Source organism: Albibacterium sp. (genome assembly GCF_035514885.1).
Taxonomy (GTDB): domain Bacteria; phylum Bacteroidota; class Bacteroidia; order Sphingobacteriales; family Sphingobacteriaceae; genus Albibacterium.
Window position 1 is genome coordinate 1 of record NZ_DATJCH010000008.1, and the last position, 57,671, is coordinate 57,671.

The 57,671-nt window shown below is 36.6% G+C and carries 57 protein-coding genes (1 of these 57 running past the window's edge); 32 read left to right on the plus strand and 25 right to left on the minus strand.

All coding sequences use genetic code 11. The features are described from left to right. Window positions 1-198: 198 nt before the first annotated feature. From VL047_RS02220 to VL047_RS02245, 6 genes are all read left to right on the plus strand, one after another. The gene (locus VL047_RS02220) at window positions 199-1,242 is read left to right on the plus strand and encodes a hypothetical protein (protein ID WP_325358084.1); all 1,044 of its coding nucleotides are present in this window, start codon (window positions 199-201) and stop codon (window positions 1,240-1,242) included. Between the two features lie 123 nt (window positions 1,243-1,365). Next, a complete protein-coding gene (locus VL047_RS02225) occupies window positions 1,366-2,286 on the plus strand; it encodes an outer membrane protein assembly factor BamD (RefSeq protein WP_325358086.1) in 921 nt (306 codons plus the stop codon). A 34-nt stretch (window positions 2,287-2,320) separates the two neighbouring features. Next, window positions 2,321-2,659 (plus strand): DNA-directed RNA polymerase subunit omega, encoded by a 339-nt coding sequence (locus VL047_RS02230; protein ID WP_325358088.1) that lies wholly within the window; start codon window positions 2,321-2,323, stop codon window positions 2,657-2,659. A gap of 12 nt (window positions 2,660-2,671) precedes the next feature. Next, the gene (gene coaBC / locus VL047_RS02235; protein WP_325358090.1) at window positions 2,672-3,880 is read left to right on the plus strand and encodes a bifunctional phosphopantothenoylcysteine decarboxylase/phosphopantothenate--cysteine ligase CoaBC; all 1,209 of its coding nucleotides are present in this window, start codon (window positions 2,672-2,674) and stop codon (window positions 3,878-3,880) included. A 92-nt stretch (window positions 3,881-3,972) separates the two neighbouring features. Continuing rightward, a complete protein-coding gene (gene recN, locus VL047_RS02240; protein WP_325358092.1) occupies window positions 3,973-5,631 on the plus strand; it encodes a DNA repair protein RecN in 1,659 nt (552 codons plus the stop codon). 117 nt (window positions 5,632-5,748) lie between these two features. Continuing rightward, window positions 5,749-6,561, plus strand: a complete 813-nt coding sequence (locus VL047_RS02245) for an enoyl-ACP reductase FabI (RefSeq protein ID WP_325358094.1) — start codon at window positions 5,749-5,751, stop codon at window positions 6,559-6,561. 69 nt (window positions 6,562-6,630) lie between these two features. Here VL047_RS02245 and VL047_RS02250 read toward each other — a convergent pair whose 3' ends face one another. The 3 genes from VL047_RS02250 to VL047_RS02260 all read right to left on the minus strand — a co-directional run bounded on the left by VL047_RS02250 (window position 6,631) and on the right by VL047_RS02260 (window position 11,236). After that, window positions 6,631-8,031: an MBL fold metallo-hydrolase gene (locus VL047_RS02250; protein WP_325358096.1), complete on the minus strand. Its 1,401-nt coding sequence runs from the start codon at window positions 8,029-8,031 to the stop codon at window positions 6,631-6,633. A gap of 27 nt (window positions 8,032-8,058) precedes the next feature. Next, complete coding sequence (locus VL047_RS02255; RefSeq protein WP_325358098.1) at window positions 8,059-8,529, minus strand: hypothetical protein; 471 nt, start codon at window positions 8,527-8,529, stop codon at window positions 8,059-8,061. A gap of 139 nt (window positions 8,530-8,668) precedes the next feature. After that, entirely contained in the window at window positions 8,669-11,236 is a 2,568-nt protein-coding gene (locus tag VL047_RS02260) for an ATP-dependent Clp protease ATP-binding subunit (protein WP_325358100.1), read from the minus strand. 189 nt (window positions 11,237-11,425) lie between these two features. Here VL047_RS02260 and ettA point away from each other — a divergent pair, with 189 nt between their 5' ends. Continuing rightward, the gene (gene ettA / locus VL047_RS02265) at window positions 11,426-13,105 is read left to right on the plus strand and encodes an energy-dependent translational throttle protein EttA (protein ID WP_325358102.1); all 1,680 of its coding nucleotides are present in this window, start codon (window positions 11,426-11,428) and stop codon (window positions 13,103-13,105) included. Between the two features lie 65 nt (window positions 13,106-13,170). On the opposite strand, the gene VL047_RS02270 is transcribed toward ettA, so the two are convergent. Further along, window positions 13,171-13,791: an ABC transporter substrate-binding protein gene (locus tag VL047_RS02270; protein ID WP_325358104.1), complete on the minus strand. Its 621-nt coding sequence runs from the start codon at window positions 13,789-13,791 to the stop codon at window positions 13,171-13,173. A 133-nt stretch (window positions 13,792-13,924) separates the two neighbouring features. Next, window positions 13,925-14,737: a hypothetical protein gene (locus tag VL047_RS02275; RefSeq protein WP_325358106.1), complete on the minus strand. Its 813-nt coding sequence runs from the start codon at window positions 14,735-14,737 to the stop codon at window positions 13,925-13,927. A gap of 114 nt (window positions 14,738-14,851) precedes the next feature. Here VL047_RS02275 and VL047_RS02280 point away from each other — a divergent pair, with 114 nt between their 5' ends. Further along, entirely contained in the window at window positions 14,852-15,970 is a 1,119-nt protein-coding gene (locus tag VL047_RS02280) for a Gfo/Idh/MocA family oxidoreductase (RefSeq protein WP_325358108.1), read from the plus strand. Between the two features lie 166 nt (window positions 15,971-16,136). After that, the gene (locus tag VL047_RS02285) at window positions 16,137-16,610 is read left to right on the plus strand and encodes a ribonuclease H-like YkuK family protein (protein ID WP_325358110.1); all 474 of its coding nucleotides are present in this window, start codon (window positions 16,137-16,139) and stop codon (window positions 16,608-16,610) included. Window positions 16,611-16,620: 10 nt separating this feature from the next. On the opposite strand, the gene VL047_RS02290 is transcribed toward VL047_RS02285, so the two are convergent. The 4 genes from VL047_RS02290 to VL047_RS02305 are packed head-to-tail and all read right to left on the minus strand — an operon-like array spanning window position 16,621 to window position 19,920. Further along, window positions 16,621-17,688: an ABC transporter ATP-binding protein gene (locus VL047_RS02290; RefSeq protein WP_325358112.1), complete on the minus strand. Its 1,068-nt coding sequence runs from the start codon at window positions 17,686-17,688 to the stop codon at window positions 16,621-16,623. 36 nt (window positions 17,689-17,724) lie between these two features. Beyond that, window positions 17,725-18,468: a hypothetical protein gene (locus tag VL047_RS02295; protein WP_325358114.1), complete on the minus strand. Its 744-nt coding sequence runs from the start codon at window positions 18,466-18,468 to the stop codon at window positions 17,725-17,727. Beyond that, window positions 18,452-19,000 (minus strand): RNA polymerase sigma factor, encoded by a 549-nt coding sequence (locus VL047_RS02300; RefSeq protein WP_325358116.1) that lies wholly within the window; start codon window positions 18,998-19,000, stop codon window positions 18,452-18,454. Before VL047_RS02300 ends, VL047_RS02295 begins: the two co-directional genes overlap by 17 nt. A 44-nt stretch (window positions 19,001-19,044) precedes the next feature. Beyond that, window positions 19,045-19,920, minus strand: coding sequence for an outer membrane beta-barrel protein (locus VL047_RS02305; protein ID WP_325358118.1), 876 nt, complete (start codon window positions 19,918-19,920; stop codon window positions 19,045-19,047). Window positions 19,921-20,083: 163 nt separating this feature from the next. On the opposite strand from VL047_RS02305, the gene rfbA reads away from it, so the two are divergent. The 6 genes from rfbA (at window position 20,084) to VL047_RS02335 (ending at window position 25,280) form a co-directional block, all read left to right on the plus strand. Continuing rightward, a complete protein-coding gene (gene rfbA / locus VL047_RS02310; RefSeq protein WP_325358200.1) occupies window positions 20,084-20,971 on the plus strand; it encodes a glucose-1-phosphate thymidylyltransferase RfbA in 888 nt (295 codons plus the stop codon). Further along, entirely contained in the window at window positions 20,971-22,107 is a 1,137-nt protein-coding gene (gene gmd / locus VL047_RS02315; RefSeq protein ID WP_325358120.1) for a GDP-mannose 4,6-dehydratase, read from the plus strand. The genes rfbA and gmd overlap by 1 nt, the downstream gene beginning before the upstream one ends. A 45-nt stretch (window positions 22,108-22,152) precedes the next feature. Further along, the gene (gene folB / locus VL047_RS02320) at window positions 22,153-22,521 is read left to right on the plus strand and encodes a dihydroneopterin aldolase (protein WP_325358122.1); all 369 of its coding nucleotides are present in this window, start codon (window positions 22,153-22,155) and stop codon (window positions 22,519-22,521) included. 2 nt (window positions 22,522-22,523) lie between these two features. Next, on the plus strand, window positions 22,524-23,921 hold the full coding sequence (locus VL047_RS02325; RefSeq protein ID WP_325358124.1) for an FAD-binding oxidoreductase: 1,398 nt from the start codon (window positions 22,524-22,526) through the stop codon (window positions 23,919-23,921). A gap of 68 nt (window positions 23,922-23,989) precedes the next feature. Beyond that, complete coding sequence (locus VL047_RS02330) at window positions 23,990-24,862, plus strand: pirin family protein (protein WP_325358126.1); 873 nt, start codon at window positions 23,990-23,992, stop codon at window positions 24,860-24,862. A 16-nt stretch (window positions 24,863-24,878) separates the two neighbouring features. Beyond that, complete coding sequence (locus VL047_RS02335) at window positions 24,879-25,280, plus strand: OsmC family protein (protein WP_325358128.1); 402 nt, start codon at window positions 24,879-24,881, stop codon at window positions 25,278-25,280. Window positions 25,281-25,434: 154 nt separating this feature from the next. On the opposite strand, the gene VL047_RS02340 is transcribed toward VL047_RS02335, so the two are convergent. After that, window positions 25,435-26,079, minus strand: a complete 645-nt coding sequence (locus VL047_RS02340) for a hypothetical protein (RefSeq protein WP_325358130.1) — start codon at window positions 26,077-26,079, stop codon at window positions 25,435-25,437. A 294-nt stretch (window positions 26,080-26,373) separates the two neighbouring features. Here VL047_RS02340 and VL047_RS02345 point away from each other — a divergent pair, with 294 nt between their 5' ends. Beyond that, window positions 26,374-26,625 (plus strand): hypothetical protein, encoded by a 252-nt coding sequence (locus VL047_RS02345; RefSeq protein WP_325358132.1) that lies wholly within the window; start codon window positions 26,374-26,376, stop codon window positions 26,623-26,625. 25 nt (window positions 26,626-26,650) lie between these two features. On the opposite strand, the gene VL047_RS02350 is transcribed toward VL047_RS02345, so the two are convergent. The 3 genes from VL047_RS02350 to VL047_RS02360 all read right to left on the minus strand — a co-directional run bounded on the left by VL047_RS02350 (window position 26,651) and on the right by VL047_RS02360 (window position 30,402). Next, window positions 26,651-27,451 (minus strand): hypothetical protein, encoded by an 801-nt coding sequence (locus tag VL047_RS02350; protein ID WP_325358134.1) that lies wholly within the window; start codon window positions 27,449-27,451, stop codon window positions 26,651-26,653. 277 nt (window positions 27,452-27,728) lie between these two features. Then, the gene (locus tag VL047_RS02355) at window positions 27,729-29,249 is read right to left on the minus strand and encodes an ATP-binding protein (protein ID WP_325358135.1); all 1,521 of its coding nucleotides are present in this window, start codon (window positions 29,247-29,249) and stop codon (window positions 27,729-27,731) included. A 247-nt stretch (window positions 29,250-29,496) separates the two neighbouring features. Next, on the minus strand, window positions 29,497-30,402 hold the full coding sequence (locus tag VL047_RS02360) for a WYL domain-containing protein (protein WP_325358137.1): 906 nt from the start codon (window positions 30,400-30,402) through the stop codon (window positions 29,497-29,499). A 568-nt stretch (window positions 30,403-30,970) separates the two neighbouring features. Between VL047_RS02360 and VL047_RS02365 the strand changes: the two genes are divergently transcribed. Both VL047_RS02365 and VL047_RS02370 read left to right on the plus strand, forming a co-directional pair. Beyond that, on the plus strand, window positions 30,971-31,261 hold the full coding sequence (locus VL047_RS02365; protein ID WP_325358139.1) for a hypothetical protein: 291 nt from the start codon (window positions 30,971-30,973) through the stop codon (window positions 31,259-31,261). 99 nt (window positions 31,262-31,360) lie between these two features. After that, window positions 31,361-31,681 (plus strand): hypothetical protein, encoded by a 321-nt coding sequence (locus VL047_RS02370; protein WP_325358141.1) that lies wholly within the window; start codon window positions 31,361-31,363, stop codon window positions 31,679-31,681. A gap of 224 nt (window positions 31,682-31,905) precedes the next feature. Here the strand turns inward: VL047_RS02370 and dnaA are convergent, their stop codons facing one another. Both dnaA and VL047_RS02380 read right to left on the minus strand, forming a co-directional pair. Then, window positions 31,906-33,333 carry a chromosomal replication initiator protein DnaA gene (gene dnaA, locus VL047_RS02375; protein WP_325358202.1) on the minus strand — a complete coding sequence of 476 codons (1,428 nt, stop codon included), beginning with the start codon at window positions 33,331-33,333 and terminating at the stop codon, window positions 31,906-31,908. A 371-nt stretch (window positions 33,334-33,704) separates the two neighbouring features. Further along, entirely contained in the window at window positions 33,705-35,255 is a 1,551-nt protein-coding gene (locus VL047_RS02380) for an acyl-CoA mutase large subunit family protein (RefSeq protein WP_325358143.1), read from the minus strand. Window positions 35,256-35,372: 117 nt separating this feature from the next. Here VL047_RS02380 and VL047_RS02385 point away from each other — a divergent pair, with 117 nt between their 5' ends. Both VL047_RS02385 and VL047_RS02390 read left to right on the plus strand, forming a co-directional pair. Then, window positions 35,373-35,723, plus strand: a complete 351-nt coding sequence (locus VL047_RS02385) for an iron-sulfur cluster assembly accessory protein (protein WP_325358145.1) — start codon at window positions 35,373-35,375, stop codon at window positions 35,721-35,723. 67 nt (window positions 35,724-35,790) lie between these two features. Further along, complete coding sequence (locus VL047_RS02390; RefSeq protein ID WP_325358147.1) at window positions 35,791-36,675, plus strand: UbiA family prenyltransferase; 885 nt, start codon at window positions 35,791-35,793, stop codon at window positions 36,673-36,675. On the opposite strand, the gene VL047_RS02395 is transcribed toward VL047_RS02390, so the two are convergent. Together VL047_RS02395 and rsmA are read right to left on the minus strand one after the other, a co-directional pair. Beyond that, window positions 36,672-37,616: an NAD(P)-dependent oxidoreductase gene (locus tag VL047_RS02395; protein WP_325358149.1), complete on the minus strand. Its 945-nt coding sequence runs from the start codon at window positions 37,614-37,616 to the stop codon at window positions 36,672-36,674. The two genes, VL047_RS02390 and VL047_RS02395, sit on opposite strands and share 4 nt — an antisense overlap. Continuing rightward, window positions 37,613-38,389: a 16S rRNA (adenine(1518)-N(6)/adenine(1519)-N(6))-dimethyltransferase RsmA gene (rsmA, locus tag VL047_RS02400; protein WP_325358151.1), complete on the minus strand. Its 777-nt coding sequence runs from the start codon at window positions 38,387-38,389 to the stop codon at window positions 37,613-37,615. Before rsmA ends, VL047_RS02395 begins: the two co-directional genes overlap by 4 nt. 121 nt (window positions 38,390-38,510) lie before the next feature. Here rsmA and pdxA point away from each other — a divergent pair, with 121 nt between their 5' ends. The 11 genes from pdxA (at window position 38,511) to VL047_RS02455 (ending at window position 48,799) form a co-directional block, all read left to right on the plus strand. After that, the gene (gene pdxA, locus VL047_RS02405) at window positions 38,511-39,569 is read left to right on the plus strand and encodes a 4-hydroxythreonine-4-phosphate dehydrogenase PdxA (RefSeq protein WP_325358153.1); all 1,059 of its coding nucleotides are present in this window, start codon (window positions 38,511-38,513) and stop codon (window positions 39,567-39,569) included. 112 nt (window positions 39,570-39,681) lie between these two features. Beyond that, entirely contained in the window at window positions 39,682-40,218 is a 537-nt protein-coding gene (locus VL047_RS02410) for a DUF177 domain-containing protein (RefSeq protein ID WP_325358155.1), read from the plus strand. 21 nt (window positions 40,219-40,239) lie between these two features. After that, complete coding sequence (gene rpmF, locus VL047_RS02415; RefSeq protein ID WP_325358157.1) at window positions 40,240-40,431, plus strand: 50S ribosomal protein L32; 192 nt, start codon at window positions 40,240-40,242, stop codon at window positions 40,429-40,431. A 94-nt stretch (window positions 40,432-40,525) separates the two neighbouring features. Then, complete coding sequence (plsX, locus tag VL047_RS02420) at window positions 40,526-41,464, plus strand: phosphate acyltransferase PlsX (protein ID WP_325358159.1); 939 nt, start codon at window positions 40,526-40,528, stop codon at window positions 41,462-41,464. Window positions 41,465-41,479: 15 nt separating this feature from the next. Then, window positions 41,480-42,469 (plus strand): beta-ketoacyl-ACP synthase III, encoded by a 990-nt coding sequence (locus tag VL047_RS02425; protein ID WP_325358161.1) that lies wholly within the window; start codon window positions 41,480-41,482, stop codon window positions 42,467-42,469. A gap of 58 nt (window positions 42,470-42,527) precedes the next feature. Continuing rightward, window positions 42,528-43,010 carry an acetyl-CoA carboxylase biotin carboxyl carrier protein gene (gene accB, locus VL047_RS02430; protein ID WP_325358163.1) on the plus strand — a complete coding sequence of 161 codons (483 nt, stop codon included), beginning with the start codon at window positions 42,528-42,530 and terminating at the stop codon, window positions 43,008-43,010. Window positions 43,011-43,055: 45 nt separating this feature from the next. Next, window positions 43,056-44,396, plus strand: coding sequence for an acetyl-CoA carboxylase biotin carboxylase subunit (gene accC / locus VL047_RS02435; protein WP_325358166.1), 1,341 nt, complete (start codon window positions 43,056-43,058; stop codon window positions 44,394-44,396). A 75-nt stretch (window positions 44,397-44,471) separates the two neighbouring features. After that, window positions 44,472-45,350: a twin-arginine translocase subunit TatC gene (tatC, locus tag VL047_RS02440; protein WP_325358168.1), complete on the plus strand. Its 879-nt coding sequence runs from the start codon at window positions 44,472-44,474 to the stop codon at window positions 45,348-45,350. A 5-nt stretch (window positions 45,351-45,355) separates the two neighbouring features. Then, window positions 45,356-45,799, plus strand: coding sequence for a ribose 5-phosphate isomerase B (gene rpiB / locus VL047_RS02445; RefSeq protein WP_325358170.1), 444 nt, complete (start codon window positions 45,356-45,358; stop codon window positions 45,797-45,799). 35 nt (window positions 45,800-45,834) lie between these two features. Further along, the gene (locus VL047_RS02450; protein WP_325358172.1) at window positions 45,835-47,406 is read left to right on the plus strand and encodes a M28 family metallopeptidase; all 1,572 of its coding nucleotides are present in this window, start codon (window positions 45,835-45,837) and stop codon (window positions 47,404-47,406) included. 4 nt (window positions 47,407-47,410) lie between these two features. Beyond that, on the plus strand, window positions 47,411-48,799 hold the full coding sequence (locus tag VL047_RS02455; RefSeq protein ID WP_325358174.1) for a LutB/LldF family L-lactate oxidation iron-sulfur protein: 1,389 nt from the start codon (window positions 47,411-47,413) through the stop codon (window positions 48,797-48,799). Between the two features lies 1 nt (window position 48,800). Here the strand turns inward: VL047_RS02455 and VL047_RS02460 are convergent, their stop codons facing one another. From VL047_RS02460 to VL047_RS02495, 8 genes are all read right to left on the minus strand, one after another. After that, complete coding sequence (locus VL047_RS02460) at window positions 48,801-49,409, minus strand: sprT domain-containing protein (protein WP_325358176.1); 609 nt, start codon at window positions 49,407-49,409, stop codon at window positions 48,801-48,803. Continuing rightward, a complete protein-coding gene (gene feoB, locus VL047_RS02465; protein ID WP_325358178.1) occupies window positions 49,410-51,512 on the minus strand; it encodes a ferrous iron transport protein B in 2,103 nt (700 codons plus the stop codon). A 12-nt stretch (window positions 51,513-51,524) separates the two neighbouring features. After that, complete coding sequence (locus tag VL047_RS02470; RefSeq protein ID WP_325358180.1) at window positions 51,525-51,743, minus strand: FeoA family protein; 219 nt, start codon at window positions 51,741-51,743, stop codon at window positions 51,525-51,527. 73 nt (window positions 51,744-51,816) lie between these two features. Beyond that, window positions 51,817-52,200, minus strand: coding sequence for a VanZ family protein (locus tag VL047_RS02475; protein ID WP_325358182.1), 384 nt, complete (start codon window positions 52,198-52,200; stop codon window positions 51,817-51,819). Window positions 52,201-52,292: 92 nt separating this feature from the next. Continuing rightward, entirely contained in the window at window positions 52,293-52,673 is a 381-nt protein-coding gene (gene gcvH / locus VL047_RS02480) for a glycine cleavage system protein GcvH (protein ID WP_325358184.1), read from the minus strand. A gap of 68 nt (window positions 52,674-52,741) precedes the next feature. Further along, on the minus strand, window positions 52,742-53,323 hold the full coding sequence (gene ruvA / locus VL047_RS02485; protein WP_325358186.1) for a Holliday junction branch migration protein RuvA: 582 nt from the start codon (window positions 53,321-53,323) through the stop codon (window positions 52,742-52,744). A gap of 39 nt (window positions 53,324-53,362) precedes the next feature. Next, entirely contained in the window at window positions 53,363-55,639 is a 2,277-nt protein-coding gene (locus VL047_RS02490; RefSeq protein ID WP_325358187.1) for an NADP-dependent malic enzyme, read from the minus strand. Between the two features lie 48 nt (window positions 55,640-55,687). Continuing rightward, entirely contained in the window at window positions 55,688-56,782 is a 1,095-nt protein-coding gene (locus tag VL047_RS02495; protein ID WP_325358189.1) for a hypothetical protein, read from the minus strand. 145 nt (window positions 56,783-56,927) lie between these two features. On the opposite strand from VL047_RS02495, the gene gcvP reads away from it, so the two are divergent. Next, window positions 56,928-57,671: the 5' end (the start) of an aminomethyl-transferring glycine dehydrogenase gene (gene gcvP / locus VL047_RS02500; protein WP_325358191.1), read on the plus strand. The gene runs 2,133 nt beyond the window's last position; 744 of the gene's 2,877 nt are visible here — the first part of the coding sequence; it begins with the start codon at window positions 56,928-56,930; its stop codon lies beyond the right edge, outside the window.

Consider the following 57,671-nt stretch of genomic DNA (forward strand, 5'->3'; position numbering starts at 1 on the left):
CCTGCTAAACCATCCCCCGGACCTTCCTGCAGCCTGAGCCCGCCGTGTCTGCGCTAATATCATCGAAATAGCGCAGACACAGCACTCTAATTCCCCAACAAGTCCGCTGCCATCTTTTACATGGGCCGGACATGCGTCGGAGAAGGGGGCTAGTATTTATTACAAATTCTGTACTTTTATACTACTATATATAGATACATGGGAACACAAGACATTGAAATATCACGGAAGAAACCAATTTACCCTGTAATTCCATCTTTACAGAAGTATTTACATGTTTATCAACGTGACGCAAAATTGCCATTAACCTACCATGACTTGCTTAGCTTTGATGAAACTGTTCCAGTATTAGATAAAACAGGGAAGGATACTTTATGGGAAACTCCGCTTTACTCGTCCGCAGAAATTGAAAGAATCCATTCCGGCCTGAAAATAATATTTGCCATCTTGAAAGCTTCGGGGAATACACGCATTGTTGAACATAAATATATTGATAGAATTGATTATTGCACATTTGGAAATACACACCCATTTCGAATTCGCATAGTAAATAGGTTAAACGATGTATACGACTACTTCTATGTTAAGCAAACAGATGCGTCTCGTATATATGGATTGGAATTGGAACATATCTTATCGCCAAACCAAGTTAACTATATAGTAGATAGAAAAACATTAATAGAAGAACATATTGCAGGTATACCGGGAGATGTTTTCGCAAACTGGCATTTTGACAAATCCGATTATAATCCGATTCGTATTGCGAAGGAATTTGTAAAATTCAATGAACGTTGCCTGATTACCTTATTAGGAGATATGCGTTCCTATAATTTTGTGATGCAAATTACTCCAGACTTTGATGACTTTCAATTCCGGATTCGGTCTATTGATTTTGATCAGCAATTCTACGAGGGTAATATGAAAATATATTTGCCGCAATACTTCAAAGATAATTACCCCTATGTAAAGCTGGGAATGGACAACCTGACAGAACAATCGGTACGTCAATATCAGCAAGAAGAACGCTCATCACTTGTACATCGTGCAAGAAGTGAACGTCACCGAATTGCGGCATTACGAGATGCCTCTGCACATGATAGAATATCTACTCCGGAAAAGATGGCGGAACTAAGGCAGAATTTAGCTGAGCACTTTAAAGATAAAAACTATTATAAGTGCAAATCAATGACTGATTTAGTTGAATTGAATGTAAAGAACGTAATCAGGCAAATAAAGTTATAGACGCTTTTAATTGTTAAACTTTGTTAAAAGCAAGGTATTGTTTCTTTAATTAAAGTTTTAGCCAATATCTTGGTAGCAAAAAATATAATTGCTACATATTTTTAATTCAACTATCTTTGCAAAATGTTTAAAAACAAACGTATAATACAAACGCTTGCAATATTGTTGCTTGTTGCTGTTGGGTTCTCGGGTTGCAAAAGCAAATTCGAAAAACTACGGGCGAGTAATGATACAGGCAGAAAATACCAAGAAGCGATAAGACTTTATAATAATGGCAAATATACCAAGGCTCTTGTTTTGTTTGATGATCTTGTAAAACTATACAGAGGTCGTCCTGAAGCAGAAGATCTTAACTACTATTTTGCCTTTACCAATTATAAGTTAGGAGATTATGCGACTGCTCGTTTTCATTTTAAATCTTTTACAGATACCTATCCCGGTAGTCCGAAAGCAGAAGAATGCCGTTATATGGCTGCATATTGTTATTACCTGGAATCTCCGGTTTATTCATTGGATCAGGATAACACATTAAAGGCTATTGAATCACTGCAATTGTTTCTAAACATTTACCCAGAGAGTGATCGAGCGGAAGAAGCTTCCGGATTAATCAATGATCTTCGTGATAAATTAGAGCGTAAATCTTATGAGAACGCTAAATTGTACTTAGATATGGGAGACTATCTTGCTGCGGTAATTGCATTTGAAAATTCATTACGTGACTATCCCGATACGAAGTATGCTGAACTTTTAGAATACTATAAAGTAGAAGCTCAATATAAATACGCATTAAATAGCTCTGACCGCAGAAAGGAAGAACGCTTTAGAACAGCCATTGAGTTCTCAGAAGATTTTGTATCTGACTATCCAGACAGTAAATATATAAAAGATGCAAACGAATTTAAAAGTGACGCTGAAAAGAAAATAGTTGCTGTTAAAGAAACGTTAGCTGCTTTAGCTGTTCTTCAAAAAGAAGCTGAAGAAAGAATGAAGAAAAGAGAAGAAGAACAAACTTTAGAAGAAACACCAATAAGTCCGCAAGGATAATTACCCCAAAGCCGCAAGGATAAAAAATAGAAAAATGGAAAACAATCAAGAAAAAGCAATAATTCCAGTACCTACTACTACAGTTACGCGCGATTTACGTACACTGGATGTAAACACCGGTAATATTTACGAATCTATTGTAGTAATTAGCAAACGTGCTAACCAAATAGCTGCAGACGTAAAAGAAGAATTGCATTCTAAACTTGCTGATTTTGCTACTGTTAACGATAACTTAGAAGAAGTATTTGAAAACAGAGAGCAAATTGAAATCTCAAAGCACTATGAGCGTATGCCTAAGCCTACGATATTAGCTATTGACGAATTTCTAAATGACAAGGTTTATTACAGAATCCCAACTCCGGAGCAAGAGTAAATCATAAAAGCTATGCTTAAAGGCAAAAATATCGTCTTAGGAGTTTGTGGAAGCATAGCAGCTTATAAATCAGCCTTACTGGTAAGATTATTAGTTAAGGCACAGGCTAATGTTCAGGTAGTAATGACTCCGGATGCGGTTCACTTTATTACTCCTCTTACACTTTCTGTGCTTTCAAAGAATCCGGTTTTGGTGGATTCTTTTGAATCAAAAAGCGGCGTATGGACCAATCATGTAGAATTAGGCCTTTGGGCTGATGCGCTCATTATTGCTCCTATCAGTGCCAATAGTCTGGCAAAAATTTCAAATGGCCTTTGCGACAATCTACTAACAGCTGTGTATTTATCTGCACGCTGTCCGGTTTATTTTGCGCCTGCCATGGATTTAGATATGTGGGCACACCCCTCTACGCAAACAAATGTTGAACGGCTTTTATCTTTTGGCAATAATCTGATAGCACCTGGTAGCGGAGAATTAGCCAGCGGTCTTGAAGGAGAAGGCAGAATGGCTGAGCCTGAAGAAATCCTTCGATACTTAAATACTACCTTCCAGGAAGAACACGCTCCATTAAAAGGCAAAAAAGTACTGATAACTGCAGGGCCAACTTATGAGGCGATCGACCCGGTTCGCTTTATAGGGAACCATTCGAGCGGTAAAATGGGTTATGCACTTGCTGAAGTATTCCAGCAACTTGGAGCAGAGGTAACACTCGTCAGCGGTCCGAGTTCTCTCTCTACACCCAACCATGTTAACAGAGTAAATATCACTTCTTCAGCAGAAATGTTTCAGGCCTGTTCAGATCATTTTGAAGAAGCATCTATCTTTATCATGAGTGCTGCGGTAGCCGACTATCGCCCGAGAGAAGTGGCTGCTGATAAAATAAAGAAAGATGATGACTCTTTAACTCTGGAGTTGGAGAAGACCACCGATATTTTAAAAACTCTGGGCGCAAAGAAAAAAGAAGATCAGATCCTGGTAGGCTTTGCATTAGAAACCTCTAATGAGCTTGCCAATGCAGAAGTAAAGCTTAAAAAGAAGAACCTGGATTTAATTGTACTAAACTCTCTTAAAGATAAAGGGGCAGGATTTGCCGGCGATCAGAATAAGATAACAACCATTGATTCAACTGGAACTAAGCAGGCATTCGATTTAAAGCCAAAAATTGAAGTCGCAAAGGATATCGCTCAGAAAGTACTTTCTTTATTATCCAACAAGCAATAATACCCGCTTTTCACCTATCCCGAATTTAAGCTTCTTTATGTATCTTTGGCGAAGCGATTAATCTAATCTTTTGATCTGAAACCTATTTTTACATGCTTGCACGTTTGTCTATAAAAAATTACGCGTTAATTGATGAAATCGACATCCAGTTTGCTACAGGATTAAATATCATAACGGGAGAAACAGGTGCTGGAAAGTCTATTATTCTAGGCGCACTATCGCTTATCTTAGGACAGCGTTCAGAAAGTAAATACTTTTACAATCAAGATAAGAAATGTGTAATTGAGGGCTATTTCAATATTGACAGCTATCAAATCAAACCATTTTTTGAAGAGAACGATTTAGATTACGAACCGCAAACCATTTTAAGGCGGGAGATATTCAGTGATGGTAAATCAAGAGCCTTCATTAATGACACACCCGTTAAGTTGGGTTTGCTGAAGTCGGTTAGCGAACGTTTGATAGCCATCCATTCTCAACATGCAACGCTTGAGATCAATAAAGAGTCCTTTCAGTTATTAACGATAGATGGTGTTGCTGAAAACGGGCAACTATTAGCTCAATTCCATAAAACATTTACCGACTTTAATAAAGCGAAAGAATCTTATAATAAGCTTGTAAAGGAATCCGCTCAGCTTAAGTCAGAAACCGACTATCACCAGTTCTTATTTGATGAACTTCAGGAAGCAAATCTACAAGCCGATGAACAGAAGCTTTTAGAAGAAGAATTAAATAGGCTTAGTCATGCAGAGGAAATAAAACGCAGCTTAGAACAAGCGAGTTTTGCATTAGATACACAAGAGCAATCTGCACTTCAACTCTTAAAAGAAGGGTTATCTCAATTGCAGCAATGCGAAAGGTTTTTACCCAGCATTCATGAATTATCTGCTCGTTTAAACAGCAGCATTATTGAACTTAAAGACATCAACGAAGAACTCAATCAATTAGACAATGATACTTTTGTTGATAGCGAGCGTATGCTCATTGTACAGGAGCGTCTAAGTTTAATTTATAAACTGCAGCAGAAGCATCAGGTTAGCACGGTTGAAGATTTAATTCAGCTAAGAGACGAACTGGATGAAAAGATCAATGCAGTGTCAATAAATGATGATAATTTATTAAAACTAAAGACTGAGAAGGAGCGATTGAACCAGCAAGCTTTAGCTTTAGCTGAAGATCTATCAAAACGCAGAACGGATGCCATTCCTTTAATAGAAAAGGAAATTGTTGATTCGTTAACGAAGGTTGGTATGCCGCAAAGCATTTTCAAAATAAAAATCAATTCGCTACCGGCAGGAGAACTTCGCAGCAGTGGGAAAGATGAAGTAGAATTTCTCTTTACTGCCAACCTGGGCCAAGAGCCACAGTCTGTAAGCAAAGTTGCATCGGGAGGAGAATTATCAAGACTCATGCTGGCCATTAAATCACTCATTGCTAAAACATCAGCATTACCAACTATTATATTTGATGAAATTGACACGGGTATTTCGGGAGAGGTTGCCATTAAAGTGGGAGAACTGATGAATAAGCTTACTGAGAACCTGCAGGTAATTGCTATTACACATTTACCTCAAATCGCTTCTCAGGGCTCTTCACATTTCAAGGTTTATAAAGAAGAAAAAGCGAACCATACCCAAACTAATATTCAACTGTTAAATCCGGAAGAACGCATTTATGAAGTCGCACAAATGCTGGGTGGCAAGGATATCAGTGAAACGGCTATTTTACATGCAAAAGAACTACTTAAATAAACAAAAAACTAATACAGAATAAATACTGTTAATAAGCAGACAAAAGGTTGATGTAATTTGGCAGATCAGCAACTTTTTACAACCTTTGGTACAAAATCGAAAATAAAACAATCCATTATGGCATACAATTTATTAAAAGGAAAAAAAGGAATCATTTTCGGTGCGCTAGATGACCGTTCTATTGCATGGAAAACCGCATTAAAATGCGTAGAAGAAGGAGCTGAGATCATTTTAACCAATGCACCTGTTGCATTAAGAATGGGAACAATTGATCAACTTTCAAAAGAATGCAATAATGCACCGGTTATCCCTGCAGATGTAACAAGTCAGACAGATATTGATAATTTATTCGATCAAGCTATTGAGCATTTTGGAGGAGGTGTTGACTTTATCCTTCATTCAATCGGTATGAGTATTAACGTTCGTAAAGGAATTCATTATACTGAAAACAATTACGATTATATGCACAAGGGATTTGATATCTCTGCAATGAGTCTTCATCGCATCTTGCAAACTGCAATGAAAAAAGATGCAATCAATGAATGGGGTTCTGTTGTTGCCCTTAGCTACATCGCAGGTCAACGCGTATTCCCTGATTACAACGATATGTCGGACGCGAAAGCCTTATTAGAAAGTATTGCTCGTAATTTCGGATACCAATATGGTGTTAAGAAACACGTTAGAATCAATACCATCAGTCAGTCGCCAACCCGTACAACAGCAGGTTCTGGTGTAAAAGGTTTCGATGGCTTTGTAGACTATGCAGATAAAATGTCTCCACTAGGAAATGCTACTGCAGATGAGTGTGCTAACTATGCTGTTTCTCTATTCTCAGATTTAACTAAAATGGTTACCATGCAAAACCTTTTCCATGATGGAGGTTTCTCATTTACAGGTGTAAGCCAAAGAATCATTGACGAAATGACTTAATAATATTCTAATATAAAAGCAAAGGCGATTTGGATAGTATCCAAATCGCCTTTCTGCTTTATACACAAGCTAATTTAGCTCAAAAGATTGATGTCGTTCAGGAATTTCTACCTGATATCCCTTTTCAATTAACTTACTTTTAAAAATAAGTTGAGTATCAGGGTCGCCATGAACCAAAAACAACTTCTTTAGCTGAGTTGGATTTTGCTTAGAAATGAACTGAAGTAAATCATTCTGATCACCATGGGCACTCATTGATTGAACGCTCTCAATCTTCGCCTTTACAAAGAACTTCTCTCCAAATATTGACACCATCTCTACTCCTGCCTTTAAACGGCCGGCCAGGGAGCCTGGCTCACTATAGCCCACAAGTAATATCGTATTCTTTGGATCTTCAATGTTGTTCTTAATATGGTGCTTTACTCTACCTGCTTCTGCCATTCCGGATGCAGAAATGATGATACAAGGTTCCTTTCTAAAATTCAAAGACTTAGACTCCTCTGCATCTTCTACAAAGTGCAAGCCCGGGAAGTCAAAAGGATCGTCATCATTTTCCATAACTTTCTGAACCTTTTCATTAAAACTCCAAGGATGTGATTTCACTACCAAAGTTGCTTTTTCAGATAAAGGGCTGTCTACATAAACAGGAACCTTCGGCAATTTTCCGCTCAAACCTAAATTATTCAAGTGGTATAGCAGTTCTTGGGTTCTGCCGACACTAAAAGCTGGAATAATAACCTTTCCACCTTTTTGTACACATGTTTCCTGTATAACACGGTTTAACATGACCTCTGTAGACATCACCTTTTCATGGATTTCATCTCCATAAGTCGACTCCAGTAAAATATAATCTGCCTGACGAAACTCTTCAGGAGACTTTAAAATAAGATCACCGTAGCGGCCAACATCTCCTGAAAAGGAAACCTTAGTTAGCTTTCCATCTTCCATAATATCCAGATGTACCGCAGCACTTCCTATAATATGACCTGCATCGGTGTAAAACAGTTTCACTCCTTTACATAGTTCAAATTCAGTGCGGTATTTAACTGTACGGAAGAGAGAAAGAGCTAAGTAAGCATCCTCTGTATTATAAAGGGCTTCAACGGGCTTTTTACCCTGCTTCAATAAATTCTTATTCAAATAACGAGTATCTGACTCTTGAATGTGGGCAGAATCAAGTAATAATATCTTACACAAATCCCGTGTAGCAGGAGTACAAATAATCTTTCCCCTAAAACCCTCTTTTACCAGCAAGGGCAACAAACCTGTATGGTCAATATGCGCATGAGAAAGTACAACATAGTCCACTTCGCTCGCAACAAATCCAAAATGTTTATTTAAAATATCACTATCTGAACCTCTCCCCTGAAACATCCCACAGTCCAATAGAATAGTGGTGCCGTTTTTCAGCGTAATTAAATGCTTGCTACCTGTTACGGTTTTTGCAGCACCATGAAAAGCTATTTGCATATTATATTATTTCTAAACAATATAAATTTACTTTAATTGTTTAAAATCTACACTAGGAGAATTAAAAAGTCCTTGATAGTCTAAATAGTCTGTAGTAGATAATATAATTTTTGCAACAATATCACCCGTCGGAAATGTTGTCGTTACACCATCATCAGCCAATGGGTCATCAGCATAGATAGTTACCCAGCCTATTGCATAATTTACAGAATAGGCTATACCTTCTGAAGTAGTAGGGAGCACATCGTAAGAATCTTCATCATCAAAACTCAATGCTACGGCAACTCCACCTTGCAGCATATAATACTCGGTTAAGTCTTTAAGTGGAATATCATACGCAATTTTGGCATTTGATACTCGCTCCCAACCGCTAGGATCTAATGTTACGACAAATGCTGTATTGGGATTTTCGTACGTTGGTTGAACGTTGTCGTTTTTATCACATGCAGTTAATCCAATCATTAACAAGGCACACAAAAACAGTAATGGCTTTTTCATATTAAATAGTTTAATCATTTATTAAATAGAGTTTCAAAATTTATAAAGGTTTAATACAAACAATAAGCCAAAACATAAAAAGGCGTGATAAAATATATTTATCACGCCTTTTTTATATACTGACTCTTTATGAGAAGAATTATTTTTCTTCTTTTTTATCGTCTTTCTTAGCCGTTTTCGAACTTACATCCGTAGGCTTATTGGGCTTTGCTTTAACATCTTTCAAGCCTTTTACAACCACCTCATCTTTATCCTTATCAAAAGACACCTCTAGCGTACTGCCGTCAGCCAATTCTCCTTTTAAGATCTCTTCAGCTACCGGGTCTTCCAGATGTTTCTGAATAGCTCTTTTTAAAGGACGGGCACCGAAATTAGAATCGAATCCTTTCTCTGCTATGTAGTCCTTCGCAGAATCTGTTAATTTAATTGTGTAACCCAAACTCTCAATTCTTTCGAATAGTGTTTTCAGTTCAATATCAATGATTTTGAAGATTTCTTCTTTTTTCAATGAATTAAATACAATTACATCATCAACACGGTTTAAGAACTCAGGTGCAAAAGTACGTTTCAACGCATTTTCAATAACACTTCTTGAATGTGCATCCACTTGTCCGCTTTTTGCACTAGTCGTAAATCCTACTCCTTGTCCGAAATCTTTCAATTGTCTTGCACCAATATTAGAAGTCATGATAACGATTGTATTCCTGAAATCTACCTTTCTTCCTAAACTATCGGTCAGTTGCCCTTCGTCTAACACCTGAAGCAGAATATTAAATACATCGGGATGTGCTTTTTCAATCTCATCCAACAGAACTACTGAATAAGGTTTTCTACGTATTTTTTCAGTTAACTGACCACCTTCTTCATAACCAACATATCCTGGAGGCGCACCTACTAAACGTGATATGGCGAATTTCTCCATGTACTCACTCATGTCAATCTGAATAAGAGCATCCTCCGTATCAAACATAAATCGCGCTAGTTCCTTTGCAAGTTCTGTTTTACCAACTCCCGTAGGTCCTAAGAAAATGAATGATCCAATTGGTTTCTTAGGATCTTTTAATCCTGCACGAGTACGCTGAATAGCCCGAACCAATTTCTGAACAGCTTCATCTTGTCCAATGATTCTCTTCTTCATGGCATCACCCATTCCAAGAAGTTTCTGACTATCCGTTTGTCCTACACGCTGAACAGGAATACCAGTCATCATCGACACAACTTCAGCAACATTATCATCTGTTACCGTATAACGTTTTGTTTTAGTTTCTGCTTCCCAAGCACTTTTCTCCGTTTCAAGCTCTTCCAATAAGCGTTTTTCTGTATCACGTAATTTTGCTGCCTCTTCGTATTTTTGACTGCGAACTACCTTATTCTTCTCATCTTTAATCTCTTCGATCTTTTGTTCGATATCAATAATTGTTTGCGGTACGTGTATGTTGTTCAAATGAACGCGTGACCCTGATTCATCTAATGCATCAATTGCCTTATCCGGTAAAAAACGATCGGTAATATAGCGGGTTGTTAACGACACACAGGCTTCAATAGCTTCTGGAGTATAAGTAACACCGTGGTGTTCTTCGTATTTATCTTTAACTCTATTTAATATTTCTATTGTTTCTTCTTGCGTTGCCGGCTCCACTAAAACCTTTTGGAAGCGACGATCCAAGGCGCCATCTTTTTCAATAAATTGACGGTACTCGTCTAGAGTCGTTGCTCCAATACATTGTATTTCTCCACGTGCCAAAGCAGGTTTAAACATGTTAGAAGCATCCAATGATCCGGAAGCTCCTCCTGCACCAACGATTGTATGAATCTCATCAATAAACAAAATCACATCCGGTGACTTTTCAAGTTCATTCATAACAGCCTTCATACGCTCCTCGAATTGGCCACGGTATTTTGTTCCTGCAACCAAAGAAGCCAAATCTAATGTAACTACTCGTTTATTAAAAAGCACACGAGAAACCTTACGCTGAACAATACGTAATGCTAAACCCTCTGCAATAGCAGATTTACCCACACCCGGCTCTCCAATTAAAATTGGATTATTTTTCTTACGACGGGAAAGAATTTGAGAAACACGTTCTATCTCCTTTTCTCGTCCGACAATAGGATCCAATTTTCCGTCTTCAGCAGCTCGCGTTAAATCACGGCCAAAATTATCCAGAACCGGTGTCTTTGATTTAATATCTGACACCTTTTTAGGCTGGCCATAATCCTCTTCCCGGTAATCTTCATCTCCGGCAGCAGAACTTGCCTGATCAGATATTTCTGTACGGTTCTGTTCTACTTCAGCTTTAAATACGTCGTAGTTAATATTATACTGTTGAAGTATTTGAGATGCAATATTATCCTCGTCTCTTAAAATAGACAATAGCAAATGTTCAGTGCCAATAACATTACTCTTAAATATCTTTGCTTCTAAATAGGTAATCTTCAATACTTTCTCTGCCTGTTTAGTTAATGGAATATTTCCTAAATTAGCACTGGTAACTGAAGTTCCTTTTACAGCCTCCTCAATAGAGCGGCGCAATCGTGATGTATCTACTCCATTAGTATCGAGTATCTTAATCGCCATTCCATCCCCCTCTCTGATAAGACCTAATAATAAATGCTCGGTGCCAATATAGTCGTGCCCAAGTCTTAACGCCTCTTCCCTACTGAAAGAGATTACGTCTTTTACACGTGGCGAGAATTTCGCATCCATAAGTTTCCTTTTTTTTAATTGCTCTAATATATTAATTATTCAATTAAACAATTACAGCTTTTAATCATTCAACAAGAATTGAGCCATAGCCGACGCAATGACATTTAATTGGCAAAATTCTAAGATTTTTAAAAAAATGGCGCCAAATCACTAAATATCACGATATTTGAACTCAAAATATCAGAAAATATGTCAGAAGAGAAAATCATTTTTTCGATGGCTGGAGTAAATAAAATCTATCCACCACAGAAACAAGTTTTAAAAAACATTTACCTGTCGTTTTTCTATGGTGCCAAAATTGGTGTCATCGGACTTAACGGTTCAGGAAAATCCTCCCTTTTAAAAATCATTGCAGGCATCGATAAATCTTTTCAAGGAGAAGTCGTTTTCTCACCAGGCTATTCAGTTGGTTTATTGGAACAAGAGCCGCATCTGGATCCTGACAAATCAGTTCGGGAAACTGTTGAAGAAGGCTGTGTAGAAATCATTTCGATATTAAAAGAATACGAAGAAACAAACGAAAAATTTGGCCTGCCCGAGGTTTATGAAAACCCGGATGCTATGGATAAATTGATGATACGCCAAGGCGAACTTCAAGATAAAATTGATGCAATGGGGGGATGGGAACTGGATAATAAGCTGGAACGTGCCATGGATGCACTTCGCTGTCCGGAACCTGAAACAAAAATTTCAACCCTTTCGGGAGGTGAACGCCGCCGTGTTGCCCTATGCCGTCTTTTACTTCAAGAGCCCGATGTTTTATTGCTGGATGAACCCACCAACCATTTAGATGCTGAATCAATTGATTGGCTGGAACAACATTTACAACAATATAAAGGAACTGTTATCGCTGTTACACATGATCGCTATTTCTTAGATAATGTTGCGGGCTGGATACTAGAACTTGATCGAGGTGAAGGTATTCCATGGAAGGGTAACTACTCTTCGTGGCTTGACCAAAAAGCAAAACGCTTAGCACAAGAGGAAAAGACTGAGAGTAAACGACAAAAATCTTTAGAACGTGAATTGGAATGGGCACGTATGGCTCCAAAAGCGCGGCATGCTAAATCAAAAGCCAGATTAAATAATTACGAGAAACTGGCCTCCGAAGAAACAAAGGAACGCGAAGAAAAACTGGAACTTTTTATTCCTCCCGGCCCTCGCTTAGGAAATATTGTAATTCAGGCCGATAATATCAGTAAAGCTTACGGACATAAAGTCTTGTTCGAAAATCTAAGCTTTTCTTTACCTCCTGCAGGTATTGTAGGAATTATTGGGCCCAATGGAGCAGGTAAAACTACTTTATTCAGATTAATTACCGGACAAGAACAGCCCGATACAGGAACTTTTAAAGTTGGAGAAACGGTAGCTTTGGGCTATGTGGACCAAATGCACAATGATTTAGATGCAGAGAAATCTGTCTGGGAAAACATAACCGACGGTCTTGATAATATCCAATTGGGAAATAAAACAATCAATTCAAGAGCTTATGTATCAAAATTCAACTTTAACGGTGCCGATCAACAAAAGAAAGTTGGCGTAATTTCAGGCGGAGAGCGCAACCGCGTTCATCTGGCTATTACTTTAAAGAAAAGCTCAAATGTCCTTTTATTAGATGAGCCAACCAACGATATTGACATCAATACCTTAAGAGCCTTAGAAGAGGGATTGGAAAACTTTGGTGGATGTGCGGTAGTTATTTCTCACGACCGTTGGTTCCTAGATCGCATCTGTACACATATTTTGGCTTTCGAGGGAGATTCAGAAGTGTATTTTTTCGAGGGGAATTATTCAGATTACGAGGAAAATCGAAAGAAAAGACTTGGCGATATAACACCTAAAAGAATTAAATATAAAAACATCGTTTAAAGTTCACCATTTTAACAGACAAAATGCCAGTTATTTAGGACACCTGATAGCTGGCATTTTAATTTCTATACCTCAAACTGAATCCAAGATTCACCATTCCCTCCAAAGGTTAAGTATTGAGGGTAGATAATTTCTGCCAATATTTCCACATCATCAGCTATTCTTGAACTAAATCCGCTAAAATTATTCTTTCCATTAATTAAATAAACTCTGTTTTTCTTAATGGCATTTGCATGCTGCCATTCCTCCATCGAAAGAAAAGTGCCTAACTTACCAAAAAGACCCTCCATCTGATCAGAGATAATAAGCAATACATCCGGGTTAAAAGCTTCTTCTTCATTACCAGCGTAAAACTTGGAACCGGCAATCTTTAAAATCTCTTCCAGGTAATCATTGCTCTCAACAACCATTGGATCCAACTCACTTAAAACCAAAACAGAAGGCTTTTGATCTTCGCCAATAAATTTAAGTTTATGTTGAACCAAATTAATGCGTTCTTCCAGATCAGCAACTAAGTCTGCTGCAACATCAATTTTTCCACCATCAATACCGACCTGTTGAACCCATTGAAACAAATCTTCTTTGGATGCAACCGAATCATAGGCATCAGCTAAATGCGCGCTTACAGGTTGTGATAAATCCAATTTTGAAACTATATCTGATAGGAGAGGAAGTGTTAAACTCATTTCTTAAAATTAGACAACAAATGTACAAAATCACACCTAGCATTAAAATTATAAGAAAACAAAAAAACGTCTTCAGGAATTCTGAAGACGTTTCTGCAATAAGATATTATAGCTCTAATGGCTTTTCAATACCTTATTTTAATGTTACTGTACGACTGATCGATACATTATCTCCTGATAAAGTATCTCCATTTTGATCAACCAATGACAAATCAACTGTTAATTCACCTTTGGGTGCATTAAGAATCTCATATGGTCCCCAGTTGTCCAAAACAAAGTCAGTTCCATTAATCGTAGCTTTTACTTTATTTCCATCTTTCAAATCTGTATTCCACACATAGAAATCTAACAATACACGTTCTGTATCAGCACCTGTATATTCTCCTTTTGGTCTGCTATAAAATAAAGAAGGCTCAGTAGGAAGAGGAAGATCGCTAAGAGTTCCATTTTCATCAATCTTAAAGTGCTTTAAAACTGCAGCTCCTTCTTCTTTAATTGATTCATGGTATGAACGAGATAGGAAAGATAATAGATAATGTTCTGTTCCCAATTTTACCATTGCAGTATTTTCCGGTTTGTATAGAGCAGCATAAGGCTTATTATCTAAAATAAAGTGAATATGCTGTCCTTCTTTAGAGTTTGCCATATGATCTGCATTCATATCATCCGTATGCTCTGTTAAAGTATAATTTTTTACATCATATTTAACGGTAATACGAGCAGAGTCAGTTCCAACTTTTTCAGAAGTAATTGAGCTGATTCCTAAAGTAGCTCCAGGGAATGCTTTTGAATCTGCTACAGGAACCACTTGTATTTCCTGAGTTGCAGCGGTATCAGCTGCATCTGTATTATTTTCAGCAGTTTGTGACCCAGAATTACAAGCTGTAAAGCTGGTTGCAGCCAATGCCAATGCGATCAAACTTAAATTTAAATTTTTTTTCATCATGTTTTTTTTACTGTTAACATTGTTCATAACGTATAAAAGTAATAATTGTTTACATATATATAACTATATTTAGATATTCAATACACTCTATGCTAACATTATAAAACATTAATTATGAATACACGTCGCGACTTTCTAAGAAAATTTACCGTTTCTGCATTTGCCATACCATTAATACCTAACTATAGCTCAACAGCTTTGGAAGAGCTGTACGGTTCTATAAATGAAGGACCTGTACTCCGAGTAGCAATCATGGGCTTAGGTAGCTATGGCACTCGTGTGGCTGAGGCTATGCAGTCAAGCAAGAGAGCCAAACTAGTAGGTGTTATAAGCGGAACTCCTTCAAAAGTTAAAGATTGGCAGGCGAAATACAATATCCCTGAAAAAAATTGTTACAATTATGAAAACTTTGATCGCATTAAAGACAATCCAGATATCGATGCGGTATATGTTATAACACCCAACTCTTTACATCATGATCAGGTCATCAGAGTTGCTAAAGCAGGGAAACATGCAATTTGTGAAAAACCCATGGCCATCAATGCCAAAGAAGGACAGGAAATGATTGATGCTTGTAAGCAAGCGAATGTTAAACTACTAGTTGGCTACAGAATGCATTTTGAACCACATACATTAGAAATCATTCGCATGAGAAAAGATGGAGAATTGGGTAAGATTATGTTCTTTCAAGGATTATGCGGCTTTAGAATAGGAGATCCTACACAATGGCGCTTAAGCAAAGAATTGGCGGGTGGCGGCTCAATGATGGACATTGGAATATATGCCATTAACGGTGCAAGGTATATGGTTGGAGAAGAACCAATTTGGGTAACTGCACAGGAAACGAAAACAGACCACGTAAAATTCAAAGAAGGCGTTGATGAAACGATCCAATTTCAACTAGGCTTCCCGAGTGGAGCAGTGGCCTCTTGTTTATCAACCTACAGCATGAATTATCTAGATAGATTTTTCCTGAACGGGGAAAGAGGATTTGCTGAATTAAATCCTTCTACAGGCTATGGACCAATAAAAGGACGTACAAATAAAGGTGAGATAGATAAACCACACACAGTACATCAGACAGTACAAATGGATGCAATGGCAAGTATTATTTTTGACGGAACAGAACCTGTAGTTCCTGTTAATGGAGAAGAGGGATTGAAGGATTTAAAAATAATTGACGCCATCTATTTAGCTGCAAAAACGAATCAGAAAGTTCCTTTGAAATTATAAGCTGACATACAACTGTAGTCGCAAAAACTATTTGGTATATTTCTGATAATTAACGTTTTGTTGATAATTAAATAATATTTATCTGTCCTTTTTAAGTTATATTGTCACTTATCTTTGGTAAGCGAGGTAAACCTATAAGCAGATAAAACCATTTAACACAAAACTTATGACTTGGAAAAAATTCAATGGCGAAGTGCTAAAACAAGATATTTTAAATGAGGTAAATAATGTAATTGTAAGAGAGCACGAGGTTGGAAACAAACTAAAAGTTTGCATTGGCACCGACTCTCAGGTTAAAGGGTTAGTTACAGATTTTGCCACAGTAATTGTTTTCTTAAGGGAGAAGAAAGGTGCTTTCATGTTTATACACCAGGAACGAACCAAAGAACGAATGAGCATTAAAAGAAGAATGCTATCCGAGGTACAGCGTTCTATTGGAGTTGCGTATGATTTATGCAGTATGCTGGATAAATACGATATCGAACTGGAAGTACACGCTGATATCAATACAGACCCTAAATTCAAGTCAAACCAGGCTTTGCACGAAGCAATGGGTTACATCTTGGGAATGGGGTTTGTATTTAAAGCAAAACCAGAAGCTTTTGCCAGTTCAGCTTGTGCCAATAAAATGGTTCAGTAATTAAGGAAGCTTATTTCAGACTAATACTGATAGACGAAGATTTCAATATTTGACAATTAACCCGGTCTCCCCTTTTCAACTGTCCATGCTTCATATGATACACACGAAGAGAAAGCTGCGGGTTATGAATAATCAATTCTTCATAGAAGCCTCTAAATAAGACCATTTTAACTTCAAAACGGCCTCTCTTGCTAGCTCTCACTTTAATCCATTCGGGGTGAATAGCAAAATGATCTCCTTCTTGCTGAACATTTAAAAACTTAGCTTGATCTGCACTCAATATATTACTCTTCGCCAGCATACGGGCTATATATTTGCTGGGCGGATTATTATAAAGAGCTACCGGGTCTCCAAAAGCAACCAAAGCTCCATCTTTCAAAATAACAAGTTGATTTGCCATTCCTAAAACTTCTGATGGGTCGTGCGAAACCAAGATTACAGAAAGATCGGTTTCTTCCACAATCTCCTTTAAATCTCGTTGCAATTCATCCCGGAATGCCGCATCTATTTGGTTAAACGGTTCATCCATCAGAAGCATTTTGGGTTGAGTAATTAATGCTCTGGCAATAGCTACACGCTGCTTCTCTCCACCACTCAAATCATTAATACGTTGATTCTTTAAATGATCAATCCGAAGTCGCTTTAAAGTAAGAAGTGTTTGTTTTTCTTTAAGATCCAGATCTTCGTTGCTAAGTTGTGAAGCAACATTATCATACACATTTGCGAAGGTATTCAAATCATCAAAATGCTGTGAAACCATGCGCATTGAAGGATGTCCTGGAATTAATTTATCTGCTGGTCCAATTACTCTCCACCCTTCAAAACGGACTTCACCGGCATCGGGCTCAAACAAGCCATAAATTAAACGAAGCAATGTGCTTTTTCCACTACCACTCTTACCTATAATAGCGGTTATCTCATTCTTATTTACCGAGAAACTGATCGACTTAAGGCCATCCGAATCTGGTTTATCAGAATATTTCCTTGATAAGTCGCTTACTACTAAAAGAGAAGAATCAGCAACGAATGTATCACCGGGTAAAAATTCACAGGAATCCTTTTTTGAGGAACTCGACATAATTGTTAAAATAATTTCCCCACGAAGGTAAGAATTTTACCTTTTCAACCCTATCTTAATAATGCCATGTTCTGTTTCCGTAAATTCAACTCTTTTACCTTCCCCAATTTTAATATTAGCAGCAACAAAGTTCAAGATCCCACTCACAATCCCCGACCGTTCTTCGGATTTAGTATCCATCTTATCTGCTCCTTGATTAAGAGAAGCTAAATACTTATCACTAACATCCAATGTTTCATTCAGAGAGGGTGTCGTACTCACTTCTTCAAGCGACACATCATCATTTTCAATCGGAGCATTTACCGCTATTAGTGGTTCTCTTTGAGAGTTCTTTTCTATTTTATTCTCCTTCAATAAAGGAGAATCTTGCAAAGGGTGCTTCCCTTCATCGTCATTCAAAACAGTTTCAATTACAGGATTAGACAGCTTCGTTATAGCAGGTTCCTTTTCTTTCTCAACATTCAAAGAATTCGTTTTATCAACTACTGGTTGCTTAATTACCGGCTCTTTCACGAGCGCTATCTCTTCAACAGTACCCTGCCCATTAAGAAAGATCTTTTCCTCTGGTCGAATTTGCCAAACCGTAAATCCAATAATAAGTAAGGCAGCAGCTATACTTATATAACGATAACGCTTTAAATCAAACACCTTAGCCCTAGCCTTTTCGGGTTGAATCTCCTTTTCAATAACAGACCATAAAGAAGGGGAAACTTCTTCCGAAAAATTCTCAAACTTCTTTCTAACCTGCCGATCAAAATCTTTATTACGATCTGATTCCATTTACTTCTCCTTCCATTATTTTAATCTTCTCCTGCAACCTCACTCTTGCTCTGGATAGTTGCGATTTTGAAGCACTCTCACTAATATTCAAGGCTTCAGCAATTTCTTTATGCGAGAATCCCTCGATAGCATACATATTAAATACCAATCGAAAACCGGGTGCCAATTCCTGAATCATTTTCAATAAATCCTTTACCTCCAAATTATCAATTTCAAAAAGCTGCGAATCAACTATCGCACTCTCCTTAACCTCATCAATATCCTGAAGAATAATACTTCTCCGAGATAACTCAATTGCCGTATTCACCATAATGCGCCGTACCCAACCTTCCAAAGACCCTTTGTTTGCAAACTGGTTAATATTTTTAAATACTTTTATAAAGCCCAGCTGTAAGATTTCTTCAGCCTCAAATTGAGAACTTGCATAACGCGAACAAATAGCCATCATTTTAGAAGAAAATGATCGGTAGAGCATTTCCTGTGCTTTCCGATCATTTAATCTACAGCCTTCTAAAAAGGACTCATTATTCATTTCTTCTTAAATGTCTTATCAATATTCTATTCAATCTTCCCGTATTAAAACATAAACATCAAACCAAAACTAAGGTTCTTTACATCTTTCTGATCCGGACTATCAACAAACATATCATTAAAATAATACTTGGTATAAACACCTACACTTCCATACCATACCCTGGCAAAGGCACCATATTTTACGGGTGCAAAGTTAAAGTCATCTTTAACCTTATGCTTTCCTTCCGCATCACTCTTCACCTTCTGACTTCCTTGCAATAGTATTCCGACCATTGGACCAGCCGCAACATTTAATCGTTTGGGCAAAGCACCCGACTTTGTGCTCAATTGAAAAGTTAATGGAATACGTAGGTAGCTGGAGGTAAACCTATTTTTACTATAGTCGATGTCTGATTCAACATAGCTTAAAGAAGCTGTATCTTCCAGAAATAAAATATCTTTTTTTAAACGAATATGCGTCCAGTCAAACCCTGCAGCAATTTGCATAGCAAACTGGTCTGTAAACTTATAACCCATCTTAAAAACATCGAAGCCTACATTAATCGTTTTCCAGGTCTTATAATCCAAAAACTCATTCGCTGGTGAAAGCTTAATCTTACCATTATCAAGTATCTTCGTTAAACCCAAATCGAAATGAGAAAATGTTAAACCGATATAAAAAGGCTCCTCCTTCTTAATCTCTTTTTTATCCTCTTTACTAACTGATAGTTTAACCGGCTTCCCTATCGAATCACTTCCATATTCAAAGATCAGCTTAAGACGTTTCTTTTGTCCTTCATTTTTTATTTCAACTATCGTACTGTCAGCGATAACACGCACAGTATCTGTTTTCCCTACTCGTATAACATGCTGGTTCTGAGCTTGTACCCCTGCAACAACGAATGCAATATTTAAAACTGTTAAGAGAAGTGATTTCATTTGATTCTTATTATGTAAATATTAAATTAAAACTTTTTAAGCGGAATTAAATCTTAAAGTACTATTATGTCAGATATTCCATTTTACTTAAGACGGTAGAATGACGGGAAAGGTTGCATGGAAAGGAAAATATTTTATACTTTTACTATTTAAATCGCATATTTTGAAAGGAATTATCTTAGCAGGAGGCTCAGGAACCCGCCTACACCCACTTACGTTAGCTGTCAGCAAGCAATTAATGCCTGTATACGACAAACCAATGATCTATTATCCATTATCAACCTTAATGCTGGCAGGGATTAATGAGATACTCATTATTTCAACACCTTATGACTTACCTAATTTTAAGAAATTACTAGGAGATGGTTCTAGTTTGGGTTGTTCATTTTCATATGCAGAACAATCTGTTCCCAACGGTTTAGCACAAGCTTTTGTTATCGGGAAAGAATTTATTGGAAATGATAAAGTAGCTTTAATCTTAGGAGATAATATCTTCCATGGTGACGGAATTGCAAACCTATTACAATCTAAAAAGGATGTAGATGGCGCCCTAATATTTGCATACCAGGTTTCAGATCCGGAGCGTTACGGTGTAGTAGAATTTGATCAGGATAATAAGGTAATTTCAATTGAGGAAAAACCAACTGAACCAAAATCCAACTATGCTGTTCCCGGACTCTATTTCTACGATAATTCAGTAATAGAAATTGCCGAAAACCTAAAACCATCTCCAAGGGGAGAATACGAAATTACCGATGTCAACAAAGCCTACCTCAAAGAGAATAGCTTAAGCGTTGGTATCTTTGGTCGGGGAACCGCTTGGCTCGACACCGGAACATTCACATCTTTGATGCAGGCAGGACAGTTTGTACAGGTAATTGAAGAAAGACAAGGTTTGAAAATCGGCTGTATAGAAGAAGTTGCCTACCGCATGAAATTCATTGATGCAAAACAATTAGAAAAAATAGCACAACCCTTAGTAAAAAGCGGTTACGGAAAGTATTTACTGGAAACCGTGCTAAAGCAAGGAAAAACATATAACCCTAATTAATGAAAACGGCTTTAATAACAGGTATAACCGGGCAAGACGGAGCATATTTAGCCGAATTCTTATTGAAAAAAGGCTATATCGTGCACGGTGTTAAACGCAGAAGTTCGCTCTTTAATACCGATCGTATTGATCACCTCTATCAAGATCCTCACGAAAAGAATCGCCATTTTACCTTGCATTATGGAGATCTGACAGATTCTACCAACCTGATTCGTATCGTTCAGGAAACACAGCCGGATGAAATTTATAATTTAGCCGCTCAAAGCCACGTTCAAGTAAGTTTTGATACACCGGAATATACAGCAAATGTAGATGGCTTAGGAATGCTTCGTCTTTTAGAAGCAGTTCGCATGTTGGGATTGAAAGATAAATGCCGGATTTATCAAGCATCAACGTCTGAGCTTTACGGCCTAGTACAGCAAGTTCCTCAAAGTGAAAGCACCCCATTTTACCCTCGTTCTCCTTATGCCGTGGCGAAATTATATGCTTATTGGATTACCGTAAACTACCGGGAAGCTTATAATATGTATGCCTGCAATGGCATTTTATTTAACCACGAAAGCCCTATTCGCGGCGAAACTTTTGTAACCCGTAAAATAACACGCGCGGTTAGTAAAATCGCATTAGGCTCACAAGATTGTTTATACTTAGGAAACCTTTCTGCACAACGCGACTGGGGGCATGCGAAAGATTATGTAGAAGCCATGTGGTTAATGCTTCAGCAAGAAAAAGCAGAAGACTATGTAATCGCGACCGGCGTAACCACTACTGTACGTGAGTTTGTTAAAAGAAGCTTTGAAGAGGTAGGAATCGAAATTGAGTTTGCAGGTAAAGGTAAAAACGAAAAAGGGGTAGTCATTGATTTCGACGAAACACAAATGGTATCTTTAGGTTTAGATCCTGAAACTGTAAAGATAGGACAAACGGTAGTTCGTGTGGATCCACGTTATTTCCGACCTACCGAGGTGGAGCTATTAATTGGTGACGCATCAAAAGCACTCAAGCAATTAGGGTGGAAACCTAAATACAGTTTGGATGCATTAATTCAAGACATGATGCACTCTGATTTAAAAGAGATGCAGAAAGAAGACTATCTGAAAAAGGGCGGTTTTAGCACCCTGAATTACTTCGAGTAAAGAAGATTCTCTATTTACATTTCGCAGTTGTTTTAATTCATCATTATGGGAAAAATCGTTCAAGTCAACTTAGAAGACCTTCGCTTTTATAGCTACCATGGCTTTTATCCGGAGGAGCAGATACTTGGGAACGAATATTTTGTAAATATTAAAACCTCCTTTGACGGTTCTAAATTAAAGGATGACGAACTTGAAAACACAGTAAATTACGAGCAACTATACTCCATTGCAACAATAGCAATGAAGAATCCAAGAAAGCTTTTGGAAACAGTTGCTGATGAAATACTGGAAAATATTAAACTAAAATTTCAGTATTTAACAAGTATCGAAGTTAGTATCTGCAAAGTAAATCCTCCATTCGGAGGAGATAAGGCTCATGCGAGAGCCGTTATAATATGGAATAAGAAAGATTAAAAATGGAATTCAATCCTATAACTCCTGAAATACTTGCTGAGATAATAAAAGTTACCGGCAGCGAACATACCTATTTCGAAAAAGAAGATCTATTTCGCTTTTCACATGATGAAACGGAGGACCTGCACTTCTATCCGGAGGTTGTAGCACTCCCCAAATCTGCCGAAGAAGTTTCTGAACTTGTAAAAATCTGCTCGATCAATCAAATTCCAATTACACCCAGAGGAGCAGGAACCAGTTTAAGCGGAGGTGCTCTGCCCCTTCATGGCGGATTGGTGATTTGCATGGAACGCATGAACAAGCTGATAGAGATCGATGAAAGAAACTTACAGGCAACAGTAGAAGCAGGACTGATAACTCAGCTTTTGATGACTGCAGTAGAAGAGAAAGGGTTGTTCTATCCAGTAGATCCGGCAAGTAAAGGTTCTTGTTTTATAGGAGGAAATGTTTCCCATAGCAGCGGTGGCCCCCAAGTAGTAAAATACGGCACCATTCGCGAATATATTTTGAATTTACAGGTTGTTTTACCTTCGGGCGAGATTATATGGACAGGCGCCAATACTCTTAAGTTCTCATCCGGATATAATTTAACGCAGTTGTTTATCGGGTCTGAGGGTACCTTAGGAATTGTAACCAAAATTGTAGTAAAACTAATCCCTAAACCAGCAGAGAACATGGTGATGCTCGCTTCTTTTCCAAGCAATGAATCAGCTTGTGAAGCAGTTTCTGCTGTTTTTCGAGCAGGCCAAACTCCCTCTTCCCTTGAATTTATTGAACGCAAAGGAATAGAATGGGTAAAAGAACATGACTCTATCAATTTCAATCTGGCAGACGGTGTTGAAGCTTTCTTACTGATACAGGTGGATGGAGATAACCAGGATTCTCTTTTTCAGCAATGTGAAAAAATAAACATCGTTCTGGAAGAGAATGGCTGCTCTGATGTTTTGCTGGCGGATACCACCAAACAAAAAGACGATCTTTGGAACATGAGACGACTTGTTGCTGTTTCTGTAAAATCCAATTCCATTTATAAGGAGGAAGATACCGTAGTTCCACGTGCAGAGTTACCCAAATTAATAAAGGGTATTAAAGAAATCGGCAAGAAATATGGGTTCGAATCAGTTTGTTATGGTCATGCCGGCGACGGAAACTTACATGTTAACATCATCAAATCTACCATGACGGATGAAGAATGGAATACCATTCTTCCCCATGGAATTACTGAAATCTTTAATCTGACGGTTGCTCTTGGTGGCACCATCTCGGGAGAACATGGTATTGGTTATGTCCAAAAAGGATACCTGCCTTTAAAGTTCTCTCCCACACACATCGATTTAATGAAAGGTATCAAACATGTATTCGATCCGAAAGGTATCATGAATCCAGGAAAGATATTCTAAGCATACCTCATTAGCTTCTATAATTACTTATATTATTCTTATTTTACATACATATTAAATAAAAGAATATGTCTAATATTGGATTAATTATCGAAGAACGAGCTGCTGATATCGGCAATTTTATGGTAGGCAGATTATTACCGTTTCGCAAGAAACGTGCGGTTGGCCCCTTTGTTTTTATTGACCATATGGGTCCAGCAGACTTAAAGGACTATCAAAACTTAGACGTACCTCCACATCCGCATATCGGCCTTTCAACTCTTACCTTTTTATTTGAAGGCGCTATCATGCACAGGGATAGTATCGGAACAGAAATAGAGATTACACCCGGAGCAGTAAATTGGATGACAGCAGGAAAAGGAGTTGTACACTCAGAGCGCACACCTGAAAGCCTGCGAACTTCGGATAAAAGACTGCATGGTTTACAAATATGGGTCGCCCTCCCGAAAGAATTAGAACAATCAGAGCCTTCTTTTGCACATATAGAGGCCAGCCAGATTCCTCAATGGGAACAAGATAACATCAGCATGAAGCTGATTGCCGGTGAAGCCTTCGGCCGGAAGTCGCCTGTTCCTGTTCACAGTCCCTTGTATTTCATAGAAATCAAGAATACAAAAGAAACACAAGTTAACATCGGAGATCACCTTTTCGGAGAAAGTGCTTTATATATTTTAGAAGGTGCGATAAAAAGTGAGGGTAATACCTATGGCGAGAAACAAATTCTAGTAGCAAAAGACAGTAAATTATGCCAGTTTGAGATGACTGAAAACACAACCATCTACATTTTTGGAGGAGAACCTTTCCCAGAAGAGCGTTTTATTTATTGGAACTTCGTGAACTCTGATAAAGCAATTATCGAAAAAGCAAAACAAGACTGGCAGGAACAAAAGTTCCCCAAAGTACCTAATGAAACAGATTTTGTACCCCTACCACAATTTTAAAATTCAACTTTAGAGCATGAACAACGTAACTGCAATAACAGGAAAAGAACACTATAAAACAATAATTAATTCAGCTACAAACAGTATTATCGCTGATGAACCAATTGCATTGGGAGGGCAGAATCTAGGTTTTTCGCCACAAGAACTTTTGGCAAGCTCACTTGCTTCTTGCACCTCGATTACCTTAATCATGTATACTAATCACAAAAAATGGGCGGTAGATGAAGTTAAAGTACATATCTCTCTAGAAAGAGATATAAAAACCAATCACACTGTTTTTCAACGAGAGATTCATGTTTCAGGGCAGCTTGATGAAAAACAAAGAAGTCGCCTAATATCTGTAGCAGATGCTTGTCCGATGCACAAGATATTGATGAATACGATAGATATCTATACGGAAGTAACCTTAGTTACTTAGTTACTTCTAACTTACACTTAACTCATTAATACCTTGCTTTACTCATTAGAGCTTTTAAAGAGCTATTCAAGCGGTATGTCAATGCTTTTTTAGCTAAAATAGCACAGATATAATGTATTAATTATTGATATAAAACAATGTAATGCTTAGTCTTTTATTTAGCTAAGCGGCGTTTTCTTTCTGTTTTTATTTCTTTTAATAGATTCGATATGAAATTTTCATTAAATACATTATTCTTTGTATCCATTACTATGTTCACAGGATCCATGTATTCAGTATGAAGGTAGCCTTCATTGTCAAATACTAATGTATATTCTACTTGAGATGATGGGGACGAATCGGCGTAATTAATTGTAGCTGTACAAGAGCACTTATTGGTTACTTTATCAAAAGAATTTGTAATGATATGTCGAAAAGATAAAAAGTCTACCTCAATATTCTCTGTTGCAAAAGCATAGAATATACTTTCATCTGCCATAATCATTCTGGTCTGTTCTGTTAAATATGCTTTAAAGTCGGACCTATATTCATCTAACCAATTGAATTTATTACCATCATAATCATCTATTGCAAGCTTTAAAGCCAGCTTTTCAACATAATTATACGTTATACCATCTTTCAACAAATTTATGCCATCAGGCATATCACAACTAATTTTTTCTTTTGTTTCACAGGAAACTAAAAAAAAGCAGGTAGCACTTATTATCAATAATTTGAAGTTTTTAATTATTTTAAAAAGGCATAAAAAACTATCTACTTTGTCATTTAGCTTCTTTCCTTCTTTTAGATTTGATCTCATGTTTTAATTTATTAGTAATTTTATCTATTTATTTCTCTATCAGCTCAAGTTCAACTTCTTCCTTTCCTAAGGCACTTCTACCGTGTTTTTAATATATGATTATAATGGTATAAAGATATGAGGAGACTCAGTCAAACGGTGTCAGCATAATAGACCATCTTAAAAAAGACTATCTTTATTTTGTAAAAAAGTTCTAGACCTAGACATCATATAGCCTACTCAATTCTTAATTTTATATACAAACAGGGAGGCTGAAAACTGAATAGAGTAAGCAGAAATAAAGAAATGAATAATATGGCAAATTTCTATTGTGAACATTGTGGATCAAAGTATTCAAGTGTAAGTAGTTTAACAAGTGGTACGTGCCCAAGACACCCAAACGGTCCTAGCAAAGGAAAGCACGAACTTTATGAGGGCAGTGAAAAGCCTCAGTATACATGCAAGTTTTGCGGATCAAAATATTCAAGTATAGTCAGCTTAACAAGTGGTACATGTTCAAGACACCCGAATGGTCCTAGCAAGGGAAAGCATACTCCTGCATTATAAGCATAGTAAATTTCATACATCCTATTTAGATCTGCGATAAATTCTTACAATCTATTTGTATAGAAGTGCTAATTAATGCAATATCCGGAATTCGATGCATGATGAGCCATTGTTCAAAGAGTTCACTCAATAGATAGCAATAGGGATCATCCAATACAGGCATACCTTCTGTCCACCAATCGAATTCCGGTGTATTAAATCTTTCTTTGAGGCCAATTATTCCTAATATATTACTAGAAAAGATCTGACTATGGATAGAATAGATGCTCTTTAACAGGTAAAAATCTAATGAAACTCTTATCGAATAATCCGTATCTTTCATCTTCTTCTCGATTTCTAAAGGATATATATAGTCAGATATTTTTCCCCAAATCTTCTGCTGCTCTAGCTTCAGAGTATCATTTAGTTTATTTAGTCTCGCAAGTTGTACCCGATTGAAGGATTGTAAGTAAGATTTTTCTTTATTTGGACGAACATAAAACAGAATCTGTTCCTTTATTCTTCTTAAATAAACTTCCATTATATGCAAACTCCAAACCGCCAAATGATCTTGTTCCTCGTGTTTTTTGCAATAATAACGGTAAGCTAGTATTCTCAAGCCTTTCAAGAAACTCTCCATCACAACTTGCATCGCTTCTTGTCTATCTTCAAAATGCTTGGCTAGGCCTTCAGCGATCTCAAGTAAGCGGGGCATATATTGAATCAAGAGTTGATTTTTTGCTATTTTACTTCCGGAATTTATTCGCTCTAATAATTCATACTCTTTAGGCAAGCAAAAGTGCTTCTCCAAAAATCCCTTAGTTATTACTCTACTCTTCTCATTCATTTTAGGATTTATTTTTCTCTTAAAAGTTGAAGTCAATTGAAACCGTTTGAGTGTCCAGTTACTTGTTATTAAAAATTTGCACCACTTTGACTACCCCTCCTGGCCTTGTTTCTTCAACGATGCTGCAAAATGTATGCTTATCATAGGGCATCTTATCAAACACAAGAGAATACCCGTTAGAGAACCATTTTTTATAAATAAGTTTTCCATTTATGTGTAGGAAAAACTGATTATCAATAATTTCTTTATGAAAGAACATGGATTTGAATTAAATTATTTACAATCTGAAACCTATTCCTTGTCGGGTCTTTTCACTTCCCCATTTTTCGTTTTCACATAATGCTCTCACACTTGTTATTGTAGGTTTGGCTCCTAATAACACTTCCTCCATTAAGCACTTACGAGCTATATTCTCCATTTCACCTCCGGAAAAATCAAATTGACTGGCAAGAGAGATTGCCTCTTCTTGATTAAGAAAATCTAGCTTATTTTGCCAAATTCGTGCGCCATTTTCAACGGTTGATTTGTCAAATCTTACTTTAAACAAAAATCTACGCTCAAAAGCATTATCAATATTTTCAATCAAATTTGTAGTGGCAAAAAGAATACCTTCAAAGCTTTCCATTTCCTCTAATAAGATGTTTTGTATTGCATTTTCTGTACTAGCGACATTGGAAGAATTTACTGCTTTACGTTTACTAATGAGTCCGTCAGCTTCATTAAAAAGCAGTATAGGGCAAAGCTTTTCTTTCTTCATCAGTATCTTGTATTGTGTAAAAATATCTTTTACAAGTTTTTGACTTTCACCAAACCACATCGATTTGGTCTCAGAAATGTCTACTTTATAAATACTTCTACCTGTTGCTTTTGCTAATTGATAAACACTTTCAGTCTTTCCTGTTCCTGGTAGGCCATACAATAATGTACAAAAACCAATAGGCATACCCTTTTTCATTAATCGCATTTGTAAAGAATCAAATTCTGCTGGATCTAACATTTTACCGATCATATTTATTAATTTCTCCTCTTCTGGATTATAAAAAAGAGCTTTATAATGAAGACTATCTGCGTCGATAATATTAGCCCCATTTTTATTGGCTTGGTTAATGGTAAGTTCTTCTTTTTCTTTTAAGAAATCCACCACTTGTTCTGTTATTTTTGATCTTAAATGATTATTAAACTCACCCATACTTATTTCAATTAGTCCTAGCTTTATCAGCTTGAAATTTCCAGTAGAAATAGCTTGGGTAATTTCTATAATCTTTGACTTTGATTCAAAATAATCTTTGACTGTACAATCAACACCTGTGACGAAATCATTGCTGTTGTTATTTAAACAATCCCATATACTATCCATTAGATAATACATCTCAAAGAAATCTAATTTGAAACCTTTCATCCACTGAATAAATGGCAATCTAGAATTCTGTTCAAGTAAGTTATCAAACTCTTCTAAAAAATCGTAATGGTCAAGGATTCTATCATCTTTCTCATCACTTAATTGATCGAATTCTCCTAATACATCTATTAAACAAACAGGTACTTGTGGCTTTATTAAAAGTTCGTTATTTTGTGAAATAGATTTCAAGATTTCTTTAGGCAATGTAAATCTTAGATTTCTTTCATCATGTCGACTTTGATGACTTCTGGCTAGATACCCCAATTTATAAAGTACTTCGATATCCCTTTCATAATGAAGCAATTCATATGTTTTTAACTTAAAATGAGTGAAAACATTCTGCCAGCTACTATTATCAAATCCTTTAATTACTGCATTTGCAAATAATAAGCTTTGCATGGGGCTAACTTGTAAATAATTGGCTAATAAAGACAGTTCTGTCTTTAACAACTCGAAAAGTTCAGGCTTTAATTTAGATTTTTCTGAAATGATCGTTATTAATTCAATTGTTTCTAATACATTAAATTTTGCCGCCGTCGCTTCCATATCTTTGCTTTTTGGATTTTTATAACGCTTTATTGATTAACAACAAAGATAAGAATGAACCAAGACAAGAGATGTCTGAGTAAACCCTAGCTATAAGTATTTAGTTGTATTGTTCGAATGCTTTTAGGTGGGCTTCTTTTATTTTTATTATCAATGATTCAGGCTCAATCACTTTCATGTTGGCACCAAAAGAGATAAGCTCTTTTAGAAAATCAAACACAACATATACTCTCAAATAAATACGCAACTCCTGGTCATTGTCAATCAATATTTCTTGACTATGGTGCAAGGGTAAGGTTTTTATGTATTTCCCTTGTTCTTTGGTAAAGGACAAGATTACGTCTTCGGGTTCTAAATATTCTAAGTCGGTAATGATTCCATAGCTGTCTCGGAATCTTTCTTTTGGATCAAAATCTGTAGGGTATTTATAATTCTTTTTGGTAATATCAATCTCCTCTAATCTATCTAGAGCAAAGGTTTTAATCTTTTCGTCTTTTAAGTCTTTGGCTATTAAATACCATCTTTTTTTAAACTCTTTAAGCATATATGGATGGGTTTTCTTCAATGAAGGTTCCTCCTGCCAAAATGATTTGTATTGAAAATTAAGCTGACAACGACCTTTTATTGCATGCAATAAACCATGGAAATTCTCCATTCCTAAAGATTTTCCCTCTTCAAAACTTAAGAAATCAGACATTCCTGAACTTAAATTCAAGGTATTGTAAATTTCGAAAGCTTCTAAAGTGCGATTACCTAGTTGACTATTATGATCAGATTCCTTAATAAAATACTTTTTCTTCGAAAAATCAAATTCAATCTGTATTTCAAAGACTGCTAAAATAGCTTCTTTGTCTCTCAAAAGTGTTCGTTCAGACACACGAAGATTAAGCCCTGTAAGTTCCGATTTTCGATCTAAATATTCTTCTATTTCTCTGCGACTTGCTGGTGCTTTTTTTAATATATTAACGATAGTAGTTAATCGTGTCATTTCATCTATTCTTGCCATGCGATCCTTTTTTATAAAGGTAAGCAAGAAGTCAGACAAGACATGTCCGATATAAATAATTAAAATAATATAAGAATGTATCTGGTTGCCTGTTATCGCATCCTTTTTACAAGTTACTATTAATCTTTTCCAAAAACGCTATCATAGCTCATACTATTGCGATTAAAATCAGAAGGAGAAGTTTCTATTCTTACGGTCAACAAAGTCTTGTAATCGGGTCTATAGTAGCCATTTCTGTATTTTAATTTTAGTACTTATCTGCGTCGTAATATGGCGCACCCGACCCTTATGTTTGTTACAAATTATATAATATATGAAGCCGCAACCAAAATTTATAGCTGCTATTTGGATATTCGGTCCGTACAAGAATAAATGAAGTAATCGGTAGGACTTTTCTGACAAGTGAGGCTTACTGGTTTCGCTAGACTAAATCAGCCTGTATAAACAATGTGGCTTTCGATGATATCTAAATAAAAAAGTTACGGATAGAAATTATTAGAGTCAAATGGTTATCTTCATAATCTCAGTTAACATTAAATTTTAAACCAACCAAAAAAAATAAAAGCAAATGAATTTAGCAGCAGAAAAATTATATCACCAAGCTATTGAAAAATGGAAAAATGATGTAGCCGATACATGTGATAACTTAGCAAAAAATTCTTCCTATGATCTTGATTTAGATTTTTATGTATTTCAATCTTCTGTTAGGTTTAATCCTCCATTATTAATAATTGGCGCAAATCCTGGTGGATCGACAAGTTACTCTTTGGCTAATAAAACTAATAATAGATCTAGAAGAACCGGGCTGGATTTGGGTTATGAAGAAAATCAATTTCTAAACAACCCTGCATGGCGTTAAAATTCTTTATGCAACCTTTTATCTGGCGAAAAACTACGTCCAATATTTGAAGATGCAGTTATCACAAATGTCACTTATTTCAATACGAATAAGTTTGAAATGCTAAAAAAGAGAACTGGGGCAAAAGACGCTATTGCTTATTGCCAAAAAGCAAACAAAGAATTAATCAGTATTTTACTGCCGAAAAACATTATCCTTATGGGAAACATTGCATTAAAAGAGCTAACCCCCTTTTTTGACAAACCTATCATTGCAGTTTTAAAGACAAAAGATGAAAAATCTGCACTCATAAGACAAACATCAATTAATGGAATTCCAACTTTTTGGATTCATCACCCATCAATGAACAAAAAATTCAATACTGGAGAGAATTTAGCGCTTAAAAAGAAGAAACTTGAGGATATTGTCGAATATAATTAAGAAATAAAATGCAATTCTCAATTCAACAAGAATTGATTCTTGTTGAATTGAGAAGATCGTCCGCACTTTAATGTTTATGGTATTTATTTTCATATTAAATACCATAAACATTGAAGACATTTTTAGATTCAATTATACAGCTTAATCAAAATAAGCAGATGATTTTCTTTGGTGTATTAATTCGCTATCAATGTCAGTTCTCAGTTCAACAAATATTTTTCTAATTAACTAAGCTTTAATTTCTTTTGAATATCCTGAACATAAGATTTAAATTTCTTATCAGTTTCAATCAAATCTACTACTGTCTGACAAGCATATATCACAGTAGAATGATCGCGACCTCCAAAGAAAGCACCAATCGACTTGAGGGAAGTCTTGGTATAGCTCTTAGCCAGATACATTGAAATCTGACGTGCTTGAACAATCTCACGTTTACGGGTTTTAGATTTAACCATTTCTACAGGCACCTCAAAATAATCACAAACTAACTTCTGGATGTATTCAATTGAGATTTCTTTATGGCTGTTTTTAATAAAGTTCTTCAGCATTGATTTAGCAAGATCTAAATCAATTTCCTTTTTATTAAGTGTAGATTGTGCTAGTAAAGAAACCATTGCACCTTCTAATTCACGGACATTATTATCAATGTTATTGGCAACATACTCAACAACTTCGTAAGGCAATTCAATTCCATCAGAATACATTTTCTTTTGAAGAATGGCCATTCTGGTTTCAAGATCAGGAACTTGCATATCTGCAGAAAGTCCCCATTTAAAACGACTAAGCAGGCGTTCTACCAATCCTGATAAATCTTTTGGTGGTTGATCGGAAGTCAAGATAACTTGCTTTCCTGATTGATGAAGGTGATTGAAGATATGAAAGAAGATATCTTGTGTCTTTTCCTTACCGGCAAAGTTATGTACGTCATCCATAATAATGACATCCATTACCTGATAGAAGTTTACGAAATCATTGATGGTTCTATTCTTTAAAGAGTCAACGAATTGCTGACAGAACTTTTCACAGGAAACGTAGATAACTAATTTATCAGGGAAGTTCTTCTTTATTTCATTTCCAATGGCTTGTACTAAATGGGTTTTACCAAGTCCAACACCTCCATATACCATTAATGGGTTAAAGGATGTACCGCCTGGCTTCTGCGCTACAGCGTAGCCCGCAGAGCGTGCTAAGCGATTACAATCTCCTTCAATGAAGTTGTCAAAGGTGTAGTTCTGATTTAATTGAGGGTTTACCTGTAATTTCTGCAATCCAGGTATAACAAAAGGATTCTTTATATCTCTGTTTAATGCAACAGGTACCGGAATAGATTGTTTATTGCCGGCTGCACCATTTCCATTTGATGGTATATTGGTTGTATAAGGATTACTATTAGATGATTTCTCAACAACTATATTATATTCTAATCTCGCATTTTCTCCAAGTTGTTGTTTAACGGTTTTACGCAGTAGGTTAACATAATGTTCTTCAAGCCATTCGTAGAAAAACAAACTAGGTACTTGTATCGTCAGTACATCCCCTTCTATCTTCAAGGCTTTTATTGGTTCAAACCAAGTACTAAAACTCCGGGCAGGTATGTTATCTTTTATAACCTGAAGGCAATTATTCCATACGTTTATACACGTTTTTTCTATACTCATTTTGTTAATATTCTGATTTACAATACTAGTGGGTGTAAATGTTAATAACCCATCGGAGTACCGAAGGTCTCAAAAAAAATGTATTAAAAAAAGATAAATCTCAACTATTGATTATTTCATTAATAATCAAGTAGATAAGCTTCCATTTCGCTTACAATTCAATCTTTTGAGATTGGATATTTTAATTATTAACATTTGCTTTTTTCACTCTAGGATACAATAAATAATTGGCAAAAATCATTGTATTTTCTGCTTTTTAAGATAGCAATTTTATAGGCAGTTTTCCAAGAAAAAAATACATTTAATTGTAGTTGATTGAATCTCATTATTTTGAAACGGCTAACCTTAAGTAACTCTTCTTTTCCTTAAGGTCTAAACTCTCCGAAAATTCGCCTTAAAACATCCGAAATTTCACCTAAAGTTGCGTAACATTCCACTGCATTCAAAATAAACGGCATTGTATTGCTACCTTCTTTTGCGGCTTGCTCCAAATTGTTTAAGGCATTTTTGACGGCTTCAGCAGAGCGGGAACTTTTTAGAGTTTGCAGTTTTTTAATCTGCAGCTGACGAATATTATCATCAACTCGGAATACTTCTTTTACTGCAAGGGTTTCTTCTGTATACTTATTAACTCCTACTATAATCTGCTCTCCATCTTCTACTGCTCTTTGAAAATCATAAGCAGCCTTTGCAATCTCATCCTGCATGTACCCTTTTTCTATCGCCTTTACCGCCCCACCCATTTCATCAATTCCTTTTATATACTCAAAAGCTGCCGACTCTATCTCGTCGGTTAGAGTTTCAACAAAATAAGACCCTCCGATAGGATCCACAGTATCCACTACTCCGCTTTCAAAAGCAATGATCTGTTGCGTTCTAAGAGCCGTTTTTGCAGCCTCTTCCGTTGGAAGAGAAATAGCTTCATCGTAACCATTGGTATGAATGGATTGAGCACCGCCCAATACAGCTGCCAAAGCTTGATTACTTACCCGAACAATATTATTTAAGGGTTGTTGGGCCGTTAATGTGGAACCACCTGTTTGTGCATGGAAACGCAAAGACTGGGCTTTTTCACTCGTAGCTCCTAGATCGCGGGTTATTTTAGCCCACATTCTGCGTGCTGCTCTGAATTTCGCAATCTCCTCGAAGAAATTATTATGACAGTTAAAGAAGAAAGATATGCGAGAAGCAAAAACATTAATATCTAGTCCTTTCTCAATAGCTGCTTTTAAATAGGCTTTACCATTAGACAGAGTAAAGGCTAATTCCTGAACTGCAGTAGAGCCTGCTTCGCGAATATGATATCCTGATACTGATATAGTATTCCATTTAGGGAGTACCTTGCTGCAATATTCAAAAATATCAGTTATTAAACGCATGGAAGGTGCGGGAGGATAAATATAGGTACCACGAGCGACGTACTCTTTTAAAATATCATTTTGTACGGTGCCTGAAAGCTCACGCAAATCAGCGCCTTGCTTCTTTGCTAAGGCAATATACATAGCCAGTAAAATTGCTGCTGTCGAGTTAATGGTCATGGATGTAGTAATTTTCTCAAGAGCAATACCCTCAAAGAGGAGTTCCATATCTGCCAATGAATCAATTGCAACTCCAACTTTTCCCACTTCGCCATCAGCCATATCATGATCAGAATCATATCCGATTTGAGTAGGTAAATCAAAAGCAACCGACAAGCCTGTTGTTCCCTGGTTTAATAAATAATGATAGCGTTTATTAGATTCTTCTGCTGTTGAGAAACCTGCATATTGGCGCATCGTCCACAAGCGACCTCTATACATGGTCTTTTTAACTCCCCTCGTAAAAGGAAATATCCCGGGAAGCTCTTCCATAGGTTTGCAGGTTTTATAAACCTCCTTTATTTCTATTCCTGAAGATGTTTGCTTTTCCGTGCTCATATTTTTGATTTGATCTTATTAACTCAATAAGGTATTAATGTTTGCATTTAGTCAAAATGCATCTTTGTAAACAAAAATGAACATTTAGCTGTATATTTGTATATAATATAATGAAATATGGTAAATGAAACTTCAACAATAGCTCCGGTAAGTCTTACGGGAGGTGCCGTTAAGGAATTACTAAAATTGAAAGACCAGCAAGAGATCGGTGAAGATTTTGGATTAAGAATTGGCGTAGACGGAGGTGGTTGCTCCGGATTAAATTATGTTTTAGGCTTTGATCAAAAGAAGGACGGCGATTCTGAATTCTTCATCGAAGGAATTCGGGTGTTTATGAATCAAGCCCATGGAATGTACCTGGCAGGAATGCAAATAGATTTTCAAAGCGGATTGAATGCTAGGGGTTTTATTTTTAATAACCCGAACGCAGAATCAACCTGTGGTTGCGGAACTTCTTTTTCAGCATAGTCCATAAAGAGAAATTCTAGAAATCCTAAACCAGGCGTTCTAATATTTTTCACGTATATCCTAATTAATGCGTTATACTTGGCTTAGGCGACCTTTAGACTTTATTCTATTTAGCAATTTATTTATTGCCTGTTGCGCTATGGCACAAGGAGCACTGACTTACATGCTCCTAAAAGCACCCCTTGATTTTACAGTTATTGCTATATTAGGATGTGCCACGCTGTTCTTGTATAACTTTAGTATGATTTTAGCACGTCCTAAAGACCCTGCAAGCTCACCACATCGCCGAGTACATTGGATTTATGCACACTATAAGCTTGTAGTTACTTTAACCGTTTTATCTGCCATTACTTTAATTCCTTTAACCTTGCAATTAAGTATTGGCACTATAACACTCTTGTTCTTTATTGGGCTGCTGGCACTTTCTTATAGCTTTCCGCTTTTTAAAGACAAGACAAAACGTGTAGGCTTAAGGAATTTACCAGGTGCCAAACTGTTTATCATATCAATGGTTTGGGCACTAAGCTGTGTATGTGTGCCTATTATAGAATTAAAAAGTTCTGGAACCTCGGTATCATTGATTGCTCTTTTATTACTAACTACCAAACGCTTCTTATTTGTTACTGCAATTACGATTCCCTTTGATATCCGCGATTTATTTCAGGATAAGCAATATAACCTGAAAACACTCCCTGTAATTTTAGGAGAAAAGAAGTCGGCTTTATTTTGCCAGGCTTTATTAATCGTATATATTGTATTATTACTCATCTTCGTACCCCAGCTCACCCTCGCTATTGCGGGATTAATAGCAGTAACCTTATTAACAGGATGGCTAATCTTTAAATCAAGATGGGAGAAAGATGAATATTATTATTTCTTCTATCTGGATGGGACACTCATACTTCAATTTCTGAGTGTCTTTATCTTACAATATTTTTCAGTTGGTTTTTAAACCAGCTTTGCTATCTTTTCCGCCAGTACTTTGGAGAGTTTAAAATAAGATTCTACAGACCACCCTGCAACATGAGGGGTAAGAATAACATTATCGAAGGTTATCAGCTTTTTATACCAACTCGTTTCGTAAAGTGCAGGAAACTTCTCTATCGGTAGGACATCAAAAGCAGCTGCAACGATCTTATTATTTTCCAAGGCCTCAATCACATCTTCAACATTTGCCACTGGACCTCTTGATCCATTAAGGAATAAAATCTGCTTTTTAAAACGTGATATAAATTCCTTATTTATTAAACTTTTAGTTTCACTCGTTAAAGGCATATGAAGACTTAGCACGTCTGCCTTCTCGAATAACTCATCCATTTGAACCTCTTTTGCATAAGAATCACTGAAGCCCGATTTGTATTTATCATAAGCAAGAACCTCCACATCAAAACCTGATAGTTTTTTAGCCATTGCCTGGCCATTATGTCCATATCCAATAAGTCCAACTGTTTTACCACCTAACTCATTGCCTCTATTTTTTTCTCGCTGCCATAGACCATTTCTCACTTCGTTATTCCCAACCGTAATTTTATTTAATAAGGCTAAAAGCAGCCCCATCATATGCTCAGCCATTGCATCACAGTTCCCTTCTGCAGCTGAAAATAAATGAATGCCTCGCTTTTCAGCATAAGCTTGATCAATGTTATCAATTCCGGATCCGGAACGGCCGATAACTTCCAAATCAGGTGCGGCATCTATCATTTCTTCATCTACTTTAAATTTTGAACGTACTATAAGTCCATTATAATCTTTAATAATAGGAAGCGTTTCTTCTCTGGAAATAGTAGGTCTGTAATCATATTCTATTCCAGCAGCCTGAACCATTTCCATAAAAACAGGGTGGAGATCGTCTACTATTAATAAACGAAGAGGGGTTTTAATTAAGGTATTCATCGTGTTTCTGATATTGCATTTGTAAGAGTAACAAAATCTTGAACGGATAACCGTTCTGCTCGCAATTCAAGAAATGAGTTTTCTTTCATTGCTTCTTTATTAATTAAGGAAGAAAGTGCATTGCGCAATGTTTTCCGACGTTGATTAAATCCAGCTTTAACAACTTGCCAGAATAGTTTTTCATCACAATCTAGTTTCTCAATCTGGTTTCTTTCTAAACGAATAACACCCGATAGAACTTTGGGTGGTGGATTAAAGGCGCCCGCTTTTATGGTAAACAAGTACTCTAGTTTGAAGTAAGCTTGTAAGAACACACTTAATATTCCGTATTCTTTAGTACCGGGGCTTGCTACACAACGTTGTGCTACTTCCTTCTGGAACATACCAACAACTTCAACCACCTGATCACGCTCTTCTAAAACTTTAAATAGAATCTGTGAAGATATATTATAGGGAAAATTGCCAATAATAGCAATCTTTTCATCAAATAGTTTTTTAAAATCCAGGTTTAAGAAATCACCTAGAATTAGTCGGTCTCCTAGTTCAGGGTACTTTTCTTTTAAATACTGGACTGATTCTGCATCGATATCAATTAACCAGGTTGAATACTCTTTCTTCTCTAGCAAAATATCCGACAGGATCCCCATCCCTGGGCCTACTTCCAGAACTTTTTCAAATCGACCTTCATTTTGCAATGCATTAACAATTCTATTTGCCGCATTCTTGTCTGTTAAAAAATGTTGCCCTAGATGTTTTTTTGCGCGAACCGTCATTCAGTAGATGTTAAATTTCATCAAAGGTAATTGAAATTTATAAATCAATAAGACGAATAGACAGCATAATATTGAATTAATCTATCCTTTTTCATACTTTTGGCAATCCTATGTAAAAGATATGAGCGATAAAAAGATAAAAGTCGGTATTTCTATTGGTGATGTAAATGGCATCGGTATGGAAGTCATTATTAAAACATTCGCTGATAATCGTATGCTTGATTTTTGCACACCCATCGTTTATGGGAACACTAAAATAGCTTCTTATTTCCGCAAGAACGTTGGTTTATCTGACTTCAGTTTCAATGTTATCGCTGATGCCGATCACGCCAATGAGAAGAGAGCAAACATTATTAATTGCTGGGAAGAGGATGTGAAGATTACACCGGGTGAAGCAAATGAAACTGGTGGCAAATACGCTTTTATATCTTTAGAGAGTGCGGTAAATGATCTTACCGAAGGGAAAATTGATGCTTTAGTAACAGCACCTATTAATAAGAAATCGATTCAAAGCGAATCTTTTAATTTTCCGGGACATACTGAATATCTGCAATCAAAAGCAGCTACTGAAGAATCTCTCATGTTTATGATAGGTGACGATTTACGTATCGGGGTAGTAACGGGCCATGTTCCTGTAAAAGAAATAGCCCAAAACATTAACCAGGAAACCATTGTCTCTAAATTAGTTTTGATGAATCAGAGTTTAAAGAATGATTTCTGGATTGAGAAGCCTAAAATTGCTGTATTGGCGTTAAATCCTCATGCCGGAGACGACGGTTTAATTGGCATGGAGGAAAAAGAGATTATTGAACCGGCAATAGAAAAGGCCCATGAAGAAGGTGTATTTGCTTTCGGCCCTTATCCCGCAGACGGTTTCTTTGCAGGGAATGCCTATAAAAAATTCGACGCAGTGTTGGCTATGTATCACGATCAAGGTTTAATTCCTTTTAAACATATTGCATTCCATAATGGCATCAACTTTACAGCAGGCTTACCTTTTGTGCGCACCTCTCCTGATCATGGAACTGCATTCGACATTGCAGGTAAAAACATGGCATCTCCGGAGTCTTTTAGAGAAGCAGTCTTTGCCGCAATAACAATTGTAAAACAAAGAAGAGAACAATTGGAGCTATTATCAAATCCATTAAAAGTCAGAAGATTGTCGCGTGATAGAGATTAAGGTATTATTGGATCAAATTCACCCTCTATAAAATTTCAAAAAAAGGTATTACGTAAAATACTTTCACAAGTTATAAATATTCCATAAATTTGCGGGCTCAAATATCGTAGCTTTGAACTATTTACAAAACTATCATATTCCATATACAGGTCTGAAATTAGGTCAGCATGTTTTCGAATATGAGATAGATAAGCGTTTTTTTGATGAATTTGAATACTCTATTGTTAAAGATGGAAGATTAAAATTGTCTGTAACTCTTGATAAGCAAGAGACATTGATGATTGCAAACTTTGACATTAAAGGGTTTATTGACTTGAGTTGTGATTTATGTTTAAGCAGTTTTCCAGCCGAAACAACAATCAACGAGCGAGTTATAATAAAATTCTCTGAACATGAAGAGATAAGTGAAGACACGGAAGAGATATTGGTTTTATCAAAGCGAGATCACGAGTTGGATATATCACCGTTAATATATGAGTATATTAATCTGGCAGCCCCTTTTAACAGTCGCTGCGATGATCCCGGAAATAAATCGACCTGTGATAAAGAGATGATTGACAAGATTAATGATTTGTCAATTGACAATAAAGAGAGTGAACAAAAAAGTACTGACCCACGATGGGAGGCACTAAATAAAATTAAGAAATAATAATTAATAATTTAAACAGAGATGGCACATCCAAAACGCAAGGTTTCTAAGTCAAGAAGAGATAAAAGAAGAACACATTACAAAGCTGTAGCACCTAGTCTTACAACCTGTCAAACAACAGGTACTGTACATTTGCCTCACCGAGCTTATGATGTAGACGGTGTTTTATACTATAATGGCAAAGTTCTTATTGAGAATACTGCACTTGCATAAATTTATTTTTCTAACGTAAGACATCCCCGGGTTCACTAAAAAAGTGTTACCTTGGGATGTTTTTTACTATTTTTAAAAAAATAAATAAAATAGAATGAAGATTGGCTTAGACATTATGGGGGGTGATTTCGCTCCAAAAGCAATTGTTTTAGGAGCCATAGAAGCTCAAAAAGAATTATCGTCAGATCAAAACCTCGTTCTCATCGGTGATAAAGACCAGGCGCATTTAATTATTAAACAAGCAGGTGCTAACCCTGACATGTTTGAATACGTTCATACAACTGAGGCAATCGGGATGAATGAACATCCAACCAAAGCTATTACACACAAACCAAATGCTAGTATATGTTTAGGATTCCAATTACTTAAAGAAGGAAAACTAGACTCTTTTGCCTCTGCAGGAAACACCGGCGCCATGCTGGTAGGTGCTATGTTTAGCGTTAAAAGCATACCAAACCTTAATCGGCCAGCTATTGCATCTAATATTCCAAAAGAGAAGAGTGGCTATGGTATTCTACTTGATGTAGGAGCAAATGCTGATTGTAAAGCTGAAACATTAGTCCAATTTGCCGTTCTAGGCAGTTTGTTTGCAGAACATATTTATAATGTTCCTAACCCCAAAGTAGGTTTGATTAACTTAGGTGAAGAAGAAGAGAAAGGCAATAATCTGACACATGCTGCGTATCCTTTATTCAAAGAAAAAGAAGGTATTAATTTCATTGGAAACATTGAAGGTCGGGATTTATTCAATGATAAAGCCGACGTAATGGTCTGTGATGGATTTGTAGGGAACATCATGCTTAAGCTTGCTGAATCTTTTCATAACTTGGTTGAGGAAAGAAACTTCAAAGACGATTTCTTCGATCGGTTTAACTATGAACAGTACGGGGGAAGCCCAATTTTAGGAGTTAATGCCCCTGTTATTATAGGTCATGGGATATCGAGTCCTAAAGCAATAAAAAACATGATTTTACTATCGCGGCTAATGATTGAATCAAAAATAACCGATAAAATAAGAGCTGCCTTTAATTAAATTTATAAAATAGAAATGTCTAAAATTCGCGCTGCAATAACTGCTGTAAATGGCTATGTTCCTCCCTACATCCTCACCAACCAAGAATTGGAAACGCTTGTCGATACCAACGATGAATGGATTGTTTCACGGACAGGAATTAAAGAACGTCGGATTCTAAAAGATGGTGATAAAGCAACCTCAGATTTAGCTGTACCCGCAGTACAAGGTTTGCTGGAGAAAAGAGGTATATCAGCTAAAGAGATTGACTTAATAATTTTCGCGACAGCAACGCCTGACATGGTATTTCCAGCAACAGCGAATATCTTAGCTGATAAAATTGGTGCTTCGAATGCTTGGGGATACGACCTACAGGCAGCTTGCTCTGGCTTTATATATGCATTAACTACTGGTGCTCAGTTCATTGAATCAGGTCATCATAAAAAGGTATTAATTGTTGGTGGTGATAAAATGTCATCTATTGTAGACTATACAGATCGATCAACCTGCATTCTTTTTGGTGATGGATGTGGTGCAGTTTTACTAGAACCTGATACAGAAGGAAACGGCGTTATAGACTCTGTATTAAAAAGTGACGGAGCAGGCAGAAATTATTTATATCAAAAGGCAGGCGGTTCTTTGAACCCGGCCAGCCATGAAACAGTTGATGCCAGAGAACATTTTATTCATCAGGAAGGCCAACAAGTATTTAAATTTGCGGTCACCAATATGGCAGATGCTGCTGGTGAAATTATGGAACGGAATAACCTTAAGGGAGATGACGTAACCTGGCTGGTACCCCATCAAGCTAATAAGAGAATTATTGATGCTACCGCAAATCGGATGAATATTGGCTCTGAAAAAATCATGATCAACATTCAGAAATACGGAAACACAACAAATGGAACAATTCCTTTATGTTTATGGAATTGGGAAAACCAACTTAAAAAAGGTGATGTTTTGGTTTTAGCCGCTTTTGGTGGTGGATTTACGTGGGGATCTATTTACTTGAAATGGGCTTATTAAAAGCTTATTTACTATATTTAAATATAACATTGTTAAACGATTATAATAAATGACATCAATGGATATTAAACAAATTCAAGATCTAATCAAGTTTGTTGCCAAGTCGGGCGTAAACGAAGTGTCTATAGAAGAACAGGATTTTAAAATCACTATTAAGACAAACAAGGAACCGACGTATGTAAATGCGACTTTACCTTCTGTACAAGCTATACCGGCACCAGTACCAACCCCTGCAGCTGCACCTGCTATTGCAGCAGAGCCAGCTTCACCTTCTGCGCCAACCACTGACGACACATCAAGATTGATCACAATCAAATCTCCGATGATTGGTACGTTCTATCGTTCATCAAGCCCTGACAAGCCTTTGTTTGTAAATGTAGGTGATTCTGTATCTACAGGTGATGTAATCTGTATTATTGAAGCAATGAAGCTTTTCAATGAAATAGAATCAGAGGTGTCTGGAAAAATAGTGAAAGTTCTGGTTGAGAATGCACAGCCTGTTGAATATGATCAGCCTCTATTCTTGGTAGATCCTAATTAACAACAATTGATGAACTCCTGCTATTAAAAGCAAAATAAAACGTATATGTTTAAAAAGATACTTATTGCTAATCGTGGTGAAATTGCACTACGCATTATTAGGACCTGTAGAGAAATGGGCATAAAAAGCGTAGCGGTTTACTCTACTGCTGACCGTGACAGTTTACATGTTCGTTTTGCAGATGAGGCTGTATGTATTGGTCCGCCAACAAGCAAAGACTCCTATTTAAATATCCCCAATATATTATCAGCCGCAGAATTAACAAATGCTGACGCCATTCATCCTGGATATGGCTTCTTATCAGAAAATGCTAAATTTTCTGCTACATGCGAAGAGTATGGTATTAAATTTATCGGTGCAACTGCTGCGCAGATTAACGCAATGGGCGACAAAGCCTCTGCAAAGGAAACAATGCAAAAGGCGGGTGTTCCTACCATACCAGGTTCTAAAGGATTAATTAGAGATATAAAAGAAGGTATAAAAATTGCCAATGAGACTGGCTACCCTGTTATCTTGAAAGCTACTGCTGGTGGTGGCGGAAAAGGAATGCGGATTGTTTGGAAAGATAGCGAATTTGAAAGTGCATGGGATTCTGCTAGACAAGAAGCTGGAGCGTCATTTGGTAATGACGGGCTTTACCTTGAGAAATATATTGAAGATCCACGCCATATTGAAATACAAATTGTTGGTGATCAATTTGGAACTGTTTGTCATTTATCTGAACGTGATTGCTCCATACAAAGAAGACATCAAAAATTAGTTGAAGAAGCTCCTTCTCCTTTCATTACAACTGAATTAAGGAAGAAAATGGGTGATGCAGCTATTTTAGGTGCAAAAGCTGTGAATTATGAAGGTGCGGGAACAATCGAATTCTTAGTTGACAAGCATAGGAATTTCTATTTTATGGAGATGAATACACGGATTCAAGTGGAACATCCTGTAACAGAAGAGGTCATAAACTTTGATTTAATAAAAGAACAAATTAAGGTGGCAAGTGGAGTTCCAATATCCGGAAACAACTATGAACCAACCATGCATGCTATCGAATGCAGAATTAATGCTGAAGATCCGTTTAATAATTTCAGACCGTCACCAGGAACAATCACAAACTTTCATTCACCAGGAGGCCATGGAGTACGAGTAGATACACATGTTTACGCTGGCTATACCATCCCTCCGTATTACGATTCAATGATTGCCAAATTGATCTGTACAGCACAGACCAGAGAAGAAGCTATTTCTACGATGGAACGAGCATTGAGTGAATTTGTAATTGAAGGTGTCAAAACTACCATTCCACTTCATTTACGTTTAATGGCAGACCCTAACTTTAGAGCAGGGAATTTTACAACTAAATTCATGGAAACCTTTGACCTATCTGAATAGCTTTTTGACAGATGATAAATAATTTTAAAATACCATTCTTTATTTTTAGAATGGTATTTTAGCTTTTTAACAATTATGAGCGATACAAATAGTAAAAAACTACTAGATGCTATAAAGCAAAAAGGCAAGAACCTGGAAGCCGAAATGTCCTTTTTTGAACATTTAGAGGTTTTACGATGGCATTTAATTCGTGCAGCTATCGCTGTTTTCGTTTTTATGGCTCTCGCTTTCGTCTTTTATGACTTTATTTTTGATGATCTTATTATGGGACCATTAAGAACTGACTTCTGGACATATAGAATGATGTGCTTAATGGCAGACAGGTTTAGTTTAGGTCCTGACTTCTGTGTAACTGAAATTCCTATTAACCTAATTAATACTGAACTGGCCGGCCAGTTTACTTTACAAATAAACTCATCTCTTCTAATTGGTGTAATGGTTGGTTTCCCTTACATGCTATACGAGATCTGGCGCTTTGTTAAACCGGCACTGTCAGATATCGAACGGAAATCTGCTCGTGGGTTTGTCTTCTTTGCGAGTATGCTTTTCGCCATTGGTGTACTATTCGGCTATTATATAATTTCAGCACTATCAGTAAATTTCTTAGGAAACTTCCAAGTAAGTAATGAAGTTACCAACCAAATAACAATTACTTCTTATCTATCATCCATTGCTACAATTTCATTGGGATCAGGTATCGTTTTTGAGTTACCAATCATTATCTTTATACTATCTAAAATTGGGGTTATGACTCCTCAGTTTATGCGTGCTACCAGACGATATGCTTTTATTGTTATCCTAGTTATAGCAGCAATTGTAACACCGACTCCAGATGTAATTACGATGTTGGCTGTTACTTTCCCATTATTGCTATTATATGAAATCAGTATTATCGTTTCAGAGAACGTACAAAAACGTAAACTAAAAAAAGAAAAAGAATTCTTTAATTCATAAAAAAAATGGACACCTTAAAAAATATTGCAATAGGCGCAGATCACGCGGGATATGAATATAAAGAGGCTCTAAAAAACTATATCCATGAGCTAGGATTCACTTCAAAAGATTTTGGAACACATAGTACCGAATCTGTCGATTATCCTGACTTTGCACATCCCTTGTCAGAAGCAGTAGAGAGCAAAGCTCAAGGATTCGGAATTTTGATTTGTGGAAGTGCGAACGGTGTGGCAATAACGGCCAATAAACATCAGGGAATACGCGCTGCACTTTGTTGGAATAAAGAAGTGGCGGCCCTTGCCAGGCAACATAACAATGCAAATGTAGTATGTATACCAGCAAGGTTTGTAACTATTGAAGAAGCCAAAGAGATCGTTAAAACTTTTCTTTCTACAGCCTATGAAGGAGGGCGCCATGATAATCGGGTAAATAAAATATCCACCTGTTAAGAGTTTCTACTCTATAATAATTAACAATTCCTGCTATGCTTTTAAAAAATCTGATACTTTCATTTATTAGTTTTGGGATACTTTCTAATGCATGTGCACAGAATAACTCCCAAGTAGAAAGGTATGCTAATGAAATTAAAGAAAGTTCTGCAAGAGAACATTTAACGACACTGGCATCGGATGATTTTGAAGGTCGCGATACCGGGAAACCGGGTGGACAGAAAGCAGCTCAATATATAGCTGATGAGTTTAAGAAACTTAATTTATCCGCTCCTGTAAATAACAGTTATTTTCAACCCATAGAATTAACAGAGTCTCAATTCCAGGTTCAAAGTTTTAATGTTAACAATGAAAGCTATCGTGCTGGCCAGGATTTCTTTATGACTGGTTCAGGAAAAGAAACTACCATATCTGTCAATGATATACTCTTTATTGGCTATGGCATTAGCAGCAGCCAGTACGACGATTTAAAAGGCATTGATATAACAAACAAAGTCGTACTAGTGATAAACGAAGGTGAGCCTGTAAATACGAGAGGAATATCATACATCACAGGCAAAAAGCAACTTTCAGATTGGTCAACGCAACCAAACAAAAGACTTCAAGCTATTTTAGCAAAGAACCCGAAGCTAATCCTTGCAGTTTCATCCAATGTCCAGAGCACATTGGATGATATGGGTGAGAGTATCAATAGGTCTAGAATTGTTCTGAAAGAAGACTTCAAAGAGCCTGTGAATACTATCGGTGTCGCACATATTACAGTTGATATTGCCAATCAATTATTAAAACAAGCTGGAATATCACTAACTGACTTAAAGAAGAACATCAATAACGAAGGAGTACCGTCCAGCAAGGTTATACCTACAAACCTATACACTAGTTTTGGAACACATATTAATGACGTTAAATCCCAAAATGTCTTGGGTTACCTGGAAGGATCAGACCTAAAAGATGAGCTAATTGTAATTTCCGCACACTACGATCATGTTGGTGTTTCAAATGGTGAGATTTATAATGGTGCAGATGATGATGCCTCAGGAACTACCGGCGTATTGGAAATGGCGCGTGCGTTTACAAAAAGTAAAGAAGACGGTCATGGACCGAGGCGGAGTATTCTTTTTATGACTGTAACCGGAGAGGAAAAAGGCTTGTTGGGCTCAGATTACTATACCCGCCACCCTATATATCCATTAGAAAATACAGTTTCTAACTTAAATATAGATATGATCGGTCGCATCGATCCTGCACATCAGTCAAATCCAAACTATATCTATTTAATTGGTTCTGACAAGCTAAGCTCTGAATTGCATAAAATCAGTGAGCAGGTAAATGCCGAGCATACACAGTTGAGTCTGGATTATAAATACAATGATCCTAATGATCCCGAAAGAATATATTACCGATCCGATCATTACAATTTTGCTAAAAATAGAATTCCTGTAATTTTCTATTTTAATGGAGTTCATGAAGATTACCACCAACCTACAGATACTGCGGATAAAATAAATTTTGAATTGTTAATTAAACGAACCAAATTAGTGTTTTACACTGCTTGGGAAATAGCCAATCGTGATAAAAGATTGGTAATAGATTCCAATAAAAGATAAGACCATGGCTTCCAATCCAGCTAGTATTTTTCAAACTGAAAGTGAATCAAAAGCATTCGATTTAAATCATAGAAAGATTATCAATTATAATATTGATAAATACAATTCGGCTGTTAAAGTTGGTATCGCACGATTCAATAACCTTGAAAACTCCAAAAGAAAGGGTTATGGGTTAAAGTGGAAGATAATGGAAAACCTGGATAAGTACTTACCTGAGTTTGAAGCAAATTTTCAACGAAAAGGAGGAAAAGTTATCTGGGCCAATGATGAAGAGGAAGCACGACAAGAAATCTGGAAAATACTCCAAGAGGTAAATGCTAAAAAAGTAATTAAGTCGAAATCAATGACCACAGAGGAAGTTGGTTTAAACGAATTTCTTGAAAAAAATGGTGTTGAATCGATCGAAAGTGACCTTGGTGAATACATAGTACAGCTCTTAGGTCAAAAGCCTTATCATATTGTGACTCCCGCTATGCATCTTGATCTGGCAAGCATTGCTAAGCTATTCAACGAAAGATTTAATACTCCGATCGATGCCACTCCAGAGCAGTTAACCTTAAAAGCAAGAGAACTTTTACGAGAAAAATATTTACAGGCTGATGTAGGTATTACAGGCGCAAATTTTCTTATTGCTGACACAGGAAGTATTGCATTAACAGAAAACGAAGGCAATATCAGATTAAGCACTACATTTCCTAAGATACATATTGCAATTGTAGGAATTGAAAAACTAATTCCATCCCTTTTAGATTTAGATCTTTATTGGCCGTTGCTATCAAGCCATGGTACTGGCCAGAATTTAACAGTTTATAATAGCATTATCGGCGGTCCCAGACAGGCAGGAGAAACTGATGGTCCGGAGAAGATGTACGTCGTTTTATTGGATAATGGGCGGACCAATGTGCTAGCCCAAAAAGATCAGCGACAAGCTTTATATTGCATACGCTGCGGAGCTTGTTTAAATGCCTGTCCGATTTATAAGAATATAGGTGGCCACACTTATAATACAACCTATAGCGGACCAATAGGATCAATGATTACACCTCATATGAAAGGCATGGAGGCCTTCAAGCATTTAAGTTATGCATCTAGCCTATGCGGAAAATGCACTGAGGTATGCCCCGTTAAAATCGACATCCACAATATGCTTCTGGCAAATCGAAGAGATGCAGTAAAAGCTGGTTTAAGTCCGACAATGGAGCGCATAGGCTGGAAGGTTTTCTCGAATGTCATAACTCGCAGAAGCCTCGTTGATAAGTTTGGAGGAAAGACCAAGAATTGGTTTCTAAGAAACTTTTTCAGAAAGAATTGGGGAAAGCATAGAGATCTGCCTGTCGTTGCTGAGAAATCATTCAGCAAACAATGGAAGGAAAGAAATCAAGAAAACATATAAATCAAGGCAATATCTTTACCTCTGCCAAAGGGTTGAATAAATAAACCTTTCCACTTGGCCTTTCAATGCAGCGGTATCTTTTCCTTAACTTCGGACCTTTTTCAAAAATTCTGCCTGACGATAACGCAAACAAACGATCTTGTGGAAGATGTTCTAATACTATATGCCCCTCTTTTGCTTTATCATATCGTTGAAGCGCACGGTAAAGATCCAGATCTGTACAGCTTGACGCACTCGGATTTGACAAATAGGAGGAAACAGCGGTTTTAATATCTTCTGGAAAAATCTCTAATGCAAAGAATGGCTGCATCAATTCCTTAAAATTATTTTTCCAAACTAAACTATGCGGTTTAAATCTATTCTTATGCTCATTCCAGGTTTTTAGATGAGCAAACTCATGAACAGTAGTTATTAAAAAAGCATACTCATTAAGATTATTATTAATGGATATCCGATGACCCTTACCTGCATACGGAGGACGATAGTCACCGAATTTACTCTTTCTGCTGCGAGAGATTGTAAACTGACAAGAGTTCTCTGCAATCCATTGTGCAATTATTTGCGCTGCTTCTAAGGGTATATACTTTGCAAGGACTGAAACTCGATCCATTTACCTCAATAACTGATATACGATTAAGCTAGCAAGATAGGCCATCACAGTCATATAGCCAAATTGTATAGCAGGCCATTTCCAGCCATTTGTTTCACGTTTCACCACAGCAATTGTACTTAAACACTGCATCGCGAAAGCATAAAACACCATTAATGAAAAAGCAGTAGCAGTTGTATAAACCTTTGCTCCTGTTACAGGGTCTTTAGCTGCAGACATAATTTCCCTGATATTTGCAGTATCATCGTCAGAACCTTCAACACTATATATTGTCGCCATAGTACCAACGAAAACCTCTCTTGCCGCAACAGAAGTAATTAAAGCAATTCCAATTTTCCAATCAAAACCTAAGGGACGAATTACGGGCTCGATCGTCTTTCCTAGAATACCAACATAAGAATTTTCTAATCTTTCTGCAGACTCCATCCTCTCTAATTCGGCAGCTGGGTAACTATCGACAAGCTCAGGAGATTCGTACTTGGCTGTTATAGTATCCATTCTACTAGGAGGGCCATAACTAGCGGCCACCCATAAGACAATAGAAATTGCTATAATTATTTTACCGACCTCAAGAATAAACGTCATTACTTTATCAAACATGGTAAGGAAAACATTTTTCCATCGTGGTTTACGATAAACAGGCAATTCCATAATAAAATATGATCCTGCTTTACCCTTAACCAAGTGTTTCATTATCCACGCAACAAATACAGCGCCTACGGTGCCCAAAATATATAAACCCAATAAAGTTAGACCTCTCAAATCAAAAAAGCCCCATACTTTATCATCAGGAACGACCAACGATATCAATAAAATATATACAGGAAGACGGGCCGCACAACTTATTAATGGAGTAACCATAATTGTAATTATGCGGTCTTTCCAGTTTTCTATGTTCCTGGTTGCCATAATAGATGGTACGGCACAAGCAAGTCCACCAATCATTGGCACGACAGACTTACCGCTCAGACCTACTTTACGCATCATCTTATCCATTAAAAATGTAATACGAGCCATATAGCCTGTATCTTCAAGAATGGCAATAAAAGCGAAAAGAATGGCAATCTGTGGAATAAAAACGATTACCCCGCCTAAACCGGCAAGTATTCCGTTTAATAATAGATCTGCAAATACTCCGTCAGGCAAATATTGATGCCCTATTTGATCTAGCCAGGCAAATAGACTTTCAATCATCGCCATTGGGTACTCAGCCCATGAGAAAACAGACTGGAAGATTACCAACAAGATCAAAAAGAAAATTGCGAAACCCCAGAATTTATGAGTTAGAACATCGTCAATCTTGTCTGTTAAACTAGGTTTAACATCTTGAGGGGCTATATGAACACACTCTTTTATTAATTTGTCAATATATGTATAACGCCAGATAGTTTCTTCTACTTGCTGGTCTTCAGAATGAAAATCCTGCTCTTGGATAAATCTTCCTAACCTGTCAGATTCATTTTTAGATAAATGTTTGGCTGCCGAATATTGATGAGCTAATAATAGACTAGCGTATTCATTATCGTAGTTAAACTCATCAGATATTCTATCTACTAAGTTCTGAGATGATTGAGGTATAGAGTAAGTCGAAGAATGCACGGCAAAGCTCGGAGCATTAGCAATAGCTTTCTTCAGGTCTTGTATATTTTCATTATTACGAGCACTAATTTTAACAACTTGTACCCCTAATAATTCTGATAGCTTATTAATATCAACAGTTATTTTTTCCTTTTCTGCTAAATCATTCATATTCAGCGCCAAAATCAAGGGAATTCCAAGATCAGCAACTTGAGTATAAAGTAAAAGATTACGCTTTAAATTAGTAACGTCAACAACAACAATCACTAAATCTGGATAGAATTCATTTCTTTTATCAGATAAGATATCAGAAACAATGGCTTCATCTTGTGTTTTAGGATATAAACTGTAGCAACCTGGTAAATCCATGACAGAAACAACCTGATTGTTTTCGAGTTTACAGAATCCCGACTTTTTATCCACCGTAACACCCGGGAAGTTCCCTATTTTCTGATTTAACCCGGTAAGTATATTAAATAATGAGGATTTTCCAGTATTTGGATTTCCTACTAAAGCAACTTTCAAGTCATATGAATTTTAGGTATGTAAAATAACCTTTGAGGCTTCCTCCTTACGTAAGCTCAATTGGTAACCAGAAACTTTAATAGCAATTGGATCTCCCATAGGAGCTATACGTTCGAGACAAACTGATTCACCTGGCAAACATCCCATTTCCATCAATTTAACCGATAATGCCAAATCAGTAAATTCCTTAATTATCCCATGCTGGCCAATTTTCAAATCTGATAGTTTCATAGTTTTTAATTGTTCCCAAAAATACAATTATTTAGACTGATTACAAGTAACAAAATCAATAACTATATAACAATTATTTTTTAACCTTGCTAATACTAAGCACAAGAACCAAATAAGCAAAATAACCCATAGCAATACCCACATGGTCTGCAAAAATATCCCAGTATTCGAAATCCCTATAAGTAAAAAAATATTTCTGAATAAGCTCTGTTGAAATAGCAAAAAGACTACCCACTATAAGAATCAAAATATTGGGTAAATGAAACAAAGTTGGTTCATCATTATTCATAATAGAACCAAAAAACATAAGTACTGTGAAAACAAAAAAGAAACCGGTATGAACTAATTTATCTATTCCAGGAAAGATATCTGGTGAGTTAGAAACATCTGGCATGGGGGATGAAACTAAAAACAATACTAGAATTGCCCAAATAATGGCCCAGATATAATGCTTCATTTTAAAATAACGATTATAAAAACAAAAAAGAGACACAACGAAAACAATGCTGAGTCTCTCAATACTAATATTTAAACGAATAAACTGTAGCCCTATTTGCCAATTAATTCCTTGTAAGAATTTGCAGACAATAATGAATCTACATCCGATGGATCATTTAACTTAACCCGAATCATCCAACCTTCACCATATGGATCTTTATTAACTAGCTCCGGGCTAGCATCTAATTGATCGTTTACAGAAAGAACTGTAGCTTTAACGGGCATAAAAAGATCAGAGACTGTCTTGACTGCTTCAACAGAACCAAAAAGTTCATCCTTGTTGATATCATTCCCAACGGTATCAATATCCACAAAAACAATATCACCTAATTCACTTTGTGCAAATTCAGTGATACCAATAATAGCTTCATCTCCTTCAACACGAATCCACTCGTGATCTCTTGTGTATTTTAATTCTTCGGGAAAATTCATAATCTTTCTATTTTTATTCAAATTTATAATTCTAAATGACAATTAACAGAAATATAATAAAATAATCGCTACAGTTTCTTTAACGCTTGTTTTATTAGGTTCTCTACATTAATTGTATTATCCGCCATATAAATACTCTGTAATACCTTCTCCGCTTTGATTTTAACAAATCCTAACATTACTAACGCAGAGAGTGCTTCATCTAAAACAGTCTGGTTTCTAGGTACATTGATCAACGTATCAGGACCTTCTTTCCTCAACTTATCCTGAAGTTCCAAAATCATGCGCTGAGCGCTCTTTGGCCCAATCCCTTTAATCCGTTGAATTAAATCTACATTCCCCTGAATGATGGCATTTTGTATTTCTGTAGGTGTTATAGACGACAATATCATACGGGCAGTGTTAGCACCAATGCCCGAAACAGATAAAAGATGTAAAAAAAGTCTCCTTTCACCCTCTTCATAAAAACCGTAAAGCGTATGAGAATCTTCCCTTACCTGGAAACTAATATAAAGTTTACAATGCTCATCAGCCTTAATCTGTTCATAAGTATTTAATGAAATAACAATATGATACCCAATCCCTCCAACATCTAGAACAACATGAGTTGGTCCTTTATAAACTAACTTACCGCTTAAATAATCATACATAATCTATTAATAAGAATTATTTTGGAACAACGTTTACACTCAAACCTGCTTTTTACGAGATTGGACATCAACCACTGCAATGGTAATCATATTCACAATTTCTCTAACGGAACTATCTAATTGTAAAACATGCACAGGCTTATTCATACCCAATAAGATCGGTCCAACAGCTTCCGCATCTCCCAGCTCCTGTAAGAGCTTATAAGCAATGTTTCCTGACTCAAGATTTGGAAAAACCAGGGTATTCGCGGCTTGTCCGGTAAGATTACTAAATGGAAAATTATCAGTAAGCATCTCATTGTTGATTGCAAAATTACCCTGCATTTCTCCATCAACAACTATATCCGGGTATTCTTCATGAAGTTTCTTAACTACCTCACGGGTTTTTAAAGGAACTACACCATCGCTGGAACCGAAGTTACTATAAGATAAAAGAGCTAAACGGGGTTTAACATTAAATCGTTTAACGGCCTTATTAAGCAATACGCTTATATCAACCAATTCATCAACAGAAGGATTTTCATTGATGGTAGTATCACCAAAGAAAACAGGACCCTTCTTAGTTAACATCATATACATGCCTGCAACGCGGCTTCCTGGCTGAGTTCCAATTACCTGCAAAGCTGGTCGAATGGCAGTAATATAGTTTTTTGTTAAACCGGAAATTAGTGTATCTGCTTCGCCAAATTCCACCATACATGCAGCAAAGTAATTACGGTCAAGCATTAATTTACGAGCTCCTGCTTCTGTTATTCCCCTTCGCTGCCGTTTTTTAAACAGAAACTGAACATATTTATTAAATCGTTCTGTCTCTTGCTCTTCAAATGGATCGATGATTTGAATGTCTTCAATATCCAATGCATTATCTCTAATTAGTCGGGCAATTTTATCGCGATTACCTAAAAGTATTGGTTTTGCAACACCTTCTTCCTTAACAATCTGGACAGCTTTTAGAATTTTATAACTATCTGCCTCGGTAAAAACTACTCGTTTAGGATCGTTTTTAGCAGCAGTTGTCAGATCACGGATAATCCGATCATCTAAGCCTAAACGATTGCGCAACTCTATAACATACGAGTTCCAATCTTCAATTGGCTTTTGAGAAACACCCGTTTCCATTGCTGCCTTAGCAACTGCGGGTGCAACCGAAGTAATTAAACGGGGGTCAGTGGGTTTAGGAATGATATAATCCTTTCCAAATTTTAAACTGTTATCCCCATAAGTTTGATTTACTGAATCAGGAACAGTTTTCTTTGCCAAATCTGCAATTGCATAAACTGCTGCAATCTTCATTTCTTCATTAATTCCAGTAGCTCGAACATCCAGCGCACCTCGAAAGATATATGGAAACCCAAGTACATTATTAACCTGATTAGGAAAATCAGAGCGACCTGTAGCCATAATTATATCTGAGCGAGTATTAATAGCTAGTTCATAATCGATTTCAGGCTTTGGATTGGCCATCGCAAAAACAATGGGATTTTTATTCATAGATTTTAACATGGATGCAGAAACCACATCGGCAGCAGATAATCCAATAAAGACATCAGCATCTTTCATTGCCTCTTCCAACGTATGAATATCACGGCTAGTAGCAAACTGAGCCTTTGTTGGTTCCAGATTCGAACGATCAGCCCGAATTACCCCCGAACGATCCACCATTACTATATTCTCTATTTTTGCTCCCAACGACATATATATCTTTGTACAAGATACTGCTGCAGCTCCAGCACCGTTCACAACAATCTTTGCTTTCTCTAATTTCTTTTTTTGTATTTCACATGCATTAATCAAGGCTGCCCCAGAAATTATTGCTGTACCATGCTGGTCATCATGCATAACCGGGATAGACATCACCTCTTTTAACCTTCTCTCAATCTCAAAGCATTCGGGAGCTTTTATATCTTCTAAATTGATTCCGCCAAATGTAGGTTCCAATGCTCTGACAATATTTACAAACTCATCCACATTTTTTGTATCTAACTCAAGGTCAAACACGTCGATATCAGCAAAGATTTTAAAGAGTAAACCCTTTCCTTCCATTACTGGTTTTCCTGCATCTGGTCCAATATCACCCAAGCCAAGAACCGAGGTACCATTACTTATTACAGCCACCAGGTTCCCTTTTGCCGTATATTTATAAGCATCACCTTTGTTTTCTGCAATCTTTAAGCATGGTTCTGCAACACCCGGAGAATAAGCTAATGACAGATCGCGTTGAGAATTCGTTGGCTTAGTTGGAATTACTTCAATTTTCCCAGGCCTTCCCTTACTATGGTAGTTAAGGGCATCCTGCTTTTGATTTTCTTTCCTCATTTTAGTGATATTTTATTTACTAGATTAACAAAGGTATAAGAAATAACCTCAAATAGGGTGACTGGGAGATAATAATGCATGCTGAGAAGCGACTTTAAAATCACGGTACACGCGACTAATATCTGTGTTTGTAAAAACTACTTTCATTCCAGCATAAGGATATAAAGTATCTACCAGTTGCCGGGCAGACTTAGCAGTAATCGCAATAGACTCGCTAAACTTATTGCTTAGGTCAGAAGGTATTTCTCTTTCTAAACAAACAATTTCCCATATTTCATCCAAAATCAAAAAAACGTTTTCTCTGTTGCTTAGAAACGCAGACAGGCTTTCATCTAACACTTCTTTGAATCCTATATGATCTGACAACCTGATTCCTGATTCTTTATCTTTATTACTCAGAATCTTTTCTTCTGCATACTCCCGCACTAATTCATAAAAATGAATTGCCAGACCACTTGCCATCACTAACATATTAATTTCTGCCAAAAGCATAAATGGAAATCTATATAAAACAGAGTTAACAGTTGGAGAGGGCTTTTGCAAATTAAACTGATAGTTCTCAGGCACCCAAACATTACTTACTTGAAAATCACAACTCGAAGTAGCTTTCATACCAAAAACATTCCAAGTATCAATCACCGTAACATCCTTAGCCGGTACAAGAAAAGAAGCAAATTCATCTGTTTCAGAATCTACCAATTGAGCATTCAATGAAAAATAATTAGCATGCGCCGAACCGCTTGCATATTTCCAATATCCATTGATTACATACCCATCATCCTTTATCTTGGCAGTACCCATAACTGCACCACTGCCTGCCACACAAGTCTTCTCACTTTTAAAGATTTCAGATGCAGCACCCTGATCCATAAAACCAGCAAACATATTAGCTCCTGCACCTAGATTCACATTCCACGCGAAGCTCCCATCAATCGCGGCCAGCTCTTCCATCAGGTTGGCAAACTCAGGAAGTGACATTTCTGCACCGCCCAGATTTTTGGGCACCAAAAGATGAAACCATCTATTTTGATAAATAATATCTAACTGTTTAGGAGTTAGCTTACCTAACTTTTCTGCCACCAAAGCTTCCTTATATAAGGTATTCTTCTGGACAATATCTACTCTATTAAAAACGTGCGTCATCCTTATCAAATTATGTGCATTGGCCCTATCTTCCGAACCTTTTCTTCCTAAAAACTAAACGTTAATTTGCTTACCTTTGCACCCATAAATAAATCTCGGTTTTTTAGCTTTCAGAGACGAATTTATTATAAAAATATTCTCTTTAATGAAAATAGATATCAATTTCCAAGAGAAGTTTGAAAAGAGACATATATCTGTCCGCGAATCAGACCTTCCAACTATGCTGCAAACTGTAAATGTAGCATCATTAGATGAACTAATAGAAAAAACTGTACCAGCTAATATTCGTCTAAAAAACACTCTAGATCTTCCACCAGCTTTGAGCGAGGTAGAATATTTAAAGAAAATGAAGCAAGTGGCTTCAAAAAACTCAGTGTTCAAATCGTACATCGGTCAAGGCTATTATGATGTCAATACACCTACCGTAATTCTTCGAAATGTATTAGAGAATCCAGGTTGGTATACCCAATACACTCCTTATCAAGCAGAGATTGCCCAGGGACGTTTACAGGCTCTCCTTAATTTCCAAACAGCAGTTATCGATTTAACCGGAATGGAGATTGCAAATGCCTCATTATTAGATGAAGCTACCGCAGCAGCCGAAGCCATGTTTATGCAATACAACTTGCGTAAAAACAAAGATGCTAATACATTCTTTGTTTCAGAAGATATCTTCCCACAAACATTAGATGTTTTACACACACGTTCTGAATCATATGGCATCAAATTAAAGATTGGAAACCACCAAAATATAGAATTTACTGAAGATATATTTGGTGCGATTGTACAATATCCAGCAGCTACAGGTGAAGTCTTCGACTATAAAACATTTGCTGATACATTACACAGTAAGAGCATAACCTTAGGTGTAATTGCTGATATTATGAGC

Coding starts and splice junctions, on each gene's coding strand:
- VL047_RS02220 (WP_325358084.1), top strand. CDS start 199: ATGGGAACACAAGACATTGAAATATCACGGAAGAAACCAATTTACCCT.
- VL047_RS02225 (WP_325358086.1), top strand. CDS start 1,366: ATGTTTAAAAACAAACGTATAATACAAACGCTTGCAATATTGTTGCTT.
- VL047_RS02230 (WP_325358088.1), top strand. CDS start 2,321: ATGGAAAACAATCAAGAAAAAGCAATAATTCCAGTACCTACTACTACA.
- coaBC (WP_325358090.1), top strand. CDS start 2,672: ATGCTTAAAGGCAAAAATATCGTCTTAGGAGTTTGTGGAAGCATAGCA.
- recN (WP_325358092.1), top strand. CDS start 3,973: ATGCTTGCACGTTTGTCTATAAAAAATTACGCGTTAATTGATGAAATC.
- VL047_RS02245 (WP_325358094.1), top strand. CDS start 5,749: ATGGCATACAATTTATTAAAAGGAAAAAAAGGAATCATTTTCGGTGCG.
- VL047_RS02250 (WP_325358096.1), bottom strand. CDS start 8,031: ATGCAAATAGCTTTTCATGGTGCTGCAAAAACCGTAACAGGTAGCAAG.
- VL047_RS02255 (WP_325358098.1), bottom strand. CDS start 8,529: ATGAAAAAGCCATTACTGTTTTTGTGTGCCTTGTTAATGATTGGATTA.
- VL047_RS02260 (WP_325358100.1), bottom strand. CDS start 11,236: ATGGATGCGAAATTCTCGCCACGTGTAAAAGACGTAATCTCTTTCAGT.
- ettA (WP_325358102.1), top strand. CDS start 11,426: ATGTCAGAAGAGAAAATCATTTTTTCGATGGCTGGAGTAAATAAAATC.
- VL047_RS02270 (WP_325358104.1), bottom strand. CDS start 13,791: ATGAGTTTAACACTTCCTCTCCTATCAGATATAGTTTCAAAATTGGAT.
- VL047_RS02275 (WP_325358106.1), bottom strand. CDS start 14,737: ATGATGAAAAAAAATTTAAATTTAAGTTTGATCGCATTGGCATTGGCT.
- VL047_RS02280 (WP_325358108.1), top strand. CDS start 14,852: ATGAATACACGTCGCGACTTTCTAAGAAAATTTACCGTTTCTGCATTT.
- VL047_RS02285 (WP_325358110.1), top strand. CDS start 16,137: ATGACTTGGAAAAAATTCAATGGCGAAGTGCTAAAACAAGATATTTTA.
- VL047_RS02290 (WP_325358112.1), bottom strand. CDS start 17,688: ATGTCGAGTTCCTCAAAAAAGGATTCCTGTGAATTTTTACCCGGTGAT.
- VL047_RS02295 (WP_325358114.1), bottom strand. CDS start 18,468: ATGGAATCAGATCGTAATAAAGATTTTGATCGGCAGGTTAGAAAGAAG.
- VL047_RS02300 (WP_325358116.1), bottom strand. CDS start 19,000: ATGAATAATGAGTCCTTTTTAGAAGGCTGTAGATTAAATGATCGGAAA.
- VL047_RS02305 (WP_325358118.1), bottom strand. CDS start 19,920: ATGAAATCACTTCTCTTAACAGTTTTAAATATTGCATTCGTTGTTGCA.
- gmd (WP_325358120.1), top strand. CDS start 20,971: ATGAAAACGGCTTTAATAACAGGTATAACCGGGCAAGACGGAGCATAT.
- folB (WP_325358122.1), top strand. CDS start 22,153: ATGGGAAAAATCGTTCAAGTCAACTTAGAAGACCTTCGCTTTTATAGC.
- VL047_RS02325 (WP_325358124.1), top strand. CDS start 22,524: ATGGAATTCAATCCTATAACTCCTGAAATACTTGCTGAGATAATAAAA.
- VL047_RS02330 (WP_325358126.1), top strand. CDS start 23,990: ATGTCTAATATTGGATTAATTATCGAAGAACGAGCTGCTGATATCGGC.
- VL047_RS02335 (WP_325358128.1), top strand. CDS start 24,879: ATGAACAACGTAACTGCAATAACAGGAAAAGAACACTATAAAACAATA.
- VL047_RS02340 (WP_325358130.1), bottom strand. CDS start 26,079: ATGAGATCAAATCTAAAAGAAGGAAAGAAGCTAAATGACAAAGTAGAT.
- VL047_RS02345 (WP_325358132.1), top strand. CDS start 26,374: ATGGCAAATTTCTATTGTGAACATTGTGGATCAAAGTATTCAAGTGTA.
- VL047_RS02350 (WP_325358134.1), bottom strand. CDS start 27,451: ATGAATGAGAAGAGTAGAGTAATAACTAAGGGATTTTTGGAGAAGCAC.
- VL047_RS02355 (WP_325358135.1), bottom strand. CDS start 29,249: ATGCAAAGCTTATTATTTGCAAATGCAGTAATTAAAGGATTTGATAAT.
- VL047_RS02360 (WP_325358137.1), bottom strand. CDS start 30,402: ATGGCAAGAATAGATGAAATGACACGATTAACTACTATCGTTAATATA.
- VL047_RS02365 (WP_325358139.1), top strand. CDS start 30,971: ATGAATTTAGCAGCAGAAAAATTATATCACCAAGCTATTGAAAAATGG.
- VL047_RS02370 (WP_325358141.1), top strand. CDS start 31,361: ATGCTAAAAAAGAGAACTGGGGCAAAAGACGCTATTGCTTATTGCCAA.
- VL047_RS02380 (WP_325358143.1), bottom strand. CDS start 35,255: ATGAGCACGGAAAAGCAAACATCTTCAGGAATAGAAATAAAGGAGGTT.
- VL047_RS02385 (WP_325358145.1), top strand. CDS start 35,373: ATGGTAAATGAAACTTCAACAATAGCTCCGGTAAGTCTTACGGGAGGT.
- VL047_RS02390 (WP_325358147.1), top strand. CDS start 35,791: ATGCGTTATACTTGGCTTAGGCGACCTTTAGACTTTATTCTATTTAGC.
- VL047_RS02395 (WP_325358149.1), bottom strand. CDS start 37,616: ATGAATACCTTAATTAAAACCCCTCTTCGTTTATTAATAGTAGACGAT.
- rsmA (WP_325358151.1), bottom strand. CDS start 38,389: ATGACGGTTCGCGCAAAAAAACATCTAGGGCAACATTTTTTAACAGAC.
- pdxA (WP_325358153.1), top strand. CDS start 38,511: ATGAGCGATAAAAAGATAAAAGTCGGTATTTCTATTGGTGATGTAAAT.
- rpmF (WP_325358157.1), top strand. CDS start 40,240: ATGGCACATCCAAAACGCAAGGTTTCTAAGTCAAGAAGAGATAAAAGA.
- plsX (WP_325358159.1), top strand. CDS start 40,526: ATGAAGATTGGCTTAGACATTATGGGGGGTGATTTCGCTCCAAAAGCA.
- VL047_RS02425 (WP_325358161.1), top strand. CDS start 41,480: ATGTCTAAAATTCGCGCTGCAATAACTGCTGTAAATGGCTATGTTCCT.
- accB (WP_325358163.1), top strand. CDS start 42,528: ATGGATATTAAACAAATTCAAGATCTAATCAAGTTTGTTGCCAAGTCG.
- accC (WP_325358166.1), top strand. CDS start 43,056: ATGTTTAAAAAGATACTTATTGCTAATCGTGGTGAAATTGCACTACGC.
- tatC (WP_325358168.1), top strand. CDS start 44,472: ATGAGCGATACAAATAGTAAAAAACTACTAGATGCTATAAAGCAAAAA.
- rpiB (WP_325358170.1), top strand. CDS start 45,356: ATGGACACCTTAAAAAATATTGCAATAGGCGCAGATCACGCGGGATAT.
- VL047_RS02450 (WP_325358172.1), top strand. CDS start 45,835: ATGCTTTTAAAAAATCTGATACTTTCATTTATTAGTTTTGGGATACTT.
- VL047_RS02455 (WP_325358174.1), top strand. CDS start 47,411: ATGGCTTCCAATCCAGCTAGTATTTTTCAAACTGAAAGTGAATCAAAA.
- VL047_RS02460 (WP_325358176.1), bottom strand. CDS start 49,409: ATGGATCGAGTTTCAGTCCTTGCAAAGTATATACCCTTAGAAGCAGCG.
- VL047_RS02470 (WP_325358180.1), bottom strand. CDS start 51,743: ATGAAACTATCAGATTTGAAAATTGGCCAGCATGGGATAATTAAGGAA.
- VL047_RS02475 (WP_325358182.1), bottom strand. CDS start 52,200: ATGAAGCATTATATCTGGGCCATTATTTGGGCAATTCTAGTATTGTTT.
- gcvH (WP_325358184.1), bottom strand. CDS start 52,673: ATGAATTTTCCCGAAGAATTAAAATACACAAGAGATCACGAGTGGATT.
- ruvA (WP_325358186.1), bottom strand. CDS start 53,323: ATGTATGATTATTTAAGCGGTAAGTTAGTTTATAAAGGACCAACTCAT.
- VL047_RS02490 (WP_325358187.1), bottom strand. CDS start 55,639: ATGAGGAAAGAAAATCAAAAGCAGGATGCCCTTAACTACCATAGTAAG.
- VL047_RS02495 (WP_325358189.1), bottom strand. CDS start 56,782: ATGACGCACGTTTTTAATAGAGTAGATATTGTCCAGAAGAATACCTTA.